Source organism: Pseudarthrobacter sp. NPDC055928, assembly GCF_042270935.1.
Taxonomy (GTDB): Bacteria; Actinomycetota; Actinomycetes; order Actinomycetales; family Micrococcaceae; genus Arthrobacter.
In genome coordinates this window covers 57,672-115,342 of the sequence record NZ_JBHJZH010000014.1, presented here as the reverse complement: position 1 = coordinate 115,342, position 57,671 = coordinate 57,672, and the positions used below count along the sequence as shown (strand labels likewise).

The window sequence follows — 57,671 nt, the reverse complement described above, 5'->3', positions numbered from 1 at the left end:
CGTGGAAAGGGCCGCCGCGCGGTCACGCAGGTGTTCTTCACGGCGCAAGTTTATGAATGCACCCCCGGCGCGACCCATGGCAGAAAACCGCGGATATATGGACGATCACGTACGGTACCCGGTGTTGTTGTTTGGCCTTATGGCGCCATCGCTATGGTGGCGGTAGCTTTGGATTACTTTTCGTCGAAGCAGCGAGGTGCCGGAGGTACCACCGATGCAGGGCTTGTCCACGTCACTGGTTCTGATCGCCCTGCTGGCTATCGCAGCGCCCCTTGCGGCCCGCTTCCTTGACCGCGTGGTCAAGGTACCGATTGTGGTCTTCGAAATTGTCCTCGGAATCATGCTCGGCCCCAGCCTGCTGGGCTGGATCCATCCGGCGGAGTTTACGGATACGCTGGCCCAGTTCGGGCTCGCCATGCTGTTTTTTGTTGCAGGCAACGAGATCGATTTCGCCGTCATTAGCGGCCGGCCGGCTAACCGTGCAGCTGCTGGCTGGGTGATCTCGTTGGCGGCAGGCATTGGCGCAGGCCTCGTCCTGGCCCCGGCACCGGAGGCTGCCGTGATTGTCGGCGTCGCCCTGTGCTCCACTGCACTGGGCGCGCTGCTGCCCATCCTTCGCGACGCCGGCGAATCGAAGTCCGCGCTCGGCATCGCGGTAACCGCACTGGGTGCCGCCGGGGAGTTTGGTCCTCTCGTAGCGATCTCGCTGTTCTTCAGTGGCAGGGAGCTCGGTCCGGCAACAGGTGTACTTCTCGGGTTTGTCCTCCTGACTGGCTTGGCGATTTACCTCGCCTCGCGCGCACGGCACTCACTTCTCCACTCCCAGGTCACCATGACCCTGCACACCAGCGGCCAGTTCGCCGTACGGTCCATCATGTTCATCCTCACTGTGCTCGTTGTTCTCAGCATGGTTTTGGGACTGGACATGCTGCTGGGTGCGTTCGCCGCCGGAGTCCTCTGGAAGGTGGCCATCGCGCGGGCTCCCGAACTGGACCGGAAGGTCATCGAGACAAAAATCGACGCCATCGCGTTCGGTTTCCTGGTGCCGATCTTCTTTATCGACACCGGCATAGATTTCGACCTGCGTGCGCTCACCGCCAGCCCGGCCGCCCTAGCCCTGGTCCCGCTCTTCCTGATCCTCCTGCTCATCATCCGCGGTCTGCCGTCGTTGCTCGCTGCTCCCCCTCACTCCAGCGGTGCAGAGAAACGGGCCATCATGCTGTTTGGGGCAACGGGATTGCCGATTATCGTGGCGGTGACAGCCATTGGCCGGGACGAGGGGCTGATCTCGGGCGGAATCGCATCCGCCCTCGTTGGAGCAGGCATGCTCTCGGTACTTCTGTTTCCGCTCCTGGCACTCCGTCAGCATCAACGCGGATTATCGGCGAAGCCAACGCGGCACCAGGAAATCCCTTAGGAGAAGGACCAAGCGCCCGGCGGTGCACCAAAATGCGATTCGCAGGAATGCTTGCCTTTCCCTGCCCAAGAATTTCCCTGGAGCTAGGGAAAACCAAAGGAACTCTTGATCCAGCGGCGGCATGGTTAACCCATGAAGCGGAGATCAGCGCCCCGGGCCCTCGGCGGTCCTTCACGCACTGGCATAGAGGTAAACGCCTCGAGCGGAGTCAGCCCCACCACCGGGTTGGCGGCCTCATCCGCAATTCCGCAGAAGTGGACTTCGAGCAACTTCGTTCAAGACGGAGAACTCTGGCCCGACTGCCGGGACTGAGACCTGATCCGCTTACGAGGCACCTGGTTATGACTGGACCCGCTGCACGAGCGTCGCGACGCGACCTACACTGACTGGATGAAGGTCACGGACAGCGAAGTGCCCGTGCACTACGCCGAATACGGAAGCGGCACACCGGTTCTCGCCCTGCACGGGGCTGGTGTGGATCATCGCGAGATCGCCGCCGCCGTTGAACCGATGTTCTCCGGCCTCTCTGGCTTTCGCCGCCTCTACCCGGACCTGCCAGGGATGGGCCGCACTCCGGCGCCGGAAACTGTCAACAGCAATGATGACGTCGTGGATGTGCTGTTCGGACTGATCGACGACACCATCGGCGATAAACCATTTCTTGTCATAGGCCACTCCTACGGCGGGTACCTGGCCCGTGCGATTGCCGGCCGCAGACCCGGGCAGGCCATAGGGCTGGCGCTGATCTGCCCAGTTGGCGCACACACGGGCAAGGTGCCCGGACACCAGGTCCTTGTTTCGTCGGCCGCGCCGGCCGGCGCGTTGGACCCGGATGTTGAGGCTTCCTACAGCGATTACTTTGTGGTGCAGACCGCGGACACCCTGCGCCGGTTCCAGGCGGATGTGGCTCCCGCCGCCGCTCTCGTTGACGAGCGAGCCCTGACGCGCATCTTTTCGCACTGGGAGCTGCGGTCCGTTTCAGAAGCAGCGAAAGTCTATCCACATCCGGTGCTCGTCCTTGCCGGTCGTCAGGATGCCACGGCCGGGTACGCAGACACTTGGGAATTGATAGAAGGTTATCCTCGTGCCACCTATGCGGTGCTGGATCGAGCCGGCCATGCTCTGATGCACGAGCAACCCATTCTGGTCCAAACACTCCTTGCCGAATGGCTGGCGCGTGTGCGTGAGCACTCAACAGTAATGGAGTAACCCACCAACCCCACACGAGAATCGCCCGTCAGCGGGCGACGCTTTCGCCGGTGAGGGCACTCCGAACCGATGTCCATGATTTGAGGACTTCCAGAACGGCCGGGTCCCGCTCGGCCAGGATGGCCTGGCCGTAGGAGTCCGCCAGGAGTACGTCCACGGACACCCGCGATCCCGCTGCGGCGCTGCGGATCGCAGCTTCCACCATGGCAAGGCTCATGATGTTCTGGTGGACCCTTCCCATCGGCACGCTTCCCGTGCGGACCGCGTCCACGAAGTCCCGCAAGGACCCGGCGATTTCCAGGCCCGGGTCTTCGCTGGTGCCGCCATCAGAGGCAAGCGAAGATACAGGGTGGTTGTCCCCGTCCCACAAAACTGTTCCGCGCTCACCACTGATACGCCACGAAGCATTCCACGAGGTTTCCTGGCCTGGACTGCACCAACTCCCGGTGAACACGAAGCGTTCGCCCCCAGTCATTTCGAAGATGGCCGTGGAGCCTGCATCTCCCCGGTACCAGCTCCAGGAGGGGTTGTATTCCTCGCAGAAGACGGAGACCGGATCGGCGTCGAGCAGGAACCGGGCCATGTCGAACTGGTGGATGGCCATGTCCAGCAGCAGGGGGTGGTCCATGGCATCGCGGAAACCGCCAAAGTGTGGCGCCTTGAAGAACTCAGCTGACACAATGCCAACGGAACCCAAAGATGCGGACAGCCGCTTCGCCTCGAACAATTGCCGGTTGTAGCGGCGGGACTGGCTGACCATGAACAGTTGGCCGTGGAGTTCAGCAGCGGCCGCCAGCGAGAGTCCCTGGGCCACTGTGGATGCAACCGGCTTTTCGCCAAGGACCGGCAGCCCAGCGGCAAGTGCTTCCGTGGTGACCGGATGATGAGCGGCAGGGATGGTGACATTGATGACTGCCTGGGCTCCGACGTCGGACGCCAATGCCGTTGTACTGGCACCTACCGGGAGATCGGGATGCCCCAGCGCGGCTGCAGCCGTGCGGGCGGCGTCCAGGTCCAGGTCGACGATGCCCGCAAGCTCCACCAGTGGAGATTCCTCAACAGTGCGAAGCCAGGCGCGTCCCATGCCCCCGGCTCCGACCACAACGACGCGAAGGGGCGTGCCGTCATCGGGGATGATGGCGAAGGGGGCGTTCATGCGTTGGCTCCCTGGTAGCTCTTGCCGTTGAAGAAATCGCCGGTTTCATAGCGAAGCAGTTCGGGGACGGCCCGTTCGGTCCGGTCGGTGACTGCCCATTCCACCGCGTTGGCGATGACCCGGCGGATATCTTTGTGGTGGTACACGGGGTAGTCCTGGTCGCCGGGGCTGAAGAAGAAGATCTTGCCGTGTCCGCGGCGGAACGTGCAGCCGGAACGGAAGACTTCGCCGCCGCTGAATGAACTGATGAACACGAGTTCCTCGGGTGTGGGGATGTCGAAGAACTCGCCGTACATCTCCTGCTCGGGAATCTCGATGGGGTGCGGCACCCCTTTGGCGATGGGGTGGGTCGGGTCCACGGTCCAGACGAGTTCGCGGTCCTGCTCAGACCGCCAGCGAAGGGTGCAGGAAGTGCCCATGAGCTTGGTGAAGATCTTGGACCAGTGTCCGGAGTGCAGCACGAGCAGGCCCATGCCGGCGAGGACGTGGCGGTGCACGCGCTCAACAATCGCGTCGTCGACGTCCGCATGGGACATGTGCCCCCACCAGGTCAGGACATCGGTGTTGGCGAGGACTTCCTCCGTGAGGCCATGTTCCGGCTCGTCCAGGGTGGCGGTACGGACCACGACGGCGGAACCCAGGTTCTCCTCGATGCCCGCCTTGACGGCGCCGTGCATTCCCTCCGGATACAGGCGTGCCACCAGTTCGTCCCGCTTCTCGTGCCGGTTCTCGCTCCACACAGTGACATGGATGGGCTTGCTGTCAGTCATGATTTCTCCTTTTTAGGTGCTGAAGGCGGTCTATTTGACCGCGCCGCCGGTGGTGCCGGCAGCGATGTATTTCTGGGCTGCGACCAGCAGGACGATGGCCGGGATGGAGGCAAGTACTGCCGTCGCCATCACTGAACTCCAGTCGTTTACATAGGCCCCGATGTACTGGAAGATTCCCAGCGTCACGGGCCGGACGGCTTCGGTGGTAGTCAGGGTGAGGGCGAAGAGGAAGTCGCTCCACGCAAACAGGAAGGTGAACAGGCCCGCGGTGATCAGGGAGTTCCGGCTTAAGGGCAGCACGATCGACCAGAACGCCCGGAGGTGGCCAGCGCCGTCCACCCGCGCGGCCTCGATGACAGAGGCCGGCATGCCATTCATGAACGCCCGGATGATCAGGATGGCAAACGGGATTCCATGCGCGGAGTCCGCAAGGATCAGGCCAGGAATGGAGTTGAGCAGGCCAAGATCGTTGTAGGCGGTGTACAGGGCGTTAGCCACCACGATGCCCGGGATCATCTGGCTGATGAGGATGGCGAACAGGACCACGCCTGCGCCGCGGACCTTGAAGTACGCCAAAGCGTAGGCTGCGGGGGCTGCGATGGCCAGGCTCAAGACCACACTTCCGAGTGAAATGACCAGGCTGGTGCCCAGGTTGCCGGCCTGTTCGTTGATCGCGGTCGCGTAGCCGGTGAAATCCGGCTTAAGCGGCAGCCACGAGGTTTCCAAGGTAATGCCGTTGGGCTGCAGGGAGGCGTTGACCATCCAGTAGACCGGGAACAGCATGACGGCCAGGAAGAAGATGGCCAGTGCCGTGTAACCCCAGTTCTTGCTGGTGGTTCGTGGGACCGCTGACGTTCGGCGGACGGGGGCCCGTAGTTGGGTTGTCATCGTTTCCTCACTCATCCACGGCGCGTCGGCTGGCCCGCAGGTAGAGGACCGCGAACACGAGGGAAATGATCACCAGCACGTTGCCCAGGGCCGCGCCTTCGCCGAACTTAAACTCGTGGAAGGAGAGGGCATAGGACTGGGTGGCGATGGTTTGGGTTGAATTTGCCGGGCCGCCGTTGGTCAGGCCCAGGATGATGTCCAGCACCTTGAGCGTGTAAACCACGCCGAGCACCAGTACTACGCTCACCACCGGCCTCAGCATGGGCCAGGTGATGTGCCGGAAGGCCCTCCAGCCGGTGGCACCGTCCAGGGACCCAGCCTCATAGAGCTCATCCGGTATTTCCTGGAGACCGCCGTAGAGAATGGTCAGGTTGAAGGGAATACCGATCCAGATATTCACGCCCACTACGGCCAGCAACGCAAGCGAGGTGCTGGTCAGCCACGGGATGCCGGTGTCGATCAGGCCGAGGTCGCCAAGGAAGCGGTTAAGGGCACCGCTGTCCTTGTCCAGGATCCAGCGCCACACGGCACTCGACACGATCAGCGGCAGGAGCCAGGGCAGCAGTAGCAATGACCGGAGGATTCCGTTGAGCGGGAACTTGCGCTGGAAAAAGATCGCCAGCGCCAGTCCGATCACGAACTGCCCCAGGATGGACCCCAGCGTAAACAGCGCGGTGTTCAGCAGCGAGGTTGAAAACAACGACGACGACAACACCGTTGCATAGTTGGCCAACCCCACCCAGGGGGCTTCGCCGGTAAAGAACGTCGCCGTGGTGTAGTCCTGGAAGCTCATGACGACGTTCTTGACCACGGGGTAGCCAAAGAACAGGGCCATGTAGACCACAGCGGGAACGAGGAAGAGCCACTGGAAGATATGTTCACGGCGTTGGCGGGTACGCCGACGCGGGACTTGAGTTTGTGCCCCTGAACCGGTGCGGCCGTGCTTCCGTGAAGCCAATCCCGTGGCCGGCCCGGCTGCAGTGTGCGAAACGTCGGTTGTCAATGACATGGCGGCCTTCTTACTGGCCTTGGGCTTGCTTGAGGGCGTCGGCCGGCGAGGCGTTGCCCGTCAGTGCGGTCTGGATGGCGGTGTAGATCTTTGTGGCTTGGGCGGGCCATTCCTCACCGAGCTGGCCGGTCCGTGCCCGGGCGGTTTTGATCAGTTCGGTGAAGGTAGCGAGCTTGGGATTCTCGGAGGCGAAGGTTTCCGCAAGCGTGGTCTTGGAAGGAATGGTGTTGCGGACCTTGGCCATCGCCAGCTGGTTTTCGTCATTGTTCAGGCAAGCCACCACTTCGGCTGCCTTCGTCTGACGGGCTTTGTTGCCAGTCTGCGGGACTGTCCAGACCTCTCCGCCGAGCGGAGCGACGGAGGTCTGCCCGGCTTCGCGGACCGGGATCTTCACGACGCCATACTGAAGGCTCGGCTGCTTGTCCAGGGACGGAATCTGCCACGGGCCGTTGACCATCATCGCTGCCTTGCCGGCAAGGAACTGATCCTTCACATCAGCCTGGGTCCAGTTGAGGGCAGAAGACGAAACCGACCCGCTCTTGACCAATTCCGTCCACAGCTGCAGGGCCTCTTCGGTCTCTTTGGTGTCAATCTTCTTTTCGTCACCTCCGTTCGACCACATGACGGGGAGGAACTGCCACGTTCCCTCATAGGTGGGGTTGGCGTTGAACGCCAGCCCGTACTGATCCCCGCTCGTGAGCTTCGCGGCTGCTGCCTTCAGCTCATCCCACGTGGTGGGCGGGGTGACGCCAGCCTTGGCCAGGATGTCCTTGTTGTAGAACAGGGCGATGGTGTTCACTGTGGGCGCCAGGCCGTAGACCTTGTCCTTGTAGGTGCCTGCGCTGAGGACACCTTCAGCGAAGTTCTCGGTGTTGATCTTGAAATCAGCCAAGGGAGCCAACGCGCCCGTGGCGGCAATTTGCTGAAGGTCGGGGTTGTCCAGCATGAGTACATCGGGAAGCGTCTTGGAAGAGGACTGCTGGAGCACCTTGGAGATCAGCGACTTGCCCGGAACCGTCTCGCGCTTGATCGTCACGCCCGCTTTCGTCCCGCAGGCGGTGAGCGCATCGCCGATGAAGGACTTGTCCGGCTCATTGTTGTAATAGTCCACCACTGAGATCTCCTTGACGGGATCAGTGGAGGAAGCCGTATTACCCGCTGCGCCGCAGCCTGAGATAAGCAGTGGAAGGCCTGCCAGGGCGGCCATGGCCAAGGAGAGCGGACGCGCGGTCCTGTGTGCTGACTTCATTGTCTGTTCCTTTGTGTGGGGATCGGTTCGTCGATGCGTATCGACGATGCTGATCGATGAATGGACATGAACTTCGAACTGGGTGGGGCGATGGGAAGATAATTCAGCTGCCGGGGGGTGTGCGGAGCGTACTGGAACGGTGCGTAATGACCGTGGGTACCAATTGCAGGGATTCGGTTGGTCCCTGCACATTGGCTTCGAGGAGTTCGCAAATGAGCTTTACTGCCCGGCGCGAGACCTCGGCCGGACGGAGGTCAATGGTGGAGAGAGGAATGGGCTGGAGTTCAGCAAGCGTGGGAGTGGCGCTGCCGATGACCGAGACGTCTTTGCCGGGAGTTAGCCCGCGGTTCGACAGTGCCCGTCGCAGTACGTCCTGAACCGTGCCATCAGGAGCAATAAACGCGGGCACGCCCGTGGTTTCGGCCAGGGCCTTGTCCACGGATTCGGCAAGGACATCGCGGTCGGTGCCGCCTGGCAGGTGCAGTACCTTGACACCCAGGCTCTCCCCCGCCTTGTCGGTGCCGGACATGAAGCGTTCCACGTAATTCACGTGCCGGTCTACCACTTCCCGCTGCCAGTCAAGGACGGAGATCACCGTGTGGCCCGCTGCGGCAAGGTCCCGAACGCACTGTTCGCCGGCCATTTCAAAGTCGGCGTCGATGCAGACCAAACCGGAAGGGTCATGCGGGATGCCAATCAGGACCACAGGTACGTGGAGGCTTCGGACCACGGGCAGCCGCTCGTCGTCGCCCTCTACCTGCATGAGAATCAAGCCATCACAGATCTGCTGGCCCACCACGCGCTGCAGGCCTGGTGCACCTTCGTCCTCCGTGACCAGCAGGATGTCGTGATCGTAGAGGCGTGCGGTATTGGCGATCACGGAGACGAACTCCATGATCGAGGCCATGTGCAACTCAGGTATGAAAGGAATGACCAGGCCAATGACACGGGTCCTGCGGCTGGCCAGCGCGCGGGCTCCGGCGTTCGGCTGGTAGGTCAGCTGCTGAATGGCATCCTCCACCTTTTTCCGGGTCTTCTCGGAGATGGGCCGTTTGCCACTAAGAACGTAGGAGACCGTGCTTTGCGCAACGCCGGCGGCCTGGGCAACGTCCTTGCTTGTGGGCATGGCCTGGCCTTCCTGTGCTCTCTGCTGAACGGTTCCTGACGCATCGATACGCTTCGTCGATGCGCATCGACCAGTAGTATGGCATGGGTCACGTTGCTGCGCAAGGGTGGCCGGCGAGCCCTGAATTTAATTCATGACTAAATTTAGTCGGCCAGTATTGTGGGACGTACCCGGAAGAGAGGTCCACACCAATGTCGTCCGTGATCTCCGCACCGGAGCCACAATTGCTGCGCAGGGTAAGCAACAGCGCTGTCCTCGACTTCATGAGGGCTTCTCGCGCAGTGACAGTCACCGAGATCATGAAGGCAACCGGGCTCGCACGCGCCACTGCCATATCGGTGTGCGAGGAACTCGTGGAACGTGGCTGGATCAGGGAGCTTGAGAACCAGCGGGCTTTTGGCGAATACCGGAAGGGTCGGCCCGCCCGCCGATTCGAGCTCAATGAAAGTGCCGGTTTCGTCCTGGGCGTGGACGTAGGAATCGCCAAGGTCACGGCGGTGGTGTCAAATCTCCGAGGGCAGACAGTCGGACGATCCAGCCAGCCATTCCCTGGTGTCCGGATCACTGCTGAGGACCGCATTCCCGGGACCCAGATTACTGCCGGAGAACGCCTTGCCATCATCGATCAGACGGCCATGACGGCCCTTCAGGATGCAGGTGCCTTAGCCGACATGGTGCTCGCCGTGACCATTGGCATAGCAGCACCCGTTGACCGGAACGGGGACGTGTTGGCCACCCAACACTTCTGGGAACTGTTCGACCTGGACATCAAAACTGCTTTCAAAGACCTCCGCGGCTGGACCGTGCTGCTGGAAAACGACGCAAACCTTGCGGCCTTGGGCGAACGCTGGCACGGCGAAGCTGCCGGAGTCGACGACGTCGTTGTGATCCTCTCCAGCGAACGCTTCGGTTCGGGAGTGATCGATGGCGGGAGGCTCCTTCATGGCAGCCATGGCGGCGCCGGGGAACTGGCATTCCTCAAGTACGTCGAAGGTGTGGGCAATACCTTTGGCATCGCCCTCATGGCCCGGACCTGGGCCTCTGAAACCCTCGCCGGCAAAACCAGGTCATCCCTGCGAAAGCACCCACGTGAGGAAATCAGTGCCGAACATGTATTCGCCGCGGCCGCAGAAGGAGACGCCCTGGCACTAAGGATTTTGGACCGCCTCGCCGACAGGATGGCCAGAGTCATCGGAGCCGTGGCCACAATCTTCAACCCCGAACTCGTGGTCATTGGCGGCGCTGTGGCAAAGTCCGCCGGAGTACTGCTTGGACCCATCGCGGAACGGCTGGGCGAATTTACAGCGACTCCGCCCCGGATCGCGGTTTCCCCCTTGGGTGAGTCAATTGTTGCTGTCGGAGCCATCAGGAGCGCCCTGGACTATGTCGAGAAAAACAGCCTGGACCTTAACCTCCGCGTGCCGAGCGCGGCTGAATGAGCGAATCATGCCTTAGCGGTGGAGGCCAGTCCGAGCACAGGGTGTAGGTGTTGACTCTCAATGGCAACGCGGGACTGGGCCGCTGCTGCCTTGAGGGCATCCCCCACTGACGCACCGTGAAGGGTCGCAGCCACGAAGCCGGCCATGAACGCATCGCCGGCGCCGTTCGTATCCACCACATCAGCGGGAACTGCGGCAACCTCATGCTTCGTCCCATCCGCTTCCAGCGCCAAGGCACCTCCTGCCCCGCGGGTGCATACAGCCAGGTAGGTTCCTGCTCAAGGCAGGAGCTCATGAGCTCCCAAGGATCGCCGGTTCGGTCGTCATTCATGAACACGTCGTCGGCGGCACGCAGGAACGGCTCATGGAACGACGACGATCCGCTGTAGTCGTGGAGGTCCACCCACAGTGGGGTCTGCCGGACCTCATCGCGTTCCAGCAGGAGTACGCCGAGCTCGCTCAGGTCAATCACGGCCAGATCGGCGGCCGCCACCAGGGCGCCGGCAGCTTCGAGGTCGACTTCGGCAGGTGTGGAAGGGACCGAAACGTAAATGGAGACCCGGCCGCCGCTGTCAGTCATCAGGTTGACGTGGCGCTCGGTCCGTTCCGACGCGATTGCTTCGAAGGTGACACCGGCCTTCGTCAGCGCGCCGCGGACCAGGCCGCCGTCGTCGTCCGCCCCAAGAGGCGAGCACAAGCGCACACTGATGCCTAGATCCGCAAGGTGCAGAGCCTTGCCCGCCGAGGTACCCCCAAGCGTCTGCCAGGAGCGCCGCGCGAACTGCATGTGCGGGACGGGCTCCGGAAGGTGATCAAGGAGGATGAGCTGGTTCCACCAAGCAGGCCCGCACACGACGACCGTGGGGGAAATGGACATCCCCTACTCCTGCCTGGCGGCAAAAATCATGCTCCCTGCGGTTGTTCCGCCCGGCACTGTCGGAATGTACTTCAGCAGGCGAAGCGTTGGGGGGGCGCAGTGACAGCTGGCCAAAATCCGGAACCCACAAGTTTCCATCAAAAATCCGAATCCACACACTCACTTTTCGCCCGTCGGGGTTATCCTCAAAGAGCGTATCCAGTTGCGGGGGCATCCGGGCGGGGGGCTAGGCGCACCCGCGGTGTGACTGCCGCGGGCCAGTTTCATATTGTGCATCCACACCGGGGAAACCCGGCGGATTTCAAAGGAAACGAGCATGGGCCGTCGACACGCAGCAACTGACCCCACCTACCCACGCTGGATCTGGTACGTCGCGGCCGCTGTCGTGGCAATTCTCATTGTTGGCGGTGCCTTTGTGCTGCGAACCCTTATTTACCCGGACCGTTCAGGTGTGGGTTCCGCGGGAAATGGCAACACGCCTTCAGCTGAACCCCTGAAACAGGACAGTCCTGCCGCCGTGGCCGGGACCTCCCCCTGCATTACCTTGAACATCCTCACGTCGCTGGAGAACGCAGAGATGGTCCGGGCCCTGGCAGCCGGGTACACGGCAAAACCCCGCAGCGTTGACGGCAAGTGCGTGACACCGGCCGTGACCCAGGAAAAATCCGGGACCGCTGCCGGCAAGGTTGCGGCGCAGCTCCCCGGCGTTCCCGCAGGCGACAGGCCCGTGATCTGGCTGCCTGACTCCTCCGCGTGGCTACGGATCGCTGGGGACGGCGCCGGTGGAGGTCCTGTCCCGCAGGAGGGAACCAGCCTGGCCCGGAGTGCCATCGTAGTGGCCATGCCCGAGACAATGGCTAAGGCCCTCGGCTGGGACAGCAAACCGCCGTCGTGGTCTGAAGTGTTCAGGATGGCCGAGGACCGTGACGTCTGGGAGCGCCTCGGCCACGGCGACTGGGGAAAGTTCAAGTTTGGCAAAGCCAGTCCGCTCGTCTCGACGTCGGGACTGATGGCCCTGGCTGCCTCCTACGGCGCCGCCGGCGGCAGCCCGGGTGGCTTGGACGACATGGACCTGGACGCTCCCTCCCTGGTGGGAAAAGTGCGCGCCGTCGAACTGGGCACCAGCCACTATATGGCCACCCCCGAGCACTTCCTGTGGCACGCCAGGGAGGCTGACGACGCCGGGAACGTCTCGGAATTCCTCTCGGCCGTGATCGTCGATGAAAAATCTGTCTGGGACTACAACAGGGGCGTGGTCAGTGAGGATGGAATTACGAAGCATCCCGGCCCCGCGCCCAAGGAGCCTCTCACTGCCATCTACCCCCAGGACGGCGTGCACGTGGCGGACAACCCCGCAGTAATCCTTGACGGAGACTGGGTGGGGAGCCAGCAGCGCCTGGCTGCCCAGGATTTCATCGCGTTCGCCGTGACGGAACAGGGTCAAAACGTTGTCATGGCATCCGGGTACCGGACCATCCAGGGCAAACTGGATACCGGCGTGGCGGACACCGGCCGGTACGCGCAGACGCTCCAGCCGCTGCCACTGCCCAAGAGGGAAGCGCTTGTAGCCATGCAGGACAGCTTCCCCGATGTCCGCAAGCGGGCCAGGGCCCTGTTCCTGCTGGACGTCTCGGAGTCCATGGTGCAGGAGCCCGGCGTGACCAAGCTGCAACGGGCTAAGGATGCCGTCCAGAAGGCACTGGGTCATTTCACGGGTGAGGATGAGATTGGACTGGCTGCCTTCTCCCACGTGGGCGACGGTCCCCTGCAGCCAGGCATCGTCAGCCCGGTAGCCCCGTTCAAGACCAACAAAGATGACCTCCTCAACAAGCTCAACGCGCTCCAGGCCGTGGACGCCACGCCTCTTTTCGAAGCGGTGAGCCGCTTCTCGGGCGATCAGGCAAAGGACTATAAGGACACCTTCATCAACACCATCGTGCTTTTGAGTGACGGCAAAAACGACACCACCCACCCCGGAGACCTAAAAGGGATTTCCCAGCAGCTGAGCCATCAGAACCACTCGACGCCGGTGCTCGTCTTTACGCTCGCTTACGGGCCCGACGCCGATGTCCCTACTCTGCTGGAAATCGCCAGGGCCAGTGGGGCGCACTACTACGACGCCACCGATCCGAATAGGCTCGAAGAGGTGCTGGGCGAACTGGTGACCAGTTTCTAGGTGTGATGCGAAATGCGATTCCACCGCTAAGCGGAACAGCGAGCACCAGGAGATAGCAAGAAGGGACCAACCATGCTGATCTGCGCAACCTGCGCCGTGGAACGCGACGAACCTGCCCCGGAGCTCTGCCCGATCTGCACCGATGAACGGCAGTATGTGCCCGAGGACGGACAAAAGTGGCTCACACTGGCTGGGCTGGCGCAGGAGGGGCAGCAGACAATGCTGAAAGAGAACGAGCCGGGTCTTAGCGGAATCATGACGAAGCCGAAAGTCGGAATCGGCCAGACCGCCCAACTCGTTACGACACACGAGGGTTCACTGCTATGGGATCCGATCGGGTATGTCGATGACAGGACTCTGAAGGCCGTACTCGAACGAGGCCCTGTCCTGGCTGTCGCCGCCAGCCATCCCCACATGTTTGGTGTACAGGTCGAATGGTCGCATCGGCTCGGGGGCGTCCCGGTGCTTGTGGCAGATGCAGACCGACGATGGCTGGGGCGCCATGACCCTGTTATCAAGTACTGGTCCGGCACCCAATCCATCGCCGAGGGCTTGACGCTACACCAGACCGGGGGGCACTTCCCCGGCAGCGCGGTGGTGCACTGGGCTGCAGGAGCGGGCGGCAGGGGGGTCTTGTTGACCGGCGACAGCGTGTATCCGAATCCCGATCGAATCTCCATCTCCTTCATGCGCAGCTACCCGAATCATCTGCCGCTTTCCGGTGCCGTGGCGTTGCGGATAGCCGGGCAGTTGGGAGAGCTCAGATTCGACCGGATCTACGGCAACTTCAACAATGTCATCGCGTCAGGAGCCAAAGCCATCCTGCACGAGTCCGCGCAGCGGCATGCTGCCTGGGCGCGAGGTGACTTCGACCATTTGACCTGAACGTCAGCTCGTGGAAGGGGCCGCGGAGCAGGCTCTCGCGTGGCACGAGGAATGGGGCTAGCCTGACGCACATGGCGCAGACAGCCTCACCCGCACGTGCGTGGATCGGAACGATCCTCTTCCTGCTCCTGGCCCCCGGCGTCATCGCGGGCCTCATCCCGTGGCTCATCTCCGGCTGGCGGTGGCGCGACTGGGGCGGCCTGGCCTGGGTCGTGGTGCCGATCGCATGGATCCTGATCGCCGTCGGGGTGGTTATCCTCTTGCACGCCTTCGCACTGTTCGCCCTGCACCGCGGAACGCCCGCTCCGGTTGCTCCGACCCAGAATCTCGTCGTGACAGGTGCCTACCGATTCGTGCGCAATCCCATGTACCTCTCTGTGCTCAACATCATCCTTGGCCAGGCACTGCTGTACGGCAGTTGGTGGCTGGTGCTCTACGCCATCATCGTCCTCACCATGGTCGTCGGGTTCGTGAAGGGCTACGAGGAGCCGACCCTCACCCGCACTTACGGCGAGGAATACCTCAACTACCGCCGCCATGTCCCAGGGTGGTGGCCGCTGCTCAAGCCGTGGCGGGAGTGACCGTGCCTGGAATGGATCTCTGGCATCGAAAAGGGCTGGTGCAGATTGATGTCCCGTGGGCACCATGGGTGGGTGACCCCTGTCCAGGACATACCACCACACTTCTACGGCCAGCTGATCGAGACGACCGTCAGGGTAGTCGCGTGGAATGTCTGGGGGCTATACGGTCCTTGGGAGGCGCGTGAGGCCGCGATCATCACCACGTTGGCAAAGGCCCGCCCCGACATAGTCGTGCTGGCCGAGTCGTGGGCAAAAAGCCAGGATAGCCAGTGCGCTCGGCTGGCAGGCCCGCTGGGGCTGCCGCACTATGCCTTCAGCGGTGTCACCGCGCAGGAAGACGACTCCGCGCTCTCCGGCGTAGCGGTGATGTCACGGTGGCCAATCAGCTCCAGAGCCAGTACATCTTTCGGGGACCTGCGCGTGCAGCAGGCCGAGCTTGCCGGCCCTCGCGGACCGATCCAGGTCTATGGCGTGGTCATGGATGCATGGTGGCTCGATGAGAGTCACGAACGCCAGGAAGCGGTCAAGGGCCTGCTCCCGGAGGTGCACGCCGCGCGGGACGATCGAATCCCCCTCATTGTCTGCGGTGACTTCAACGCCGATCCTGACAGTGACGAAGTACGGATGATGACCGGCCGGGCAGCGGCGCCCGTCCAAGGGGTGGCTTTCTATGACGCTTGGGAGGTGGCCGGCCCAGGCGGCAAAGGCTGCACGTGGTCCAACAGCAACCCCTGGGCCACACAACTGCTGTGGCCGGACCGTCGGATCGACTACATCTTCACCGCGGCACCTCGGCGCGGCGGAGCCGGCCACCCCCGCTCCGCGGCGCTGATTGGGACCACTCCCGTGCACAGGGTGTACGCATCGGACCACTTCGGTGTGCAGGCCGACGTCCGCTACTGAGCAACCATCATCGCCACGGGAGCCCGCTCCGACACAGCGACTCGTATAATCTGAGCATGCCGATCACGCGCCTCAAGCGAGGCCTCCATGCCCAGCAGTCCATTCTCGAGCAGTGCGGAAGTAACCTGTGAGCGGCGGTCTGGTCGCCCTGCTGGACGACGTCGCAGCCCTTGCCCGCATAGCGGCCGCCTCGGTAGACGACGTCGCGGCCGGAGCAGCCAAGGCGGGAGCCAAGGCCGCCGGCGTGGTGATCGACGATGCCGCCGTGACGCCGCAGTACGTGTCCGGGGCGGACCCGTCCCGCGAGTTGCCGATGATTAAGAAGATCTTCTGGGGCTCGCTCCGCAATAAGCTGCTGATCATCCTGCCCGCACTTCTTCTCGTCAGCGCGTTCGTCCCATGGGCCATTCCGTTCATCCTTATGCTGGGCGGCACCTACCTCTGCTACGAGGGCGCAGAGAAGGTCTGGCACAAGCTCCGCGGCCACCACGAGGACGAAAAAGCGCCTGCGGTTGAGCGAGGCCCGGAGGCGGAGGCCAAGGTCACCAAGGGCGCCATCACCACCGACTTCATTCTCTCCTGCGAAATCATGGTCATCTCGATGAACGAGGTGGCTAATGAGTCCCTGTGGGCCCGGGCCCTCATCCTGGTCGTCGTTGCGCTCGTCATCACGGTGCTCGTGTATGGTGCCGTCGGATTGATCGTCAAAATGGACGACATCGGCCTGCACCTGGCCGCTAAAGATTCTGCGGGGTCCAAGCGCTTCGGCGAGCTTCTCGTCAGAGGGATGCCCGCTGTGCTGACCGCGATAACCCTCGTCGGAACCATCGCCATGCTGTGGGTGGGTGGCCACATCATGCTGCAGGGAGCACACGATCTCGGCTGGCACGCGCCGTATGATCTGGTCCATGCCCTGGAGCACCCGCTCGTCGGGATCCCGGTGGTAGGCGGCTTCCTGGCATGGCTGGTCAATACCTTGTGTTCTGCCGTCCTCGGGCTCGCCTGGGGCCTCGTGGTCGTGGCTGTCGTTGGCCCACTGCTAAAGGTGCTGCCTTTCGGCAAAAAGAAGAAGGGGCACGAGGAAGGAGACGTTCGCGCCGTGGTTTCCGGCCACAAGCCGGGTCAAGGCCAGAGCGATTCCACCACCTGACCTAGAGCCTCCGGATAGCCGTCCGACCCCCATCACGAAGTAGGCCGTCAAGGCTGGCAGAACGTCGTCGTCCAGGTCCCCGCCTCGACTGACTAGTCCCGTAGAAGGCGAAAGCGAGTCCGGCTTGACGAAGTTCGATGCTCCCCACAGCGTTCACGGTGAGTCCAGCCCTGACCTGAGAGATCCTCGCCCGTATGGCTGCTAGAGCCCGGTCGATGACGCGATGATCCTGCTGGGGTGCCGGAGAAGTGAACGGGCCGTATCCCTCATGAGGGTACGGCCCGTTAGCCTAGCGTCAGGTTCAGACGGGGATCAGTCGAAGCCGTGGCTGTAGACCTTGCGGATGGTCTCGGTAACATCCCAGCGGCCCGACCAGCCCTTGGGCTGCACAACAACGTCGCCGGCAGAGACTTCGTAGACGTTGCCGGTGGCGCCATCCGTGACGGTCACGCGGCCGCTCACGATGTAGCACACCTCGGTGTCCTCGCGGGGGGTTATATTCCAGCCGCCCGGCTGGCACTCCCAGACGCCCGTCTTAATAGCGGTGTCGAACTTAAGGATCGACGTCTGCGGGTCCCCCGAGTCGTAGCCGGCACGGTGGCCGTTAGGTTCGAGCTCGCCCTGAATTTTGGCTGCCGGGACATATACGTATGGACGCATGATTTTTCCTTCCACTGGATCGTGAATTGTTGACAATCGTACTCCATGGCTCGGTGGTGCGTCTATCCTGGCTGCAACCCGGGCACCTCGGGGAATTTCGTTGACAATCTACTAACCGTCGGAGTATCGTCGACAATCGACAGCACGTCATAGCCTTTCGTCGACAATCGACGAGCATAACTGGAGGACCACATGGCATTCGAATTCGAAACCACGCCGAAGTTCGTTACGTTCGATATGAACGGAACGCTGATCAAGTTCGCTATCAACGATGCGATCCGTGAGGTACTGGGTGACCGGTTGCCGGCTGAGATCGCCGATGATTACCTGCGGTCCTGCAAGGCGTACCGCATCGATGAGTGCACGGGCGAGTACAAGCCGTTTCACCAGATTGTCGCCGACTCGATGGAACGCGCCTCGCGTCGGCTCGGTCTGGAGTTCCGTGCGGCCGACGCACGGGCGGTTTATGAGATTGTCCCCTCTTTTGGCCCGTACCCGGGTGTCACCGAGGCATTAAACCGCCTGGCTGAGGAACTCCCGCTGGTCATCGTCACGAACAGCGACACCGCCCATGCTGTGCGCCTTGCGGCCAACCTCAAGGCCCCGTTCGAGGTCATCATCAGCGCCGAGCAGATGGGCATGTACAAGCCGCGGCTCGGTGCGTTTGAGTACATGTTCGACAAGCTTGGCGTGACACCGGATGAGATCGTCCACGTCTCCGCGAGCCCGATGTACGACCACCGCCCCGCGGCCATTATGGGTATCAAGAACAAGGTGTATGTCGACCGCGGCTTCGAGCACGACGAGCACTGGCTCGGCTACGAGCGGATCACCGATATCGCCGATCTCCCGGTCCTCTTCGGCCTGCCGCGTCCTGCTGACTCCTAAGAGAAAACTGAGTAAAAGATGAGTCTGCCACTACCTCCAACCGTAAAGGGCGACTCGGCTTCAGATCGTCTCGAGGCCCTTGGTCTGGATCTACCCGTCCTCGCTGATAATGCGTACTACGTGGATCACCGGACGGTGGACTCGAGCATCCACATTTCCGGCCAACTGCCGTTCAAAGACGGTGAGCTGCTGGGCACGGGGGTTGTGGGCCGGGACGTGGACCTGGAGACGGCGCGGGAGCTCGCGCGCCATTGCGCGCTGAACTGCCTCGCCGCCGCTGTGCAGGCGGTGGGAGATCTGGACCGGGTCCGGATCGTGCAGATGCTGGTCTTCGTGGCCAGTACGCCGGACTTCGGTCTGCAGTCCCGTGTCGCCAACGCGGCCAGTGAACTGCTCATCGGAGTGTTGGGTGAGAACGGGCGTCATGCCCGCACCGCGATCGGTGTTGCCGGGCTGCCGCTGAACACTCCTGTAGAGATCCAGATGATCTGCACTGAGGCGTAGGTCGTTGAACAATGAGGAGTACAGCGTGAACCGCATTCAAGGAGCACTCGAGGCGCTCGTCGAACGGATCGACACCCCCGCACCAATCGTGCTGGTCGATGTGATGCAGGAGAACATCGACCGGATGCAGGCCTTCGCCGCCCGGAACAACTTGGACGTCCGGCCGCATGTCAAGACGCACAAGTGTGTCGAAATTGGCCGGCGCCAGATCAAGGCCGGGGCGGTCGGAATAACCGCGGGCAATGTGGGTGAGGCCGAGGTCTTCGCCGCGGCCGGGTTCGACGACATCTTCCTCGCCTACCCGATCTGGCCTTCGGGAACGAAAGGGAGGCGGATCCGGCGGCTCGCCGAGAACACCCGGCTGCGCGTCGGCGCGGACAACGTCGCGGCGATCAATGGCCTCGCCGACGCGATGGGCGCAGAACCTGACCGGCTGCAGGTCGTGATCGAGGTCGACTGCGGTGCCCGCCGTTCCGGAGCTCCTGCCGAGGCCGCCGGCGACCTCGCCCTCGCCGCCCGCAACCGCGGCCTGGTCCCGGCGGGCGTCTTCACCTACCCGGGTCACGGCAGCGCCGGTCCGGACGCCCGCAAGGGTGCGGTCAAGGATCAGGACACCGCGCTCATTGCTGCGGTGCGCAGCTTCAACGCAGCTGGGGTCACCGCGGAGGTGGTCAGCGCCGGGTCCACTCCCACAGTGGAGTTCTCCACCAGCAGCGTCATCACCGAAATTCGGCCGGGCGAGTACGTGTTCAACGACCTGAACAACGCCAGGCTCGGCGCCTGCACCGAAGATCAGATCGCGCTGTTCGTCGCCGGCACCGTGGTCAGCGACTGGATCCCCGACCAGGTCATCCTCGACATCGGCACCAAAGCCCTCGGCCGCGAAGGCGGCCCCGAGCGCGGCTACGGCGGCATTGCCGGCACCTCGGCCGTCCTGTCCAAACTCAACGAATACCACGGATTCCTCCCGCTGCCCGCGGGCGGGTTCCGCCCCCGGGTAGGGACCGTGCTTCCGGTGGTCCCCAACCACGTGTGCCCGGTGGTAGTCAATTTCGAGGAGTACATCGTCACCGACAGCACAGGCACATCACTGGAACGGTGGCCGGTCGATGCCCGTGGATTCCTCAACTGACCGATCGCGGACGGCAACTTCCTCCCCTAGCTACTACCCAAGCAACCTAACTCACGATGGAGTGACTGACATGAGACTTGATAGGACCACGGCCCTGGTCACCGGCGCCAACAGCGGAATCGGGCAGGCAGTATGCTCCCACTTCCGCAACGAAGGTGCCCGGCTGCTGCTCACCGGCCGCAGGGAGCACCTCGACAGCGCCCAGCCCGAGGATCTATACGTCCCGGGAGACCTCAACGACGAGGCGTTCGTCGAAAGCCTCGCCCGGCAGGCCGCCGAATCCTTCGGCACCGTGGACGTCGTCGTCCTTAACCACGGCCTGCAGGTCAGCGGCCCGCTCACTGAGATGGCGTACGAGGATGCGAGGAACGTGCTTCACAGCAACCTGCTCAGCTCCTTCCTGGTGATGAAGCACTTCGCGCCGCTGATGCCGGCTACGGGTGGCTCTTTCGTCCTCGTCAGCTCCCGGCTCGGCATGGTCGGCAAGGCCGATGAAGTCCTGTACTCCGCGGCCAAGGGCGGCCTGATCATGCTCGCCAAGGGCGCGGCGATCGAATGGGCGCCACGCAACATCCGGGTCAACGTCGTCGCACCGGGCCTGACCGCCACCCCGGTCATCGAAGCATCCTTCCAGCGCAGGGTCGACCCCGAGGCCTACCGTGCCCACCGCGAAGGGCAGATCCCGCTGCAGCGCCTCGCGACCCCCGAAGAGATCGCCGACGCCATCCTCTTCATGGCCTCGAAGGAATCGTCCTACATCACCGGAGCGGTCCTGCCCGTCGACGGCGGATACACCGCCGCCTGAATACCTCAACGCTTCACAGACAACGAAGGACAACCATGACAGCCCCTGCGGCAACACCCCGAAACGGAGAGCTCGGCTTCTGGATGGCCGGACTCGCGGACACTAGGTCCACCTACCCCCGCTTCACCGGCCAGGACTCTGTAGACCTGGCAATCATCGGCGGCGGCTACACCGGCCTGTGGGCCGCGTACTTCGCCAAGAAACTCGAGCCATCACTCAAGGTCGCGGTATTTGAGGCAGAACATATCGGCTACGGCGCCTCCGGACGCAACGGCGGCTGGCTCTCAGCAATGCCCCCAGGAAACCGGGCCACCTTCGCCCGCGCATCCGGCGGAGGGCTGGACGCGAGCCGGGCCCTGCAGCAGGAATTTGTCGCCGGCGTTGATTCCGTCCTGGATATTCTCCAGGCCGAGGGCATTAACGCGGATCAGCACAAGGGCGGCGCGCTCGTCGCCGCACACACGAAAGCGGGGCTGGGCAGGCTGGTAGCCAGGCGTGATGCCGACTGGAAGTACGGGCTGACCGAAGACGATGTCCATATGCTTGACCGGGACGAGTTCCAGAGCCAGATCAACATCTCCACCGTCCACGGCGGGCTCTTCTACAAACATTGCGCCCGCATTCATCCGGCGAAACTCGTCTACGGCCTCGCCGAGACCTTGGCCTCCATGGGGGTCAGCATCTACGAAGGCAGCCGGGTGGACAGCATCGACCGAACGACCCTAAAACTGGCCAACGGACAAGTGACGGCTGCCAAAACGTTCGTCTGCACCGAAGGGTATTCCGGACAGCTTCTTGGCAGCAGGACCCTGATCCCGATCAATTCCTCGATGATCGTGACAAAGCCGCTGTCCGAAGAAACGTGGCAGCAGATCGGATGGAACGGGCCCCAGTGCCTTAACGACTCCGCACACACCTTCATCTATTCACAGCGAACAGCGGACGGCCGCATCGCCATAGGCGGCCGCGGTAACCCCTACCGCTACGGCTCCGGCACAGGAGGCAGCGGTTCAACACCCCAGTCCACCATTGACCTGATCTCCACAAAGCTCCGCTCCTTCTTCCCCGGCATCCCCTTCGAAGTGGACCACGCCTGGTCCGGAGTCCTGGGCGTCACCCGTGACTGGAACGGCGGCGTGCACTGGGACCAGGCCAACGGGATCGGATCGTCCACCGGTTACGCCGGACACGGCGTCACCGCAGCCTACGTCGGCGGCCGGACCCTCGCGGAACTGGCCTTCGAGAAGGAAACAGAACGGACCACACTTCCCTGGGTCGGCTACCGTGCACGGAAGTGGGAACCCGAACCCCTCCGCTGGCTCGGCGTCCACGGCATGTACCGGCTGTTCGGCATTGCCGACCGATGGGAAGAACGCAGGGACTCCACCAAAACCTCACTCCTGGCCAAATTCGGCAGCAGACTCGCCGGACTACATGAATAGTCCCCTCAGCGAAACTCTCACCACTACCCCATTCGAAGGGAAGCACCTTGAAAACCATCAACAAGATCCAGACGGCAGCTGCGGGCCTCGTGATGGAGCGCAGTGACGCCAATCCCAAGGAAGCCAAGACCCAGGCGCTCCCGGAAAAGGTGCTCTAGTCCATGGACGGAAAATTGGCTGTCATAGGCCTGGGCAGCATCGGAAGCATGGCGTTGTGGCAGGCATCGAACCTGACCGACTCCGTCACCGGTTTCGAGGCGCAGTTCCCTGCTCACGGCAGAAGCGCCGTGGGCGGTGATACCAGGCTCTTTCGGATGATCTACCGTGGAGTACCTGACCTCTACCCCATCCTGGAACGCTCACGTGATCTCTGGGGTGAACTGGAAGCCGAAACCGGGCAGGACATCCTCATCCGCTGCGGCGGCCTTTCCATCGGCACCGCCGACGGCCCGTACATCCGCAGCCTCCTGGAAACCGCCCGTACCAACAGGGCTGCCCATGAGATTCTCAGCCGCGAAGAGATGGCAGAACGCTACCCCCAACACAACCTCCGCCCGGATGACTGCGCCGTCTATGACCCGAACGCCGGGGTCCTGCGCACCGACCGTGCCGTCACAGCCGCCATTGCTGCGGCGGAGGCCAACGGCGCAACCGTCCACACCAACACCCCGATCGACAGCATCACCGAAACCGAAGACGGCGTTGTCATCACCTCCGGAGAGACCTCCTGGACCTTCGAGAACGTCATCGTCTCCTCGGGCGGCTGGTCCCAGCGTCTGATGCCCAACTACCTCAAAGCCGCAACGCAGACCAAGCGCGTCTTCCTGACCTGGTTTGTTGCCCACGACGCAGCCCAGTTCACCCCGGAAAAGTTCCCCACGTTCAACCGGATGTACCAGGACCGCTCCATGTATGGAGCACCTGCCGTCGACGGGGTCACGGTCAAAGCCACCCTTGACGGCCGCGGCACAGCAACACCGGACCCCGACGGTTTCCGCAGGGAACTCTCAACAGCCGAAATCGCCGAGACCATTGAAACGATCTCGGAATTCATCCCCGGCCTCATCCCGACGATCGTCCGCTCCGATGCCTTCCCGGACCTCTACACCACGGACCAGAATCCTCTACTGGGGTGGCTCAGCAAGTCACGCAGGATCTATTGCGCCACCGGCTTCTCCGGGGGCGGATTCAAGAATGCCACCGGGTTCGGCCACATTGCCGCGTACGAAGCGCTCCGCAAACAGTCATTCACAGGCCTGGAATTCGTACGCCCGGAACGGTTTAAGACGAGCCAGGCCAACCCGTCAGCCAGCAGCAACAGCAATCTAGCCAACGCGCATTACGCCGAAAGATGAGATAGGTGGATGTCAATGGCGGCACCAGAAAGACCCCTTGCATTGGAAGGAAGACCCACTGCGCAGGTGATCGCTGACCACTTGCGGGATCAAATCGTTCAGAGGTCCATCCGGCCCGGGCAACAGATCAACGAATCCTTCCTGGCGGAACAGCTCAACACATCCAGGGGTCCCCTCCGGGAAGCCCTGCAGCGCTTTGTCCCAGGAAGGGATCCTGATCAGCCGGCGCAACTACGGAGTGTTCGTCAAGGAGGTCGAAACGCATGACCTAAGGGAGATCTAGGCAGTTCGGGAGTCCATCGAATCCGCGGCCGCCAACAGGCTGCTGGACAGCAGCCCGAAACAGATCAGTGAAACCTGCGAGGTGCTGAAGGAAATTGTGGGTGAAATGGCGAAGCAAGTGCTTGCTTCCGACTGGCAGACCATGGCAGGGCTGGATATGCAGTTCCATTCAGCCCTCGTTGAAGGCGTGGGAAATTCCCGTTTTATCCGCATTTACAAGACACTTGCCGCTGAATCACGAATGTGTATCTTCGACTTGGACGTTTCCTACCCAAGGATGGACGTTCTGGTACAGGAACACCAAAACATCCTGGATCTCTTGAAGGCAGGCGACAGGGATGGCCTGCTCAAGGCCATCAGGGGGCATCTGCAACAGGCCACAACTCAGCGGAAGCCCTCAGCGTCTGACAGCATCCGCTGCCGGGAGCACGACGGGCGCCTTGTATAATCGACAATCGACAAGAGAGGCGGCACGATGGACCGCAAGTTCACATGGCAACAGCAGCGGACCACGACGCCGGACGGCGTCTACAGCGTGCTGCGTACAGCCATCCTGGACGGAACTGTGCCTCCAGGTGGGCAGCTGCGCGAGACGCACATTGCTGCCGATCTCGGAATCAGCCGGTCCCCGCTGCGTGAGGCGCTGACCCGCCTTGAAGAAGAAGGTCTGGTGGTGAAAATCCCCTTCCGGGGATCCTTCGTTGTGGAGGTCAGCGCCCGCGACGTCGCCGAAATCGCATCAATCCGCTTGCTTGTTGAGCCTTACGCTGCTGAACTCTCGGCCGAAACGTTGCGCGGTACCGAGCGGCTGCGGTTGAAGCAAACCATCGAGGAGCTTTACCGGGCCACGGACACCAACGACATTCCGGCCAGCATTGACGCTCACCTGCGCTTCCACAGGCTCTTCTATAAATATTCGGGGAACTCCGCCCTGCATGCTCTGTGGAACGGTTGGGAGAACAAGCTGCGTCTCTACTTCTCTGTCGACCATCGGACTTATAGCGACCTCCATGAAATCGCCGTTGAGCACGAGAGACTAGCCGCACTTGCTTTGGAAGGTGACTTCGAGGGTTTCCGTCAGGAGACTGTCCGTCAGTTCCACAATGCGCTCCGCGCCGAAAGTTAACCAAACCAAACCCTGACTTGCGAGACTGGCATTGCTCTTCTTGCGCCGTCGTGACTGTTACTTCGAGTGTCCGCGTCTTCGGAAAAGTGTATAGCTGTTATACAGTTTTAGGGTGACGATCAATGAAACCGTGACAGTAGCCGACGCTGTCCGTACCCGGCTTGAACGCAGCCTCCTGGCCGGAGACTACTCAGCGGGAGCCCACATTAAGGACAGCCACGTGGCCCAGAAGTTGGGTGTGGCGAGGCCCACTGCGCGCGTTGCTGTACAGGCTCTCATCGCTGACGGCTTCCTGGAACGTGAAACCGGGCGAAGTGCAAGAGTCCGCCTTTTCTCCGTCCAGGATGTCGCAGACATCTTTCGCGTGCGCCGGCTCATTGAATTCGACGCGGTCCGCTCGGTCTGCCAGGGCGCGGACACGGAGCCGATCCGGGCATCCTTGGCGAAGTTTTCCGAGGTCAAAGGTGATCAGGATTGGGAGACCGCCGCACAGGCTGACATGGGCTTCCATGCAGCAGTCGTGGCAGCCGCAGACTCGCCCAGGCTGAGCAGACTCTTTCAGACTATTTCCACTGAAATCCGCCTCCTCATGGCACTTCTTCGGCCGCGGTACCCCCACGTATCGACACTTCATGATGAACACACTGTTCTTTTGGATGCTCTTGTCGCCGGCGACCAGGATCACGCATTGCAGCTTTGGGCGGCCCATTTGAACGACGCCGAAGCGTTCCTGAGCACCAGAATCCGGGAGGAACCCTCCCGATGACACTGGACGGCACGGCCGCCCGCTCACGATCATGGGCGTAATTCCCACGGGCACGCTCCATCAAGTGCCTTTCGATTCATCAGCACCGTTCCATGAAGACCCCAGTGGAAAGCACGCCATGCATTCAAATTTCACCGCCCCGGAACACACCCCGGTCCTGGAAAGACTCCAGGCAGCTGGAGTGCCCGTGGAAGCCTCTGGTCACCGGCTGGCCGCATACTCCTACGATGCATCCAATTACCGGATCCCGCCGATTGGTGTTGTGTTTCCGCGCAGCGTCGACGACGTCGTCGCCGTCATAGCGGCGTGCCGGGAAACCGACACTGCCCTGATAAGCCGCGGAGGCGGGACGTCCATGGCTGGAAACGCCATCGGCCCGGGAATTGTGCTGGACTTCTCACGGCACATGAACCGGATCATCACCATCGATGAGTCGGCAGGAACGGCAGACGTCGAAGCCGGTGTTGTCCTTGCCCAGCTCACCCGCGAAACCGAACGCGCAACGGGCGGAAGCCTCACTTTTGCCCCCGACCCGTCCTCAAAAAACCGTGCCACCATAGGCGGCTCAATCGGAAACGATGCGTGCGGCAACCACTCTGTCCGCTACGGTCGGACCTCTGATCACGTCCACGAGATCGACGTCGTCACCTCCGATGGCGCTCTCCTTACCGCATCAGACAGGGGCGTCCGGGCTACCAACCCGTCAGACGCTTACTCTGTATCCCGGGCGTTCCAGTTGGGCGAAGACCTCAAAACGCTTGCCCAGGAGAACCTTGCTGCTTTCCGTCGCGAACTTGGACGTATCCAGCGCCAGGTTTCCGGTTACCACCTTGCCAACCTGCTGCCGGAGAACGGCCTGAACATTGCCAGGGCATTGGTCGGCACCGAAGGAACCTGCGCCGTCGTCGTCCGTGCCCGCATGAAACTCGTCCCCAAGCCATCCAGCGCACTGCTGGTCTGCCTGGGCTATGCCGACGTCGTCGATGCCGCCAAAGACATCGAGACCATCCTTGAGTTCTCCCCAGCAGCGGTCGAGGGCATCGATGAGGCCATCGTTGATACCATGCGGCTGCGCCGCGGAGACGACTCCGTCCTGGGGCTTCCCCTGGGCAAGGCTTTCCTGTACGTAGACCTTGATGGCGACGATCCGGACGAAGTGGCCCGCCAGGCTGCCCTGATGCTGGAACGGCTGGCAGCGAACGGCCGCTTGATCGATGGTTGCGCGGTTCCGGACCCCGCTGAACGCGCTACCTTGTGGCGGGTGCGGGAAGACGGCGCAGGGTTGTCGTCAAGGCCCGCCAGTGGCGGGGAATCACTGGCCGGCTGGGAGGACTCAGCCGTTGCTCCGCCGAACCTTGCAGCCTACCTGGCCGACTTCCGGACGCTCCTGGATAACTATGGGCTGACCGGGATCATGTATGGACATTTTGGGGCAGGCTGCATGCACATCCGCATCACCTACGATTTGCGCACGGAAGAAGGCCGCAGCGTGTTCCGCAAGTTCACGCAGGCCGCCGCCGAACTTGTTGTCCGCCACGGAGGCTCGCTGTCCGGAGAACACGGCGACGGACGTGCCCGCTCAGCACTGCTTGCGCAGATGTACTCGCCCGGTATGCTCGCCGCATTCGAGGAATACCGCAGGCTTTGGGATGAGGCCGGGATCCTGAATCCGGGTTCCATCACCGATCCGGATCCGTTTGACGCCAATCTGGCTCTCGAGGGGGTTCCCGAGCGTGAATGGAGGACGCACTTCGAACTCAGGCCCGTCGACGCCGCCGCAGCCGGAGCCGACCCCTGGGTGCATGCCGTCCAGGCTTGCATCGGCGTCGGTAGATGCCGTTCAGACTCCGGCGGAGTGATGTGCCCCAGCTTCCGCGCAACAGGGGACGAGAAAGACTCGACGCGCGGACGGTCCCGGGCGCTCCAGGACATGGTTCGGGGTGCCCGGACCATCGACGAGGGCTGGAAGTCCGAAGATGTCCGTGAGGCATTGGATCTGTGTTTGGCCTGCAAGGCCTGTTCCAACGACTGTCCCGCAGGCGTAGACATGGCCAGCTACAAATCGGAGTTCTTCTCGCACTACTATGAGGGCAAATTGCGGCCCATGTCGCATTTCTCCCTTGGCTGGTTGCCACGTTGGCTCAAACTCACCACTCTGATCAGCCCGGTGGTAAACCTGGTTCTGGCCAGCCCGCTCGGGAACGTCGTGGCCGCTGCCGGTGGCCTCACCACCAAAAGGAAGATGCCGAAGTTCGCTTCCCGGAAGATGCTTCGCGATGCCCTCGCCCCATACGCCACCCATTCCAAGACGGCCGACGCCGTGCTGTTCGTGGACTCCTTCACCAAGGGCTTCAGGCCAGAGGTGGCCGGAGCAGCAGCCCGGGTCATGGAAAGCACGGGACGGCAGGTCGGCTGCGAATCCGACGTCTGTTGCGGCCTCACCTGGATCTCAACGGGTCAACTCGACACCGCGAAGAAGCTCATGAGCAAGGCCGTAGCGAAGCTCGATGACGGCAGCGATGCACCGATCGTCGTTATCGAACCAAGCTGCGCCGCCGCGCTGAAGAAAGACGCGCCGGAACTGCTCGGCACCGAAGCCGCCGAACGCGTATCCCACAGGATCCGCAGCTTCGCTGAAGCCGTGAAGGAATGGGTTGACGCAGGTTGGGTGCCACCGGCCGTACCCACCGACGTGACTGTGCAGACCCACTGCCACGAGTACTCGACGTTCGGGGCTACCGTCCAGCGCAAGGCCCTGGCCGCCCTCGGCGTCGCCAATGTCACCGAGGCAACAGGCTGTTGCGGCGTCGCCGGCAACTTCGGCTTCGAAGCCAACCACTACGACATCTCCATGAAGGTCGCGCAACAGGCACTCGCTCCCGCCCTCGCCACGACTGCCCAGGACACGCCGGTCCTCGCCGACGGCTTTAGCTGTGCGATGCAGGTCAAGCAATTAGAGCCGGAGCGCAAGAGCCTTCACCTTGCCGAACTCCTCGATCCGATGGGCTCCCGACGGCGGCATCCACACCACAATGATCGTTAGGACCCCATCCGGGGTCTCTCCCTCATGCTGTGACCTTTGAAGATTTCCATGAGGTCCGCAACGCACGCTGGTTTCCGTTCCTCCCACAGCGATGCAGGTCCTTCCAGTCTGCGGGGGGCAGTTTAGACTCACGCGGCTTAGCCATTGCGGCCTTGGCCGTTGGATACGCCCTAGCCACGCTGGCATTGATCAGCACGCTGGGGTTCATACCCACAGCGGTCCAGCAGCTCTCGAGGTAGTGCCCGCGTCTCGTCACAAACGCGCCCCTCCCGTCATCTGAATATGATTCTTGACACCCCGAAGCTGCTCTCCTAGTCTCGACAAACGGCGCGCGTCGACAACGCACCTCGAGTCCTTGTTTGCCAGCTTCTCCTCGAATAGACCGGGTCAGTGCAGCGAAAAAGGACCTTGCCGCTAGCCCCGCCCCGCACCCAGTGGTGGAACACGAAGACGGTCACATCCAGCGTCTTTGGGGTGCTCCACCGAAGCTCCCGACCTCACAGGGCGGCGCCATCCACACGGGGCCATGGATCCTTCCCGCCTGCACCATAGTGCCGTAACCCGATGCCCCCGTACGGCTATTTCCTTTGAGCTAGGACATAGAATGCCTATCCAAGCTGAACAATTCAACATTCCTGCCCACATTTTGGCATTGACCGACGAACCACGCCCTCTGGTGGGATCAATGGGACAAAGCATGTCCACAACGGTCTTGCCCGTGGTAGAGGGAACCAGACGGCAAGAAGACGATCAACAGTTCCACTACGGACCATCAGGTGAGCAATCAGCCCGGGGTTTCGCCCTTTACGTGGGCGTCGATGAATCAGCAGCCCAAGCAGCCGGAACATCAGTTTCGGCAGTGGCCCGGGAGACGTGCGTGTTTGGACAGTTCCTGGTGGGCGGGTTGGAGATCCATGCAGCGGTGGCACTCGGGCCAGCAAATGCTCGCGGAGGTGCACTTGAGAGTGTATTTGCTGCTCTCGGTGATCCTAGGCGGCACTTCGGGCAACTGCCAGCCAAGGAGGAACCGGCAGGTGGCGAAGCGCAAGCCTGGAACGTGGGGGTGGTGATCGATGTATCAAGACGAAGCGTGCATTTGGACGGTGTCCCCGTGCGCCTGACGCCCGTGGAATTCAGCCTGTTGACCTACCTTATGGGCGCCAGCATGAGAGCCGTGTGCAGGCAAGAACTCCTGTGCCACGTCTGGAGCGACGGCGCCAGCATTCCGAGCGACCGCACCATTGACGTGCACATTCGCCGGCTCCGGAACAAGCTGGGGCGATTTTCCAAGTCAATCCGGACTGAGCGAGGTGCTGGATACCTCTTTCACTCCCATCCGGAGATTCGCCTGTTCACACCGGAGTACGTGATTTAGGGCGCCAAGAGTCCGGTTAGATTTCTTACCACTGCTCTTGGTGCGATTTCAGAGATCGTCTTCGGGCCGGGCGGCGAGGATACGATCGGCGCTGACCTGCAGAATGCCGAGCGACTCCTGGATCAGGGGCGATGCAATGCTGCCCCTTCGCACTGCAGCGACAATACGGCGGGTGGGCTTCCCCTTGCCGGTAATGCGCAGTCGAACTACGTTTTCGGCACTACGAAGTGGCGCCAGTCGCGGCAGCAGACCCACGCCCAGCCCCGCACCAACGAAGGCGATCTGGGTTTCCCATTCAACGGCCTCATGGGCAATCCGCGGTGTCACCCCCACTGCTGTGAACGCCGCAGTGAATAGCGAGTGGTAGGTGGAACCGGCGGTCTCGGTAATCCAGGGTTCCGATGCCAATTCTTCGAGCGTCACCGTTTCCCGCGATGCCAACGGATGGTTGGAGGGGATGATGACGTCCAGGGGATCGTCGAGCAGAACGGTCTGCTCGAAACGCGGATCGTCCTCAACATAGGTTTCGGACTGCATGGCGACGATGACCGCGAGATCGATCCGCTCGGCAACCAACAAGTCGAAGCAACGGTCCGGGTTGGCCTCGAGCACCTGCACCTGGAGCTGGGGACGTGTTGAGCGCAGGGTGGCGGCCAGCGGCGCGAGCAACTGGGCGGCCGCAGTGGAGAAGCCGCCGAGGCCAAAATGAGACTGCACCTGGTCGCCGGCCTCCATGGCCGCGGCGCGCAGGCTCTCCCATTCGGCAATGAGGGTGTCCGAGCCCGCCACGAGAAAACGGCCAGTGGCCGTCAACCGCACACCCCGACCGTCCTTCGTCAGCAGCTGCATTCCAAGCACACGCTGGAGCTCCCGAAGTTGCGATGAGACGGCGGAGGGAGAATACCCTGTGAGCTCCGCAGTTGCGCCAATGGTGCCGCATCTGGCAAACACCCGAAGTGTGATGAGTCTTGCATCGATCATGCACCCATTGTGCATGGTGATCTTCAGAATGTTGCGCTTTTGTTGCAGTTCAATCGTCCCTAATGTCTTGAGTACAAGGTTTTCGACAACGCCGCATGCACCGTCGCATCCGTGGCCGCCTCGAATCGTCACTACCCACGCCTCCCGGGAGGAAACACATGTCTGCTCCAGTTTTGCCCCTCAATTCACGCGGAAAACTCGCCTCATCTGTGCCTGCCGAGCAGCTGGCGGAAATCACCGAGTTGTTCGATTTCCGGCGCGTGGGATATTCCCTCGATGCCCCCTTCTACACCGATCCGACGATTTTCAACGTCGATATGCAGGCCATCTTTGGACAGCACTGGATCTATGCCGCCAGCATCGCCGAGCTCCCGGAGCCGGGCGACTACGTCACCGTCGACTACGGGCCCTACTCCCTGATCGTGCTGCGCAACGACGACGGCGGCGTGAACGTCCTGCACAATGTGTGCCGCCACCGCGGCGCCCGCGTCCTGACCGAACCCGCGGGGTCAACCGGAAACCTTGTATGCGGCTATCACTCGTGGACCTACTCCCCCGATGGCAATTTGATCCATGCTTCGGCCCCCGGGGAGACGAAGTTCGACAAGGGCTGCTTCGGCCTCAAGCGCGCCCACAGCCGCGTGGTCGCCGGACTCATCTTCGTCTGCGTTGCGAACGAACCGCCGGCGGACTTCGACGAAACCTCAAAGATCTTCGAACCGTACCTCGCACCCCACGACCTGTCGAAGACGAAAGTCGCCTACCAGCAGAACATCATCGAGGAGGGCAACTGGAAGCTCGTCATGGAGAACAACCGTGAGTGCTACCACTGCGACGGCCACCCGGAGCTCGCCTGTTCCCTCTTTCCCACCTGGGGACTGACGGAGGGCCTGATCCCGGCCCATCTCGAAGAAGTATGGGACCGCAACAAGGAAGCGCAGGCCTCGCTTGAGGAGCGCTGCCGCCGCTATGGCCTTCCCTACGAGGTGGTGGAAGAGCTCGACACGCGCATCGCTGGAATCCGCATCTCCAGGGAATCGCTTGATGGCGACGGCGAATCGTTCTCCCCCGATGGGCACAGGCTTTCCAAGAAGCTGCTCGGTGACTTGCCGGACTTCCGCCTTGGCCGTTGCTCGATGCACCTGCAGCCCAACAGCTGGTTCCATTTCCAGAGCGACCACGTCATCACGTTCGGCGTCTTCCCCGTCAACGAACACCAGACCCTGGTACGCACCACCTGGCTGGTAGCTGACGACGCCGTGGAAGGCGTTGACTACGATCTGGACAAACTCACCTACACCTGGAAGCAGACAAACCTGCAGGATAAGGCGTTCGTGGAGCTGTGCCAGACGGGCGCCGGCAGCCCTGCCTACGAGCCCGGCCCGTACATGAAGAGCGAGTACCAGGTAGAGGCGTTCATCAACTGGTACGTGCAGCGCGTGCAGGAACACCTGGCATGATAGAACTCCTCACCGAGACGGCAGTCCAGGAGCCACAGCGAATTCGCGGTCTTGAGATGCCGTGGAACAGGGTGATGGGCAGCACGGAGGCACCCGCCCGTGCTGCCCGTGCTCTGGGCCCCTGGCATCCACAGGAGTTCATGGCCGAATGCGTGGAGACCGTTCCCGAGGCGGGCGGCCTCATGACCTTCGTATTCCGCCGTTGCGACGGTGCGCCCTTGGCGTTCCGTGCGGGCCAGTACGTGAACGTGGCTTTTCCGGTGAACGGCGAGGACCAGGATCCGGTGGACCGCAGCTATTCGCTGTCCAGCTCCCCGACTGAGCCGTGGACCTTCAACATCAGCGTCAAACGCGACTCCACAGGACTGGTTTCACCATGGGTGCACGAGAATGTTAAACCCGGCACTGTGCTCGAGATGCTCGGACCGGTCGGCGCATTCCACTTGCCGGATGCCGACCGGCGGGCACGGTATCTCTTGCTGGCCGCAGGCGCAGGCATTACCCCCATCATGTCCATGGTGCGGACCATCCACTCCCTGCCCGGACATGCAGATGTTGTGGTGCTCTACCACGGAGCGGAGGCCGGAGGCTTTGCTTTCCACAAGGAGCTGGCCTACATCGCGTCCGTGGACTCGCGCATCAAGGTCTTTTACTCCCTGGGCGACCGCAACAAACCCGAGGGGTGGGAAGGGCTCAGCGGAAGGCTGACGGCAGCCATGCTGGATGAGGTGGCCCCCGATGCCAACGGCCGCCAGGTCTATGCCTGTGGCCCCGAGGGTTACTTGAATACTGCCACCGATCTCCTGGGGAAGGTTGGCGTCGACGACACTTCCATCTACATGGAATTTTTCTCGGGAGACCGTCAGACGCTCCTTGAATATCAGGCGGAGCTCGCGCTCGCAGTGGACATTGCCGAGGAGATCGCCGAGGAAATCGCCGATTCCGCCGAGGACTACTACGAAGGCCAGCCCACCGCGTTCGGACTCTACGAGCCCGGCTACGACGCCGACGGTCCCCTCAAGGCCACAGGGTTCCCGCTGGAAGCCATGGACCCGAACTCACCCGATTCCGGGGACTCCGACGGCGGTTCGGCTGCGGAAGCGGAGGCAGCGTCACCCGATGCTTCGAGCTTCGACACAGTCGGAACGGGCAGCCTCACCTTGTCCTTCATGCGAACCGGCATTAACGTGCGCATCGACCCCACCGAGCACATCCTGGGTCCGGCCCAGCGTGCGGGCGTCAGGATCGGCGCGAACTGCAAGGAAGGCATGTGCGGCTCCTGCAAGGTCGTCAAGCTTTCCGGGGAGGTCGAGATGAACCACCAAGGCGGGATCCGGGCACGGGAAATCGATGCGGGCAAGTTCCTGCCCTGCTGCTCCACCGCACGGACCGACATGGTGATCGATGCCTAGCCGCTTCCAGCAGCTCTAGGCCGGGGCGGGAAGTCTCGCCCCAGCCTAGAGCTGTCTCGGCGACGCAGCAGCAGGTTCTCGACCAGGGCGGTCATCCGGAGCGTGTGTTGTTCTACTACTAGGGGCGTGCAAGAAACAAGAGTCGAATTGACCTTCTTGACCGATACAGAAGCACCTTGCTACTATATCGGTACAGAAACCGATTCGAGAGGAGTATTCTCATGGAAACCCTTCAGTACTCAGCACATACCCCGGCCTTCACGGCCAGCCTTGCGCAGTCAGCCATGCCGGACGCTCCCGTCATTCCCGAGGAAGCAGGAGCGCATCACGCTGGTCTGATCCTGCGTGTTCGCGTCGCCGTGTCTTCGGGTCTCCTGTGGGCGGCGAAGGCCGTGGCTCCGTCTGGCGCTCCCGCCGCAATGGCGACCATGAGGGCGCTGGGCTGAAATACTGGCTGGTATGGGAAACGTGACGCTGCAGACCATCGCCGACCATGTGGGGGTGAGCCGGATGACGGTGTCGAACGCTTTTTCACGCCCCGACCAGCTGTCCGCGGAGCTCCGTGACCGGGTCCTCGCTGCGGCCACGGAGCTCGGCTACGTCGGACCCGACCCCCGGGCCCGCGCGCTCAAGCGGGGAAACACGGGGGCGGTGGGCGTGCTACTGACCAAGTCCCTCGCGTACGCATTTACGGACGATGTCGCGATGCGCTTTTTCGGCGCAATCGCCGAAGAAGTCACCAGCCAGGGCCTTGCCCTGACGCTGCTGTCGGCCGACGAAACTGGAACACATGTGCCAGCGCGGGACGTTGGCATGGACGGAGCGCTGGTCTACTCCTGCGACCCGACATCCCCGGCCCTGGGTTGGCTGCTGAAGCGCCAACTGCCCCTTGTCTATGTCGACCAGGCCGAACAGACGGATATCCCCAGCGTCAACGTCGATGATTACCGTGGCGCGCAGGCCGCCGCACGGCACTTGCTGGATCTGGGCCACCGGAAAGTTGGCCTGCTGTACAGCGCCCCAGAGCCGGAGATTGCCATTGATCAGGCCCCCGATCCATCCCTGCTGCCACACGCCGTCCGACAACGGTACCTGGGCTGGAAAAACGAACTGGACAAGGCAGGCGCCACCGCGCGCACCGCAGCGGTGCCCATGGGCGGGCGCGAGCAGCACTACGAGGCCGCCCGGCAACTCCTCAGTCTTGGCGAAAGGCCGACCGCTGTGCTGTGCTTCTCCGACGTCATGGCAGCGGAGGCCATCCGCGCAGCACACGACCTGCAGCTCCAGATACCGGAAGACCTATCAGTTGTAGGATTCGACGACAGCCCGGTAGCGATGCAGCTTCGCCCAACACTGACCACGGTGAAACAGGACTTCGCTGAGAAAGGCCGTCTGGCGGCCAAACTCATGACAGACGCCCTGGCGACCAAGGCAGCCTCAGCACCCGCCAGGCACTATCTGTTGCCAACAGAGCTCATAGTCCGGGAAAGCACAGCACCGCCACGCGCAGCAACACGTTGACCGACGACCCGGGATGTGGCGATTGACTGGCAAGAATGCAGAGCAGCAACGCAGGGTGCGCAGCAAGCCATCATTGGGGTCTAAAGCACGGGAGTTAGAAGTAGCTGGGCGGCTGGGTGCGGGTCGTCGGCCATCGACCACTCTGCGGCCGCCCGGAAGCCCTGCGGAAGTGGCTGGCACGGGCGGCTCAGTCGTGGCTCTTCACCTGGGACGACGATTCCCACCTCATTCACGATGACAGTCACAATGCAGTCGTTTGTGCTTCGAAGCTGGCGACTTCTTCGAGAATGATCGGTGCGGCGGCGGTGATGGCTGCATAGATGCCCGATAACGCTGGCGATTTCCATGACTTCGAGTATTTCCTCGATCGTGGCGCACAGTCAGTCTGCTTCGAGAAGCCACCTGAAGCTTGATTCCAGGGAATCCGCCCGGCGGAACACCCGGCGCAACGGCGCCCAGGGGACGACGGCGGGAGGTACCGCCGTCGTCCCCTGCCCGGTTCTAGTTCTTACTGGTCAGACGCCTGGTCCGCACCGGCCGCTGACACTAGCGGTCCGAGCACCAGACTTCCTGGGGTGAACTCCTCACCGCAGTCCGCACACGACACCACCGGCTTCAGGTCGGCCCCGCAACTGTGCCGGTACGAGGCACGGGGTGTCTCGTCGCGCATCCATGTACTGCTCCACGCTGCGAGTGAAATGAGGATGGGCGCGACCTCGGCCCCGGAAGCTGTGAGGTGGTACTCGTAGCGCGGGGGGCGCTTGGAGTACTGGACACGCTCGACCACGCCTTGGCTTTCAAGCGTGCGCAGTCGTCCCACCAGGATGTCTCGGGACGCACCAGTATTTCGCGCGATCTGATCGAACCGGTGAACGCCCAAGGACATCTCGCGAAGCGCCAGCAGCGCCCACCGCTCCCCGAGCACATCGAGCCCCGCCGCGATGAAACACGCCCTAGGCGCATCTACTGCCATGTCGGTCGGCCGATTCATCCTGCACCTGCTTTCGGTAACTTTCTTCAAGTATACAAGTCAGTTGGAAAATCCAACTCACTCCACTACTCTGATGTCCTGAGGTCGCTACAACCGCGTCCGCCCATTTGAGATCAGGAGAATCCATGCCACTGCTATCTGGCGCCGTCGTCCTTGTTACCGGCGCAAATGGAGGCCTGGGCCGCGAGCTCGTGGACCAGGCCCTCGCACGAGGTGCTGCGAAGGTATACGCGACGGCCCGCCGCCCGCAAGAGTGGAACGACTCCCGGGTAATCCCCCTCGCCCTCGATGTCACCAACCCTGACTCGATCCGGGCCGCCGTTACCCAGGCCCAGGACGTCACCGTTCTGATCAACAACGCCGGCATGAGCGTCGAATCGGACACGTTCTTGGCACTCCCCGAAGAGAAGGTCCGGGAGGTCATGGAGACCAATTTCTTCGGACCGGTCGCCTTGACCAGGGCATTCGCACCGGTACTCGCCGCGAGCGGGACATCAGCGGTCCTCAACATCCACTCGGTGCTCAGCTGGATCGCACTCACCGGCGCCTACAGTGCATCAAAGGCCGGGCTGTGGTCGGCGACCAACTCCTTCCGCGTGGAACTGGCCCCCCAAGGCACGCACGTCACGGGTGTTCACGTCGGCTACATGGACACAGATATGGCCAAGGGCGTGAATGCCCCGAAGACCTCCCCCGAGGAAGTCGCGCGAAAGTCGTTCGATGGGCTCGAGCAGGGGGATTACGAGGTCATCGTGGACGAAATCAGCGCCGGAGTGAAGCGCGGCCTGTCTGGCTCGATCTCGGATCTGTACCCTGTACTGGCAGCCAACATCCCCGTATGACCACGACAAAGCCTGAAGACCGGCAGAGCTCTAAGGAGGAAACCCCGGTGACAACCAACACCTCGGCGCAACGCTCGGAAACCTTCACCTGGATTGATCCGGCAATCGCGCTCGAACAACTGCCACGACTGTCGGGTCTGGACTACTTTTCCGGCCTCCGCGACGGCAGCATTGCGCCGCCGCCGATCGCTTCCCTCATGAGTTTCGATCTCGTCGATGCCAGGCACGGACACGTCGAGTTCCAGTGCTCGCCGGGAGAAGCGCACTACAACCCCCTCGGAGTGGTGCACGGCGGCTTGGCCTGCACGCTCCTCGACACAGTGCTCGGCTGCGCAGCCCACACTACCTTGGAGGCAGGGATCGGCTACACCTCTATCGATCTGGCGGTCAAGTACCTGCGACCCATCACGCTCCAGAAGGGTGCCCTGCGCGCAGAGGGGTCAGTCGTAAAATCCGGCTCGCGCGTGATCTTCACCGAAGGCCGCCTCCGCACCGCCGACGGAGAACTCCTGGCCACCGCCACGAGCACGCTGCTCATCTTCCCCCACCAACCGGGCGCTCTGGCAAAATGACTGATACCGGCACCGCCCCTGCCCTGACGCCTGCCCCTCAGGATCGCGCAGTGCCGGTCTTGGCGGCGGCTGGTCCGCCGCGAGGAGCTCTCTCGGGTTCCCTGATGTGGCCGGAGGAAATCTTCTAGGGGCAGCGGACTCGCTGTGGCTGATCCCGAGGGGCGACAGTGTGGAGCTGAGAGGTACAAGCTCCCGTAAATGCCGGAAAACGCCAGTGGGGCAGTGCCGGGCGGTTCCGTTGATGGATCGCGGTTCAGCTCCCTATTCCGAGATGTGGTCGAGGTTATTCCTCTGTGCGACTGTCTTGATGTGCGTCCCAAGCTGGTTGAGCCGAGGGCCCCTCTAATACAGATTAGTTGCGTAGGAGATTTCATCCAGGAGGCGGCATTCAGACCAGCCAACGCCACCAGCGTGACCGCTCCGGTTCCGGCGTCGATTCCGGCTCCGGCTCCTCGCCCAAGGCCAGCGCGGCCTCGACAATGTCGTCCGCTGTGAGCGTCATGACGGCCTCACGATCAAGCGCGTCGAGACTTTGCTCCTCGTCGAGCGACAGCCGCAGCGCCTGACGGTTGAGCGCCTGCTCGAACAAGGTGCGGGCGAACCGGGCGTTGCCGGAGTCCTCGCCCGCGTGCAGCCCCGTGAAGATGCGCCGCAGCATCTGGTCCGCACCCGGCTCCAGCCTATATTCGTGCTGGGCCAGCATCTGGTGGAAGATCATCTGGAGTGCGTCGACGGAGTAGTCCGGAAACGTGATCTCGCGGGCGAACCGGGATCGCAGTCCGGGGTTCGAGAGCAAGAAGGACTCCATCAGCCGCGGGTACCCGGCCACGATCACCACCAGGCGGTGGCGGTGGTCCTCCATCCGCTTGAGCAGGACCTCGATCGCCTCGGGGCCGAAGTCCATCCGGCCGTCCTCCGGGGCCAGCGCGTAGGCCTCGTCGATGAACAGGACGCCGTCCAGTGCACGCCGGATCACCCGGTCCGTTTTGATGGCGGTCGCGCCGACGTACTGCCCCACCAGACCCGAACGGTCGACTTCGACCAGGTGGCCTTTCTGCAGCAGACCGACCGCGCGGTACATCTCGGCCAGAAGCCGCGCCACGGTGGTCTTACCCGTGCCCGGGTTTCCGAGGAACACCAGATGCTGTGATGTGGCAACCTCCGGCAGGCCGTGCGCCTTACGGCGGGCCTGGACCTGGAGCAGTGCGACGAGGGCCCGCACCTGTTCCTTCACGGTCTCCAGTCCGACCAGAGCGTCGAGCTCAGCCTGCACCTCGGACAGCGGCCGGGCCGGCCCGGGCCTCGCACCGATGAGATCGCCGACCAGGTCGTCGACGCGCTCCGACCTGGACAGCTTGAGCTGATCGGCCAGATGGCCGATGGTTTCGCGCAAGTCGTCGAGCGGATTGCGGCTGGCAGCCATGCATCCACTGTAATACTCGATTCCCGACCGGCGTGGGGTTGGCCACCAGAACCAACTCCCTTTCGGTCGCAGTACTCAGGCGGTACAGACGGTCTCTGTCGGATAGTGCTGGCACTCGCCGTGCTTTCGGTGCTCAATACGGCGAGCAGCCGGGTGCCACAGGTGTGAGGCGACCCACCCTTTCCAGGCGCGATTTGCCCCTGCCTAAGCCCGCGCAGGCCTAGAGGCCGGTGGCGGCGAGAGCCTCGTCGTAGATGGACAGCGCCTGGGCCACTTCTTCGGCGGTGACGACGGCGGGCGGAACCACGTGGATGCGGTTTTCAGCGATGAAGGGCAGCAGTCCGCGGCCGAACAGCTCAGCCTTGAGCCTGCCCATGTACTCGGCGGTGACCGGCGTGCGGGTGCTGCGGTCCTGCACGAGTTCGAGGGCCCAGAAGACCCCGCGGCCGCGGACTTCGCCGATGACGCCGTGCTTTTCTGCAAGCGCCTGCAGGCCCGGTTCCAGGTGGTCGCGTCCGATGCGTGCGGCGTTGCCCACGATGTCTTCTTCTTCGAAGGCTTCGATGGAGGCGACGATGGACGCCGCGGCGATCGGGTGCCCTGAATAGGTCAAGCCGCCCGGGAAGACGCGTTCGTCGAAAGTGGCTGCAATGTCGCCGGAGATGATGACGCCGCCCACCGGGATGTAGCCGGAGTTGACGCCTTTGGCGAAGGTAATGAGGTCCGGTGTCACGTCAAAGGCGTCGAAGGCGAACCAGTCTCCGGTGCGACCGAAGCCGGCCATCACCTCGTCGAGGATCATCACGATGCCGTACTCGTCGCACAGTGCCCGCACGCCCTTAAGGTACCCCGGCGTGGGAACCAGGATGCCGGCGGTACCGGGAACGGTTTCGAGGAGAACGGCGGCAACCGAGTGCGGTCCTTCGGCCTGGATGACCCGGCGCAGGTGGTGCAGCGCCCGCTCGGTTTCCTGCTCAGGGGTTTCCGCCCAGAACTCCGAGCGGTAGAGGTACGGTCCGAACACGTGGACGTGGCCGCGGGAGTATTCATTGGGGATGCGGCGCCAGTCCCCCGTTGCCGCAATCGCGGCGCCCGTGTTGCCGTGGTAGGAGCGGTAGCCGGAAATGACTTTGTCGCGGCCGGTGTGCAGGCGAGCCATCCGAATGGCATTCTCATTCGCGTCTGCGCCGCCGTTGGTGAAGAACACCTTGTCCATGTTTTCGGGGGCGTGGGACAGGATCTTGGCCGCTGCCGTCGCCCGCACGTGGTTGGCGTGTGCCGGAGCCACGGTTGCCAGGCTTGTAGCCTGCTGGGCGATGGCGGCGATCACTCTCGGGTGCTGGTGGCCGATGTTGGTGTTGACCAACTGGCTGGAGAAGTCCAGGAAGGTGTTGCCGTCGTGGTCCCAGATGGTGCTGCCGGAGCCGCCGGCGATGGCCAGGGGGTTGAGGGACTTCTGCGCAGACCAGGAATGGAAGACGTTCGCCCGGTCGAGGGCAACGACGTCGGCATTGCTGAGGCCTGCGTTATCGATTGCTGTGTCCAGTAGTGCCGGGCTGGCGACCATGACGGTTCCTCTCGGTGGATGGATTGGGAAGTTCCTTCATCATCCGGTCCCAAGGGGTCGAGGCGCAGTATACGTTTGTACAATCAATCCAGTTCTGTTCGACGTTTTCACATCATGGGGTCCCTAATGCCACCCAGCCTGAACATCCTCCTCCGCAGCCGGTCGCTGAAGCTTCGACTGGTTGTGCCCGACCTTGGCTCCCCACAGCTCGAAGAACCGATCAGCTGGGTGCACAGCTCTGACCTTGAGGACCCCACACCGTTCCTGGACCCGGGCCAGCTGCTGCTCACCGATGGAACACAGTTCCCCATCGCCGGAGCGGGTGGTGATGGGGCCGGAACGACGACGGCGGAACAGGCACCCGAAGCCCCGCCGCGGAAAGTGCCGAACGGCCGGGGATATGAGGACTATGTTCGCCGGCTGGTGGACCATGGAATCGTGGGCCTCGGCTTCGCGACGCAGGTCATCCACGGGACATTGCCGCCGGGCCTTGAGGAGGCGTGCCGAAATCAGGGCCTGCCCCTGGTGGAAGTTCCGGACCGCACGCCATTCATCGCTATTATCCGCATGGTGGCCGACTACCTCGCGAGGGAAGAACATGCCCGGGCGGAGTGGTCACTGCAGGCGCAACGGGCCATTTCCCGTGCAGCGCTCCGGCCGGACGGCCTGACTTCCATCCTGGGCGAACTCGAACGGCAACTGCACAGTTGGGTGGCCCTGTACGACGCCGCAGGCAACTATGTCCGGATGCCGCGGAACCGTCCCGTACCCGCAAACATCGCTGCCCACGTTGGCCAGCGGGTACGGGACGCACTGGACCTTGGCACGCGTTCGGCCTCACACCTGGACATCGAGGGCCAGTCGGTGACACTGCAGACACTCGGCCGTAAGGGCAGTCTTCGGGGAGCACTGGTTTTGGGCGCCATCGAACCCCTGGATCCCGCGAGGGCGGACATCGTCAACAGCGTCATCGGCCTGGCCAGCCTGGCCCTGGAACAGGCTCGCACCCTTGACACTGCCCGCAGGCACCTCCGCGCCGGCGTCTTTGAACAGCTGCTGGCGGGCAGCACCGACGTGGCCCTCCGGACCGCGCGGCAAGTGTGGGGCCAGCTGCCGCGCGAACCGCTGCTGGTGACGGCCTCACGCCAGGACAGTCCTGCGCCGAACCTGCTTGAGGCCCTGGAACTCCTGTCCGACGATTACCGCGGCGCTGTGTTCTATGCGGTGCGCGGTGACCTGCTGATAGTCCTCGCGGCACGGGCCCACCAGGACAAGGTCCTGGAACTGCTTGAACGCCACGGTGCAGTGTGCGGTGTCTCGGCGGAAACCGCCATGAGTGGCCTGGCGGATGCCCTCGAGGAAGCCACGCGGGCGGTGCGCCGTGCCGCGGAGCTGGGCCGCGCCGTCGTCACATTCCCAGAACTGTCCGACGGCGGGATGCTGGGATTGCTGCGCGAAGAGAAGGCAGGGCCGGTGGCCCGCGGGCTGCTGCAGCCGCTGATTGCCCACGACGCCGCCGAACAGACTGAACTGCTGGAGACTGTCCGCGAATGGTTTGCCAACAACTGCGTCTGGGACAAGACCGCCAGACGGCTGGGCGTCCACCGGCATACCCTGCGCAACAGGATAGACGCCGCCGGCAGGATCCTTGGCCTGAACCTGGACGGCGTGCGCGACCGCCTGGAACTCTTCGCCGCGGTGCAATTCCTGGATGAACGATAAAGGGACACGAAAGCTCCCGGCAGGCCTGCCGGGAGCTTTCGTGCCTACGGGCCGCTAGTTTTGCGGAAAGCCGAGGTTGATGCCGCCGTGGCTGGGGTCAAGCCAGCGCGAGGTGATGGCCTTCTCGCGGGTGAAGAACTGGAAGCCTTGCAGGCCGTAAGCCTTGGAGCTGCCGAAGATCGAGTCTTTGAATCCACCGAAGGAGTAATAGGCCACTGGCACCGGGATGGGGACGTTGATGCCCACCATGCCCACCTCCACCTCGTTCTGGAAACGGCGGGCAGCTCCGCCGTCGTTGGTGAAGATCGCAGTACCGTTGCCATAGGCGCCGGAGTTGATCAGGTTCAGGCCTTCCTCGTAGCTGCGGACGCGGACCACGGACAGCACCGGGCCGAAGATTTCCTCCTTGTAGACGCGTGAGGTGACGGGGACGTCATCGATCAGCGTCGGGCCCAGCCAGAAGCCGTTCTCGTCGCCGTCCACGTTGATGCCGCGGCCGTCCACCACCACCTTGGCCCCGTCTTCCAGTGCGACATCGATGTAGGCCGCCACTTTGTCGCGGTGCTCGCGGGTGACCAGCGGGCCCATGTCGCAGTTCCGGCGGCCGTCGCCGATCCGCAGCGTTGCCATCCGCGAGGTAATCTTCTCGATCAACTCATCGGCCACCGGCTCAACGGCGACCACCACGCTGATGGCCATGCAGCGTTCACCGGCGGAACCGAAGCCAGCGTTGATGGCGGCGTCGGCAGTGAGCTCAAGGTCGGCGTCGGGCAGGACCAGCATGTGGTTCTTCGCCCCGCCAAGTGCCTGGACGCGCTTGCCGTTCCTGGCGGCGGTCTCGTAGATGTACTGGGCGATCGGGGTGGAACCAACGAAGGAGATGGCTTTGACGTCCGGGTGTTCCAGAAGCCCGTCCACAGCTTCCTTGTCGCCGTGGAGGACGTTGAAAACGCCGTCCGGCAGGCCGGCTTCGGTGAACAGCTCAGCGAGCCAGTTGGCCGCCGTCGGGTCCTTCTCGCTCGGCTTCAGGACCACCGTGTTGCCGGCGGCGATGGCGATCGGGAGGAACCACAGCGGCACCATGGCAGGGAAGTTGAACGGGCTGATGATGCCCACCACTCCCAGGGGGGACTTGGTGGAGTAGACATCCACACCGCTGGAGACGTTTTCTGAGTGCTCGCCCTTGATCAGGTGAGGGAAACCGGTTGCGAGTTCGACGACTTCCTGGCCACGGGTAATTTCACCCAGAGCGTCAGAAACGACCTTGCCGTGCTCGGCGGTGATGATCTGCGCAAGTTCGCCCTTGCGTTCATTCAAGAGCTCGCGGAAGCGGAAAAGGATCTGCTGGCGCTTCGTGATGGACAGATCACGCCAGGCCGGGAAAGCCTTCTGCGCCGAGGAGATGGCGGCCTCAATGTCAGCGGCGTTGCCGAGTGCCACCCGCTTGGTCTCGATCCCGCGGGCAGGGTCGAAAACCGGAGCAGTACGGTCCCCTGAGGACGGTGCTTCCTCTCCACCAATCCAGTGGGACAGGACGGGAAGTTCTTGGTTGACTGACACGTTTCTTCTCGCTTTCGGGATGTTAGTACAGCAATGCCGGAGCGGCCTGGAGCCACGGTACTCGGAAGACGACCTCAAATGACCCACGACATTTGTCATGCATGTGAGCGACGTTTCGACACATGTATATAACAGTGGACGAAAGGCTTGGCGCTTAGCGTTTTGGCATCACCCGCACGCCCGAGGAGTCTTCATGAAGAGACACATGCCCACGTCCATCGGATTCGCTGCGGCAAATCTGTTCCCGTCCTGCACATTTCGACTGGAGGGCGCAGGCTTGGCCGGCAAATCCACGCCGTCGGGTAGCTCAGTGCCCGGGGCAGAAGTCTTGTTTCCGGCCGGAAGCTTGCGGGGCCTCAGACAATCAGGTTGAGCGTGAGTTCCATGGCGCCGAGGAAGAGTGCCAGAACCGATGTGCCAAGCCCAGCCACCAGGAGCAGACCGGGGTGCGCCAGACCCACCACGACGCGCCTAAGTTGGGGCGAATGCCGCAGGAATCGCTTGGGCAGCCGCGAATCCTGTGGGTTCTGGCGCCAGCCGCGAAGACGGCGAAGGAACCACGCGCAGCGCACAATGAGCGCCATCCACAACACCGACACAACTAGCGGGACCGCCGCCAGGAGCAGGTTGAACCCCAACGACGTCACCTCCCGCTCCGAGTTCCCGGCCAGTGCCTGCACCGTTGTGGAAATCGAGGCGCTGGCCACCACGGATAATCCCCACACCATAAACGCAGCCGTCAGCGCGAGGAACCGGACAAAGAAGTGCGCGAGCACCGATTCCTTTTGGGGCTTGAGGTACCGGCGCGGGGTCGCATGGAGCACGGCCACAGTGCAAGCCAGCGTGGGCAGGGCAGCCATGCCCACAAATATGTACCAGGTCCAGCCGGCCAGGTCTACGAACTCGTCAACAATGATCAGCGACGCCCAGAAACCCGTCCACGCCCAGCCTGCATGCAACGGATTCCGGACTAGCCAGGCGGGCGGCCGCTGAAGCAGCGGGACAGTCGGCGCGGTAGCAGACGGTGAGGCAGGGTCCGGGACCCCCATTTTTTTGGGCACAACAGCAGCAGGACCGACGCCAACTGGGCCGTCAGGCAGAGCCCCCGCCTTGGCGTGCCGCGGCTTTTGCTCCCCACTCGCCATGCTCATGGGCTCACTGTAGCAATGCGGAGACTGGGTCCGCCGTCGACCGTCCGCACGGTAGGTACGGGGCGGGCAGGCGAACCCTTTGCAGGATATCGGCGCCCTCGGACCCCCCTCTTGCCGGCACTTGGCGGAATCTCCATTACCCGGGGAACACGTCTCCATTTACTCGGCACAGACCGCCGAAATCCATGTTGACCGGACAGGAAGATGGCCATCGTGCGAACAGCGTGACGGACAGGACCAGGCCTTCCGTTTCTCCAATTCAGCGAAAGTCGCCGTCAAGTTTTTATTGTTATTACGTAAACTCTACGATAGTTTCTTTCTGTGACGCGATTCCCTGGAAAGGGGACGGGGGAATTTCGATGGCGTTATGACTGGATATAGCGTCCGTGGTCCCGCGAATAGCTGCGAAGTTCTGCTAAGAGGCGCAAGAGACCCGGCAGCTGGGGCCTGGCGCTCAAACGGGGCCGCCAGCTGTTATCTATAAGTTTCGTATTAACTCAGAAACTTTCAAAGGAGAAGGTTAGTGAAGGTTTTACAGTTCTGGTCAATTCCCACGGTGTTAGCGGTGGTCGCTTTGGGCGCGGTGACTGCACCAGTATCTTCGGCATTGGACTCCCCAGCCATCGACCTCCTGCCGGACGAAACCCATCAGGAAATTGAGGGGTTTGGCTATTCCACCGCCTTCCAGCGCCCGGCATGGATTCATAATCTGCCTGAGCAGACCCGGGAAGAAGTAGTGAACCTGCTTCTGGATCCTGAAGTTGGCGCGGCGCCAAGAATCCTGCGACTTGGAATCGGCGGGAGCCCGACGGCAACCGGCGACAAAATGATTTCCATCCAGCCAGCGGATCCGGGCGGCACCGGAGCTGAGCCCCAGTACATATGGGATGGCTGGGACAGCGGCCAGGTTTGGTTCGCGAAGGAAGCGCAGAAGCGAGGAGTTTCCAACTTTTACGCCGACGCCTGGACGGCCCCGGGCTATATGAAGACGAATGGAACGTACAACCAGGGAGGCACACTCTGTGGTCTCCAGGGCACCACCTGCGACAGTGGCGACTGGCGCACTGCCTATGCCAACTATTTGGTCCAGTATGCAAAGTTCTATGCCCAGGAGGGGATAGACATCGCCACGATCGGATTTACCAATGAACCCGACTACACCACCAGTTATGAATCGATGCGGTTCACCCCCGAGCAGGCGGCCGAGTTCGTCGCCCATTTCGGTCCATATGCTGAGAAGGCGGGGATTGAGGTAGCATGCTGCGACTCATTTGGCTGGCCTGCAGGAGAACAATACCTTGATGCCATCGAGTCCAACCCCGCAGCCCTCGAGCATCTGGATGTTTACACTGCTCATTCGTACGCGGGCCGTTCCAATTTTGATCCTCAGGCGCCGGTCCGTTCCTGGATGTCCGAATGGGCCCCGTCCAGTGTTAAAGACGGTTGGAATGAAGCATGGGACAGTGGGAAGGTCACTGATGGGATCCAAATCGCGGAGCACATTCATGACACCCTTGCCCAAGCCAACGCCAGTGCATACCTGTATTGGCTCGGGGCCTCCCGGGGCGGCACCGCAGCCCTCATGCAGATCAACGACACGGCCGGCACCTACCGCGTCTCCTCAAGGTTCTACGCGTACTCAGCTTTCAGCCGGTTCGTCAGGCCGGGTGCGGAACGCATCGGGGTTGACCACCAACTCGCCAACGCAAAAATCTCCGCGTACCGAAACACCGATGGCACCCAAGTAGTAGAAATCATCAACACAGGCACCGAAGCCCTCAACACAGACATGGACCTCAAGCTGCCCGTGACGGCGTATCTCACAGATTCCGCGCACAACCTGGAGGCCTCAAACGACATCGCCACAGCAGCCAGCGACCGCACCAGCCTGAAACTCCCGGCGCGCTCCCTCGTCACACTGGTCACCGGACCCGACCAGACATCGCCAGCCATCACCATCACCAACCCCCGGCCCGGAACCCATGTTGACGGCCCCTTGACGGTGAGCGGAACGGCCAGCGACGAGCAGGCGGGCATCGAGAAGGTCACCGTGGAGTTGCGACTGCCTGGGCAGCCGGGGACTGTAGCGCTTACCGCGGACGCCGTAGTGAGCAAGGAGCAATGGGAGACGCAGCTCGATACGTCGGTTCTCCAGCCAGGACCTTTTCAGCTGTTTTTCAGTGGCCGGGATCGCGCCGGTAATTCCACAACATCCCAAGCACCCGTCCCCGTCATAGTCCGCTGACGCCAGGCGCCCGGTAGGGGTCGCCGACTGACGATAACCCCTATCGGGCGGGCAAACGCAGGCTCACCCTGCTTCCAATCGGCATCACCGAGCCTTGACTACGCTCCCGCAAAACGAAGCGACGCCGGTGACGTGTACTTCCTCCGACCGGCGAGCGAACCACACGCCCGGGTTTCCGTCCCTGACGACCAGGAACAACCGGAACACCGCAGGTCACTCATCAAACGATTCAAAAGAATGCGAGAGAACAATGACAACGAAGCCATCCCTCCCCGCGATTAGCCGCCGCAATGTCCTGGCCGGCGGAATAGCTGCTGTGCCACTAGTGCTCGGGGCCGCATCATCCGGCAACGCCTATATGCCGCCTCAAGCGCGCAAGGGAACACTCGTGCTGGAACCGGGTCGGCTGCGACAGACCATCCGCGGCTTCGGAGGGATGACGCATGCCAAGTGGATCGGCGACCTCACAGAATCACAAAGGAACACCGCGTTCGACAACGGCAGCAACGACCTCGGACTCACGATCCTGCGGATTCCCGTAAATGAAGACAGGGCACATTGGGCCCTTGACCTCGGGACGGCGAAGGCAGCAGCAGCAAAAGGCGCACTGGTTTTCGCTTCGCCCTGGAACCCACCCGCCGATCTCGTTGAGTACTTCGACCACGACGGCGGGGTGCCGCAGGGCAGCCAGTACGAGGCGGAGGCCGGCGTGCTCGTCAACGCACATGTCGCCACCGATCATGCAGGTTACCAAGGCGGTGGCTACGTTCAGTTCGACGCTCCTTCGGCGGCGAGCGTCCAATTCAACGACATCGTCATCGGGTCCTCAGGGACCAAAAACCTGGCATTCCGGTATACCGCCCCAACAGGTGACGTACAAGTCGACATCTACGTCGCAGGCGCCCTCGTAGCGGCGGGGGTAACCTTCAGCGCCACGGCGGCCGGAACCTGGGCATGGAAATCGATTCAGGCCCAAATGACTCCGGGCAAATGGCCGGTCAAAGTGGTAACAACAGGTTCAGGGGGCCCAGCTCTCGATTACCTGATGGCGGCCGCATACACCCCTCCGGGTTCTGCCCGACGGCTGCGATACGACGCCTACGGCGCCTATGCACAGCACCTGAATGACTTCGTGCACTACATGCGGGACAACGGTGTGGAGCTCTACGGGATCTCGATCCAGAACGAGCCCGATTACGCCCACACTTGGACGTGGTGGACTACGGAGGAGCTGAACCGCTTCCTGCGCGACTATGCCGGTCAGATCGACGCACGCATTATCGCGCCGGAATCGTACCAGTATGTAAAGTCGGTGTCGGACCCAATCCTCAACGATCCTGCGGCTCTTGCCAACGTGGACATCATCGGCGCCCACTTATATGGGACCAAGTACCAGGACTTTACCTACCCGCTCTTCCAGGAGAAGGGTGCGGGCAAGGAGTTGTGGATGACCGAGGTGTACTACCCAAACAGCTCCAGTTCGGCAAACCTCTGGCCGGAAGCTCTCCGCGTGGCCGAGCATGTCCATCATTCTCTTGCGGACGCAGAGTTTCAGTCTTACGTATGGTGGTACATCAGACGGGGCTACGGCCCGATTCTCGAGGACGGATCCATCAGCAAGCGGGGCTACATGATCGCCCATTTCACGAAGTTCGTCCGACCCGGATACGCACGCATTGATACGACCAAGGAGCCCCAAGCCGGCGTGCTTACCTCTGCGTATATCGGCAACGATGGCCAAGTCGTCGTGGTCGCCGTCAACACAACGGCCGATGCTGTCACACAGCCAATAACCCTGGACGGAACCAGGGTCCGTCAGGTTCGGTCCTGGGTGACAGACTCCATACGCAGCCTTGAGAAGCAAACGGATATCTCCGGAACGGGAAATGGCTTCATCGCCGCGTTGCCGGCCCAGAGCGTAACGACATTCGTCCTCAATGCCTGACACCTGGCAGCCGCCGGCGCTATCCTGATCCCGCCATCTACATAATTTCAAAGGCAACCGCGGCGCCAGGCACAGACCGCTCCTCCTCCGGAGAATCCATCCCTCCCCCGAAAACATCGCCAATCCGTCCCGCCCTCTTATACGCACTAGTCTGAGCTCCGTCGATACGCCGCACCACTGCGGGCGGGGATCCCCAGCATGCTGAGCCCTCACTCCACCGCGAACCGCCAAGGCTCGGCGGTGTACTGCTCCTGCTCTCCGAGCCCAAGGAGGCGAAGGAGTTGCCGCCCTGACTCGGGTGATTCAGCGTTCCCGTGGCCTACTCGCCGCGGCTGATCTCCAGGTAGCTGAGGCCGCTCAGATCCAACCAGTATCGGGTTGGTGTTTCCACCAGCCTCAGCAGGACACCCTGGCAGTTGCGGCAGCGCACCACAATGCCGGGCGCGTCGGCGTACACAATGGCCTCACCAAAAGCCCTCACTGAACCGCAATGCCTGCAGCGTCCGAGCGCCGCGATGATGTCGATTCGGAACACTTCCGACAGCGCGCCGGCCGTTGCGTTACCATCCAGGTACGGAATCGGATCATGGGGCGGCGCTGCAATATCTTGGTCGTCCGAGTCAGGGACAACGAAATCGTCCGCGCCGTTCACTGGATACCTCCCGTCCCGCCAAACCGTTCGGTCTTTATCGACTCCACCGGGTAGCCGGCCACCACCAGCCAGTCCGCAACGGTCTCCACGAAAACCGTCTGGCCGCAGATGAACACATCCGGATTCTCCTCAGCTGGGAAGATCTTGCGCAGGAGTGTGTCCGACGTAAGGCGCCCCGGCGTACCCGGCCAGCCCTCCGGCGCCGAGCGCGTATAGACATAGTCGACCATCAGCTTGTCCGATTCACGGTCCAACCGACGCAGCTCTTCGCTGTAAAGCGAAGAATCCGGTGACTTGAGGGAATAAAGCAACCTGAAAGGGGACTCGTTGGTTGAAGCCTCATGAGCGCGGATCATCGACATCAACGGCACCACCCCTGACCCTCCCCCGATCAGTTGCACCCGCTTCCCATTCCCGGGCCGCCAGACAAACCAGCCGCCCACCGGCCCTCTGATTTCCAGCCTGTCCCCGACCGCAAGGTCGCGGACCAGATAAGGTGACACTTCGCCGTCGGGCAGCTCGTCAACCGTGATTTCCAGATGCTCATCCACACTCGCGGATGCCAACGAGTAAGAGCGGATCGCAGTGTACCCGTCCTCGGCGGTGAGGCGGACGTCGATGTGCTGGCCTGCCAGGTGACCCATCAAGCCACCCACGCGCAACCTGATGGTCCGGGCTGTGTCATTTTCCGGGACTCCGCCTACCACTTCGGCGACCTGCCATTGTGTGCTCACGAGACGTGCCTCATGAGTACCGCTCCTCGCGCCACGGGTTGCCGTGAAGATGATAGCCATTCGATTCCCAGAACCCGGGAAGGTCTTCCGCTGTCAATTCCAGGCCGCGAATCCATTTGGCGCTTTTCCAGAAATATAGCTGCGGCACCAAAAGCCGGGCCGGGCCGCCGTGGGCGCGTTCAAGACGTTGGCCATCGAATTCCCAGACCACCCAAGCCTTGCCGCCCAGGAGGTCCCACAGCGGAAGGTTGGTTGTGTAGCCGCCGAAGGAATGAGCTGTGGCGAAGTCGCAGGTGGTTTGGACGTTTTCGAAGAGCGTGTCCAATGAAACGCCACGCCACCGAGTTCCCAGTTTTGACCAGCTGGTCACGCAGTGAATGTCCGCGGTGACTGACTCCTGCGGCAAGGCCATGAATTCGCTCCAGGACCAAGAGAGCCGCCGGCCGGTCTCCGCGACGATGAAAAACTCCCATTCGCCGACGGGAATATGCGGAGCAGGCCCCGCCGTAAGCACAGGAAAATTCTGCGTTTCATGCTGCCCGGGAGGCAGTGCGGGATTCTCGGACCGGCGTCCACGGAAACCGGAAGAAACAATACCCATCATGCACCTCCGCAGTGGAGCCTCACCCCTGCCAGCAACAGTTGATGCCCCCAACGATAAGACAACGTTTGGACGTGGTCTAGGCATCAACTGTTTCAGCTCAGTGCGGGTGAAGGCCTAACCGCTGTAGGTGTCTGACCACCTCGGCGACGACAGTATGTTTGCCCATCACACCGCAGCCTCCACAGTGATATCGGCGAGCTGACCGAAGACTTCGCGGCCTCCGATGATCGAAACCTTGGTATCGATCCTGTCGAAATCTGCCAGGTCGGTCAGGTGCGGGTCGCTGCCGACAACGATCAGGTCGCCCAGTTTCCCCACCTCAAGGGTTCCCTTCTCGGTCTCCTGCCTGGTGGCATAGGCGGCGTCCGAAGTGTATGCGCGCAGGGCAGCCTGCACATCGACGCGCTCGGCATCATTGACCGGGACTCCATTCTTGTTGCGCAGCTCAAGCATGCATTTCATGGTGACCCAAGGGTTCGTCGTAAAAGGCTGTGCCCCGGCCGTATCCGAGTTCCCGGGAAGAATTCCCTGGATCGATCGGAGGGTCTTGATCGCATACTTGGAGGCTCCCGCCGGCAGCCGCTGTTTCGGCTCGTCCGGCTCGGCAAGGACGAATCCTGGGTTCGGTACCGCAATGCCGCCGGCTGTCACTAGGCGCTTTAGCTGCGCGGTACCGAAACTCTCGTTGAAGAAGTGCTCGATCCTCAGGCGGTGGTCCAGATCCGGATACAGTTCGTGGACACGTTCCACCGCTGAAACCGCAATCTCCTGCGCGAGGTCTCCGATGGCGTGCGTACAGACCTGGACCCCGTGTCTCGTAGCCTCGACGAGTTCTTGCACGAGCGTCGGATAAAGCCTGGTCTGACGAGGGGAAATGCGTGCCCGAGGTAGGACTCGAACCGCATTCTAACCCCTGCAAACACTAGGACACCGCGAAAACAGGCGGAATCCGCGGCGGTTCGCAGGTTGTAAGAGGCAGACCGAGGCAAATAGTGTGGACATTGTCCACACTCCCCTAGTTCAGTTCAGGGCACTTTGAACGGTAGTGGCCAGGGGTTCGGCAGTGTCCGCACTTTCGGACCTTGGCGTCCATCGCGGCTGGCAGATTCGCTCCCTGTTCGACAGCCGCGTACGACGGTGTTGTGGTTGGCTGCAGGTCGTCGAAATAACCTGGCGCGGCTAATGCATCTGCCGCTCGTTTCAGCTCCGCTAACTCCGCGGCGGTCAACACCTGATCTGCGAACGCAGCCTCGCGCATCATCTCCAGGAAACGCTCGTTCAGGCCCCGGACCTGTTCCGCGCCCATGCCTCCCTTACCGGCGACCTTGGCCAGTGCTTTCGCTTCGTCGCCGATAATCTTGCCGTCTTCCAGTGCGACAGCCAGCAACTCAAGGTACTCAGCGGCGGCAGCGTCACTTACGTCTCCTGCGCTGATGGGTAGCCGAGACACCAGTGAAGACATCCAACCGTCAGTACCTTTCCTCATAGCCACTGCCCGGGTTACCGGGCTTACGGCTCCCAACTGGTACGGATCGAACAGGCCACGGGCTGGGTCGTGTCCAAACTCAATGGCCCACTGGTAGCGATCAAGCATCAGGGGAAGCAAGGCAGCCGTTGCCCTGACATCACCGAGGGCAGCATGGGCGTCTACGAGCGGTATCCCGGCGTGATGGGCGAGCGTACCGAGCTTGTGGTTCGGAGTATCAAAGGTCTGCTGTCCCAGCCAGAGCGAGCAAAGGGCCGGCAGTGGGGGCGTAGCGAGGCCCGCACGGGCGAATTCAGCGGCGAAAAACCTCTCCTCGAAAACTGCGTTGTGCGCGACAATCACTGCCCCGTCTAAGCGCGCCAAGACCTCCGGCAGGACATCCGAGAAAAGCGGCGCGTTCTTAACAGCATCATTGCTAATTCCATGGACAAAAACTGCGCCCGTGTCACGACCTTCTGGATTGAGCAGCGTGGCGTACTCGTCTTCAATCCGCCCATTCTTATCAACCCGGGCAATCGCCAGTTCAATAACACGGTCACCCTTACCTGGAGAGAACCCAGTAGTTTCCACATCTATCACCGCGAAGGGACCGTCGTGGCTATAACCCCTTCCCGAGGAAGGGCCACCATAGCTAAACAGCTCACCAACGCGCCCGGGTTCGGCAAAACGCATCGGCTGGCCGTGGGCACGATCTGGCCGCTCAACGCGCGGCTGAGTAAAAATCAGTGGCTTGTTGGGCACTTCCACCTTGGCAGCTGCAGGCTGCACGGAAGCCGAACTGCTTTGAACCTGGCGCTTCTTTTTTCGACCTCGCCACCAGAAAAAGCCGACTACAAATAGCAGACCAACTACAACTTCCATGGGCACCCTTCATCGCGGCAAGAGCCTGATATTATCACCGCAATTCACTGACTCCGAAGAATTCATGTTTTGCTAATCGATGCCGGCCGGCGTCCGACTTTGCCCGTCATCTTCGGCGAACACGTTGTGCCGAGCCTTAAGCAATTTTCAGCGGACCACATTGACTTCAACGAAGCATGACGTGGACCAGGTAAATGCCGGCCGGAAGTCATGCCGCTTGAGCCGTCCTCATCGATGAATGAGCAAACACATCTTCTCTGCTTGTCATTCTGATATGGACCATGATCGCTGGGCAGGTCCTCCGCGCAACCAGGGCGCTACCGCGCCGGCCCCCGGCAACGAAAACTTCCCGGGGTGAATTTGGCTGGCTCCGGGACGAAGTTTTCGCTGCCGACGCCGGTCCCCCAAGTTGCGCTCCGGCCCCTCAACCCAGCGGATGGTCCCCTACCAGAACGACGCCCACAACCAACAACCGCAGAAGAAACAAAGGGTGAAGGAGACAAAGGGATCATGGAAAAGCTCACGATCAAAACACCATCAGATGTCCTCAGCTTCATCGGGCACACCCTGGGCTTCTGGCCCCAGGAAAGCCTGGTCTGCATCACCATGCACGACAACAGCATCGGCGCGACCCTCCGCATCGATCTCCCCCGCCAACCAGGGCAGGAACTCCCCTACGCCCGCACCGTCGCCCACTACCTGGCCAGCGACAGCACCGCAACAGCCGTTCTCTTCGCCGTTTACACCAGCGAAACCACCCGAGCCGGCTCGGCCCGGCCGCAGGCCGGAACCATTGCCGCGCTCACCGGGGTCCTCGCCGAGCAGGGCATCACGATCCGGGATGGGCTCTTTGTCGGCGATGACACTTTCTCCCCTTACGACGGCGAACCCGGCACCAGTATCGCCCTGCCCGTTAGCTCCACCCAGACCAGCGCGATCAACGCCGAATTCATCTACCGCGGCAGCTTCGTCGAACCCAGTGACCGGATCACCCTTCCAAGCAGCAAGCAGGCAGAGACCAAAGCGGCCGCCGTCGAACACCACATGGAGAACATCCAGGCCCAGCCGACCGACGCCGCGCTCCTTCAGGGCCGGAGACTCTGGGCTGACATGCTCGACTCACAAGACTTCCCGGCCGATGACGACTGCCACGCCCTGGTCGCCAACCTGCAGTTCCCCGCAATCCGCGATCGGCTCATCGCAGACATACCAGGAATGGACGAACCCGTGCAGCAGGTGCTCTTCGCCCAAACCGAACAGGCCCCGAAATGGTCACGCATCGAATGGGCACAACAACTGCTCCTGCACGCGTACACCCTCACTAGCCCCGAACACGCAGCACCAGTCCTCACAGCCATCGGCTACATCAACTGGTGGGAAGGACGAGGAAGCAAAGCACACCAATTCCTCCAACTCGCCCTCGACAACGACCCCGCCTACCGCCTCGCCCGCCTCAGCGACCAAATGATCGGCTCCGGCCTCGTCGCCGGCTGGAACATGAACAAAAACACCGCCTACAAAGCGCCGCCCTTCGACATGCCGTGAGTCACGAAACCGGAACCTCGAGTCCGCATTCATCTCCAGCGACCCCCGGGCGGTCAGCAAAGACTTACCCGGTTGCTACCGCCCATAGTGAGAAGCAATGCCAGATTCCAACTAGTAGGCATCACAGCTTTACGGAACGTGGGTTATCGGCGTTGGAAAACGGACGGGGAGGGCCTTAGAAGGGGGTCTCAGATCAGTGTACGAAGGCCGGTACGCAGGAATCATTGAAGGGTGGCACAAAGCTGCCCGCGATGTCCTGCCAAGTGATTTCAGCGAGGCCCCGGAGCTCGGCAATGTCCTCGAAGAGCTGGTCGATCAGGACAGCTAATGCTTCCCACAGCGCATCCGCCAGGCGCTTGCCTGGAACAGGCTTACGTCCCGCTGCGCCGGCGTGACCGATTCCATCGAGTCCAGATCCCCGGCCTCCAGGTCGTTCGGTTCATCAGCGCTGAGGTCTTCAGGACGCTCAAACCCCAGCTGCTCATGGCTGATGCCGGTCAGCTCCTGTCCGACGTGCATCAGGTGCTCGACGCAGGTCTCGTGCTCTGGGGTCATACGCCTGATGCTACAGGTCAATACCGATCACTCCTTCAGACCCGGAACGGGGTTCGGTCAGGCGGGCAGGCAATGGTTGAAGCCCCCGAATGGCCGTATGCAGGTTGACGAAGGCCGGTTACCGGCTCAAAGACAGGCGGAAGGGCCGCGCAAGGAGCCCTTTGTCCGTTCTCATTGCATCGAACCTGTCCGCCTACGGACCATGATTCTCATCGAACCTGCAAGTGCTTCAAGGCGGCAATAGGAGCCGAGAGGCACCCGCAGACGACCCTCAGCAGCTGAGCCATCGCCTCCGGGCATGAGCAGCCCGAACCTGGGAACACAGTTATCGGGTGCATCGCACTATCAGTGCTGCGACATCATCTGGGAGCGGGTCATGGTTAAGGTGCTGGCGCTCCACGTTCTTGAATTCATCGACTGTGAGATTCTTGCTGATTGCGTCCCATGCACATTCGCAAGATTGTCTTGATGCCGTCTGGACGCACTGCGCAAGGAAGCGATTCTGAGTTTCCTTGTCGTGCTTCGAGGTGCATCCCCCGAGGCTGAAGAAAAGAAGAGCGACAGAGACCACAGCAGCGGTGCGACGAAATCTAGTCATTTGGACACACCAACGGCATTTCTGTGCAGAAAGATTCTGCAGCCAAGGCGTGTCCCACTAGGGATCCCATCGCCGCCCCGGCTTGTTGTCCGCGATGCGCGTCGATAAGCCGTCTGGCCTGCATCAGTATGAGGTTGGTTATGCTCACGGACAGGTTCCTTTCGCTTCGCCCCGACGCTATCTGTTGACCATAGGCGGATGTCTCAGCACGCAGAGTGCCAATGAGGTTGAGGACCTCATAGAGCGTGGGTATTTCTCGGATGTCCGCTGGCATTTCCCGTTCTGACTCTATTATTCGGATGAGAGGAACTAGAGCGTCGCGATCCGGAATTGAACCCGCACCAAAGAGAGCTTGTCGGAGGAGCTCATCCCTCAGAGGAAGATTCGGCAACGTCAGCACCATGAACTGCTGTGCGAGAAGCTTCGCGCCAGAAAGACCTTGGAGAGGTGCTCTATCGTCCGCCTCGTCTATCTCACGCTGAAGACGGTCTGCGAAGTGAACTCGGAGGTCTGCAAAAGAGGCTGCTATTTGAGTTGAAGGGGGATCGCTGCCGCCGCACTGGAGGCAAGGTCGCTCGATGGTCCTATAGCGGTAACCATCACCAAGCCACGCACGATCGAAGCCCGACAGTTTCACCTCTCCGATTCCCCATGGATCGTCGAGCGCGCAGTCCTCCGGTGTCAGCGGCGAGCTGCACTGCCATACAGACAACAGAACCGACTCGGGAAATGTACCGTACTCCCCCCAGAGACGGTATGCCCTCAGGTTTGACGTCTGGACTCTGACGCGTTCCATGAGGGTGCCCTCGAAAGCCACCACGAAATCCAGTTGAAGCTTGCCCAGGAACAAGGACTGATCTTTTGTGAGCTGTTTTCTCACAACATCGACCCATTCGGCCTCGAAGCAAATGGTCAGCCGGCGGTCAATCGAGGCGGCGCTCCCCTCAGTCACCCTGCTGATGCGACGCGCCGACCTGATCTCTGAAGGAAGAAAACGAATCGCCTCCGCATCGGTCATTTCAAGCAACACC

53 protein-coding genes (1 of these 53 only partly in view) are annotated in these 57,671 nt (G+C 62.1%); 32 read left to right on the top strand and 21 right to left on the bottom strand.

Annotated features, from left to right (window positions below):
- Window positions 1-214: 214 nt before the first annotated feature.
- Together ACFC25_RS17070 and ACFC25_RS17065 are read left to right on the top strand one after the other, a co-directional pair.
- Window positions 215-1,417 carry a cation:proton antiporter gene (locus tag ACFC25_RS17070; protein ID WP_337351292.1) on the top strand — a complete coding sequence of 401 codons (1,203 nt, stop codon included), beginning with the start codon at window positions 215-217 and terminating at the stop codon, window positions 1,415-1,417.
- A gap of 390 nt (window positions 1,418-1,807) precedes the next feature.
- Complete coding sequence (locus ACFC25_RS17065; protein ID WP_376047275.1) at window positions 1,808-2,626, top strand: alpha/beta fold hydrolase; 819 nt, start codon at window positions 1,808-1,810, stop codon at window positions 2,624-2,626.
- A 28-nt stretch (window positions 2,627-2,654) separates the two neighbouring features.
- On the opposite strand, the gene ACFC25_RS17060 is transcribed toward ACFC25_RS17065, so the two are convergent.
- The 6 genes from ACFC25_RS17060 to ACFC25_RS17035 form a co-directional block, all read right to left on the bottom strand.
- Window positions 2,655-3,782 carry a Gfo/Idh/MocA family protein gene (locus tag ACFC25_RS17060; protein WP_376047272.1) on the bottom strand — a complete coding sequence of 376 codons (1,128 nt, stop codon included), beginning with the start codon at window positions 3,780-3,782 and terminating at the stop codon, window positions 2,655-2,657.
- Entirely contained in the window at window positions 3,779-4,552 is a 774-nt protein-coding gene (locus tag ACFC25_RS17055) for a ThuA domain-containing protein (RefSeq protein ID WP_376047269.1), read from the bottom strand. The genes ACFC25_RS17060 and ACFC25_RS17055 overlap by 4 nt, the downstream gene beginning before the upstream one ends.
- Before the next feature lie 30 nt (window positions 4,553-4,582).
- Window positions 4,583-5,440 (bottom strand): carbohydrate ABC transporter permease, encoded by an 858-nt coding sequence (locus ACFC25_RS17050; RefSeq protein ID WP_376047266.1) that lies wholly within the window; start codon window positions 5,438-5,440, stop codon window positions 4,583-4,585.
- A 7-nt stretch (window positions 5,441-5,447) separates the two neighbouring features.
- Entirely contained in the window at window positions 5,448-6,449 is a 1,002-nt protein-coding gene (locus ACFC25_RS17045; protein ID WP_376047264.1) for a carbohydrate ABC transporter permease, read from the bottom strand.
- Between the two features lie 10 nt (window positions 6,450-6,459).
- Window positions 6,460-7,698: an extracellular solute-binding protein gene (locus tag ACFC25_RS17040; protein WP_337347190.1), complete on the bottom strand. Its 1,239-nt coding sequence runs from the start codon at window positions 7,696-7,698 to the stop codon at window positions 6,460-6,462.
- Window positions 7,699-7,801: 103 nt separating this feature from the next.
- Window positions 7,802-8,824, bottom strand: a complete 1,023-nt coding sequence (locus ACFC25_RS17035; protein WP_337347189.1) for a LacI family DNA-binding transcriptional regulator — start codon at window positions 8,822-8,824, stop codon at window positions 7,802-7,804.
- A gap of 191 nt (window positions 8,825-9,015) precedes the next feature.
- On the opposite strand from ACFC25_RS17035, the gene ACFC25_RS17030 reads away from it, so the two are divergent.
- Complete coding sequence (locus tag ACFC25_RS17030) at window positions 9,016-10,263, top strand: ROK family protein (RefSeq protein WP_376047261.1); 1,248 nt, start codon at window positions 9,016-9,018, stop codon at window positions 10,261-10,263.
- Between the two features lie 5 nt (window positions 10,264-10,268).
- On the opposite strand, the gene ACFC25_RS17025 is transcribed toward ACFC25_RS17030, so the two are convergent.
- Entirely contained in the window at window positions 10,269-10,496 is a 228-nt protein-coding gene (locus ACFC25_RS17025; protein ID WP_376047258.1) for a PfkB family carbohydrate kinase, read from the bottom strand.
- Window positions 10,497-10,627: 131 nt separating this feature from the next.
- Here ACFC25_RS17025 and ACFC25_RS17020 point away from each other — a divergent pair, with 131 nt between their 5' ends.
- The 6 genes from ACFC25_RS17020 to ACFC25_RS16995 all read left to right on the top strand — a co-directional run bounded on the left by ACFC25_RS17020 (window position 10,628) and on the right by ACFC25_RS16995 (window position 16,835).
- Window positions 10,628-10,978, top strand: a complete 351-nt coding sequence (locus ACFC25_RS17020; RefSeq protein WP_376047256.1) for a hypothetical protein — start codon at window positions 10,628-10,630, stop codon at window positions 10,976-10,978.
- 478 nt (window positions 10,979-11,456) lie between these two features.
- On the top strand, window positions 11,457-13,316 hold the full coding sequence (locus ACFC25_RS17015) for a VWA domain-containing protein (RefSeq protein WP_376047253.1): 1,860 nt from the start codon (window positions 11,457-11,459) through the stop codon (window positions 13,314-13,316).
- Between the two features lie 72 nt (window positions 13,317-13,388).
- On the top strand, window positions 13,389-14,201 hold the full coding sequence (locus ACFC25_RS17010; RefSeq protein ID WP_376047251.1) for a hydrolase: 813 nt from the start codon (window positions 13,389-13,391) through the stop codon (window positions 14,199-14,201).
- A 71-nt stretch (window positions 14,202-14,272) separates the two neighbouring features.
- Window positions 14,273-14,782: a methyltransferase family protein gene (locus tag ACFC25_RS17005; protein WP_376047248.1), complete on the top strand. Its 510-nt coding sequence runs from the start codon at window positions 14,273-14,275 to the stop codon at window positions 14,780-14,782.
- Window positions 14,783-14,854: 72 nt separating this feature from the next.
- On the top strand, window positions 14,855-15,685 hold the full coding sequence (locus ACFC25_RS17000; protein WP_337347183.1) for an endonuclease/exonuclease/phosphatase family protein: 831 nt from the start codon (window positions 14,855-14,857) through the stop codon (window positions 15,683-15,685).
- 127 nt (window positions 15,686-15,812) lie between these two features.
- The gene (locus ACFC25_RS16995; RefSeq protein WP_376047246.1) at window positions 15,813-16,835 is read left to right on the top strand and encodes a DUF808 domain-containing protein; all 1,023 of its coding nucleotides are present in this window, start codon (window positions 15,813-15,815) and stop codon (window positions 16,833-16,835) included.
- A gap of 312 nt (window positions 16,836-17,147) precedes the next feature.
- Here ACFC25_RS16995 and ACFC25_RS16990 read toward each other — a convergent pair whose 3' ends face one another.
- Window positions 17,148-17,495, bottom strand: coding sequence for a cupin domain-containing protein (locus ACFC25_RS16990; protein WP_337347181.1), 348 nt, complete (start codon window positions 17,493-17,495; stop codon window positions 17,148-17,150).
- 192 nt (window positions 17,496-17,687) lie between these two features.
- On the opposite strand from ACFC25_RS16990, the gene ACFC25_RS16985 reads away from it, so the two are divergent.
- From ACFC25_RS16985 to ACFC25_RS16930, 12 genes are all read left to right on the top strand, one after another.
- On the top strand, window positions 17,688-18,383 hold the full coding sequence (locus tag ACFC25_RS16985; protein WP_376047242.1) for a haloacid dehalogenase type II: 696 nt from the start codon (window positions 17,688-17,690) through the stop codon (window positions 18,381-18,383).
- 18 nt (window positions 18,384-18,401) lie between these two features.
- The gene (locus ACFC25_RS16980) at window positions 18,402-18,887 is read left to right on the top strand and encodes a RidA family protein (protein WP_376047239.1); all 486 of its coding nucleotides are present in this window, start codon (window positions 18,402-18,404) and stop codon (window positions 18,885-18,887) included.
- Window positions 18,888-18,912: 25 nt separating this feature from the next.
- Entirely contained in the window at window positions 18,913-20,019 is a 1,107-nt protein-coding gene (locus ACFC25_RS16975) for an alanine racemase (RefSeq protein WP_376047236.1), read from the top strand.
- A 70-nt stretch (window positions 20,020-20,089) separates the two neighbouring features.
- On the top strand, window positions 20,090-20,824 hold the full coding sequence (locus ACFC25_RS16970) for an SDR family NAD(P)-dependent oxidoreductase (RefSeq protein ID WP_376047233.1): 735 nt from the start codon (window positions 20,090-20,092) through the stop codon (window positions 20,822-20,824).
- A gap of 35 nt (window positions 20,825-20,859) precedes the next feature.
- Window positions 20,860-22,266 (top strand): NAD(P)/FAD-dependent oxidoreductase, encoded by a 1,407-nt coding sequence (locus ACFC25_RS16965; RefSeq protein ID WP_376047230.1) that lies wholly within the window; start codon window positions 20,860-20,862, stop codon window positions 22,264-22,266.
- Between the two features lie 161 nt (window positions 22,267-22,427).
- Window positions 22,428-23,621: an FAD-dependent oxidoreductase gene (locus tag ACFC25_RS16960; RefSeq protein ID WP_376047227.1), complete on the top strand. Its 1,194-nt coding sequence runs from the start codon at window positions 22,428-22,430 to the stop codon at window positions 23,619-23,621.
- 9 nt (window positions 23,622-23,630) lie between these two features.
- Complete coding sequence (locus tag ACFC25_RS16955; RefSeq protein WP_376047225.1) at window positions 23,631-23,888, top strand: GntR family transcriptional regulator; 258 nt, start codon at window positions 23,631-23,633, stop codon at window positions 23,886-23,888.
- A 31-nt stretch (window positions 23,889-23,919) separates the two neighbouring features.
- Window positions 23,920-24,351: a GntR family transcriptional regulator gene (locus tag ACFC25_RS16950; protein ID WP_376047377.1), complete on the top strand. Its 432-nt coding sequence runs from the start codon at window positions 23,920-23,922 to the stop codon at window positions 24,349-24,351.
- Between the two features lie 27 nt (window positions 24,352-24,378).
- Window positions 24,379-25,029 carry a GntR family transcriptional regulator gene (locus ACFC25_RS16945; RefSeq protein WP_376047222.1) on the top strand — a complete coding sequence of 217 codons (651 nt, stop codon included), beginning with the start codon at window positions 24,379-24,381 and terminating at the stop codon, window positions 25,027-25,029.
- A 112-nt stretch (window positions 25,030-25,141) separates the two neighbouring features.
- Complete coding sequence (locus tag ACFC25_RS16940; RefSeq protein WP_376047219.1) at window positions 25,142-25,795, top strand: GntR family transcriptional regulator; 654 nt, start codon at window positions 25,142-25,144, stop codon at window positions 25,793-25,795.
- A gap of 118 nt (window positions 25,796-25,913) precedes the next feature.
- A complete protein-coding gene (locus tag ACFC25_RS16935) occupies window positions 25,914-28,838 on the top strand; it encodes an FAD-binding and (Fe-S)-binding domain-containing protein (RefSeq protein WP_376047216.1) in 2,925 nt (974 codons plus the stop codon).
- 604 nt (window positions 28,839-29,442) lie between these two features.
- The gene (locus ACFC25_RS16930) at window positions 29,443-30,213 is read left to right on the top strand and encodes a winged helix-turn-helix domain-containing protein (RefSeq protein WP_376047213.1); all 771 of its coding nucleotides are present in this window, start codon (window positions 29,443-29,445) and stop codon (window positions 30,211-30,213) included.
- A gap of 48 nt (window positions 30,214-30,261) precedes the next feature.
- Here ACFC25_RS16930 and ACFC25_RS16925 read toward each other — a convergent pair whose 3' ends face one another.
- On the bottom strand, window positions 30,262-31,194 hold the full coding sequence (locus ACFC25_RS16925; protein ID WP_337347313.1) for a LysR family transcriptional regulator: 933 nt from the start codon (window positions 31,192-31,194) through the stop codon (window positions 30,262-30,264).
- A gap of 158 nt (window positions 31,195-31,352) precedes the next feature.
- Here ACFC25_RS16925 and ACFC25_RS16920 point away from each other — a divergent pair, with 158 nt between their 5' ends.
- The 4 genes from ACFC25_RS16920 (at window position 31,353) to ACFC25_RS16905 (ending at window position 35,587) form a co-directional block, all read left to right on the top strand.
- A complete protein-coding gene (locus ACFC25_RS16920; RefSeq protein ID WP_337351315.1) occupies window positions 31,353-32,654 on the top strand; it encodes an aromatic ring-hydroxylating dioxygenase subunit alpha in 1,302 nt (433 codons plus the stop codon).
- Window positions 32,651-34,066, top strand: coding sequence for a ferredoxin reductase (locus ACFC25_RS16915; protein ID WP_376047210.1), 1,416 nt, complete (start codon window positions 32,651-32,653; stop codon window positions 34,064-34,066). The genes ACFC25_RS16920 and ACFC25_RS16915 overlap by 4 nt, the downstream gene beginning before the upstream one ends.
- A gap of 221 nt (window positions 34,067-34,287) precedes the next feature.
- Window positions 34,288-34,512, top strand: a complete 225-nt coding sequence (locus ACFC25_RS16910) for a hypothetical protein (protein ID WP_337347167.1) — start codon at window positions 34,288-34,290, stop codon at window positions 34,510-34,512.
- 13 nt (window positions 34,513-34,525) lie between these two features.
- Complete coding sequence (locus ACFC25_RS16905; RefSeq protein ID WP_337347166.1) at window positions 34,526-35,587, top strand: LacI family DNA-binding transcriptional regulator; 1,062 nt, start codon at window positions 34,526-34,528, stop codon at window positions 35,585-35,587.
- A 508-nt stretch (window positions 35,588-36,095) separates the two neighbouring features.
- Here the strand turns inward: ACFC25_RS16905 and ACFC25_RS16900 are convergent.
- Window positions 36,096-36,578, bottom strand: coding sequence for a winged helix-turn-helix transcriptional regulator (locus ACFC25_RS16900; RefSeq protein WP_376047207.1), 483 nt, complete (start codon window positions 36,576-36,578; stop codon window positions 36,096-36,098).
- A 125-nt stretch (window positions 36,579-36,703) separates the two neighbouring features.
- Between ACFC25_RS16900 and ACFC25_RS16895 the strand changes: the two genes are divergently transcribed.
- Both ACFC25_RS16895 and ACFC25_RS16890 read left to right on the top strand, forming a co-directional pair.
- Complete coding sequence (locus ACFC25_RS16895) at window positions 36,704-37,420, top strand: SDR family oxidoreductase (RefSeq protein ID WP_337351320.1); 717 nt, start codon at window positions 36,704-36,706, stop codon at window positions 37,418-37,420.
- Window positions 37,417-37,992, top strand: a complete 576-nt coding sequence (locus ACFC25_RS16890) for a PaaI family thioesterase (protein WP_376047204.1) — start codon at window positions 37,417-37,419, stop codon at window positions 37,990-37,992. The genes ACFC25_RS16895 and ACFC25_RS16890 overlap by 4 nt, the downstream gene beginning before the upstream one ends.
- Window positions 37,993-38,380: 388 nt before the next feature.
- On the opposite strand, the gene ACFC25_RS16885 is transcribed toward ACFC25_RS16890, so the two are convergent.
- Together ACFC25_RS16885 and ACFC25_RS16880 are read right to left on the bottom strand one after the other, a co-directional pair.
- Window positions 38,381-39,415: an AAA family ATPase gene (locus ACFC25_RS16885; protein WP_376047201.1), complete on the bottom strand. Its 1,035-nt coding sequence runs from the start codon at window positions 39,413-39,415 to the stop codon at window positions 38,381-38,383.
- A gap of 220 nt (window positions 39,416-39,635) precedes the next feature.
- Window positions 39,636-40,982 (bottom strand): aspartate aminotransferase family protein, encoded by a 1,347-nt coding sequence (locus ACFC25_RS16880; RefSeq protein WP_376047198.1) that lies wholly within the window; start codon window positions 40,980-40,982, stop codon window positions 39,636-39,638.
- A gap of 126 nt (window positions 40,983-41,108) precedes the next feature.
- Between ACFC25_RS16880 and ACFC25_RS16875 the strand changes: the two genes are divergently transcribed.
- On the top strand, window positions 41,109-42,704 hold the full coding sequence (locus ACFC25_RS16875) for a PucR family transcriptional regulator (protein WP_376047195.1): 1,596 nt from the start codon (window positions 41,109-41,111) through the stop codon (window positions 42,702-42,704).
- 54 nt (window positions 42,705-42,758) lie between these two features.
- Here ACFC25_RS16875 and ACFC25_RS16870 read toward each other — a convergent pair whose 3' ends face one another.
- Window positions 42,759-44,264 (bottom strand): CoA-acylating methylmalonate-semialdehyde dehydrogenase, encoded by a 1,506-nt coding sequence (locus ACFC25_RS16870; protein ID WP_376047192.1) that lies wholly within the window; start codon window positions 44,262-44,264, stop codon window positions 42,759-42,761.
- Between the two features lie 356 nt (window positions 44,265-44,620).
- Window positions 44,621-45,415, bottom strand: a complete 795-nt coding sequence (locus ACFC25_RS16865; protein ID WP_376047189.1) for a hypothetical protein — start codon at window positions 45,413-45,415, stop codon at window positions 44,621-44,623.
- Window positions 45,416-45,938: 523 nt separating this feature from the next.
- On the opposite strand from ACFC25_RS16865, the gene ACFC25_RS16860 reads away from it, so the two are divergent.
- Window positions 45,939-47,660, top strand: coding sequence for a glycoside hydrolase (locus ACFC25_RS16860; RefSeq protein ID WP_376047187.1), 1,722 nt, complete (start codon window positions 45,939-45,941; stop codon window positions 47,658-47,660).
- Window positions 47,661-47,910: 250 nt separating this feature from the next.
- On the top strand, window positions 47,911-49,605 hold the full coding sequence (locus ACFC25_RS16855; protein ID WP_376047184.1) for a glycoside hydrolase family 30 beta sandwich domain-containing protein: 1,695 nt from the start codon (window positions 47,911-47,913) through the stop codon (window positions 49,603-49,605).
- 319 nt (window positions 49,606-49,924) lie between these two features.
- Here ACFC25_RS16855 and ACFC25_RS16850 read toward each other — a convergent pair whose 3' ends face one another.
- From ACFC25_RS16850 to ACFC25_RS16830, 5 genes are all read right to left on the bottom strand, one after another.
- Window positions 49,925-50,257 carry a DUF6510 family protein gene (locus ACFC25_RS16850; protein ID WP_376047182.1) on the bottom strand — a complete coding sequence of 111 codons (333 nt, stop codon included), beginning with the start codon at window positions 50,255-50,257 and terminating at the stop codon, window positions 49,925-49,927.
- Window positions 50,254-50,991 (bottom strand): ferredoxin reductase, encoded by a 738-nt coding sequence (locus ACFC25_RS16845; protein WP_376047180.1) that lies wholly within the window; start codon window positions 50,989-50,991, stop codon window positions 50,254-50,256. The genes ACFC25_RS16850 and ACFC25_RS16845 overlap by 4 nt, the downstream gene beginning before the upstream one ends.
- A gap of 10 nt (window positions 50,992-51,001) precedes the next feature.
- Window positions 51,002-51,592, bottom strand: coding sequence for a molybdopterin-dependent oxidoreductase (locus tag ACFC25_RS16840; protein ID WP_376047177.1), 591 nt, complete (start codon window positions 51,590-51,592; stop codon window positions 51,002-51,004).
- Window positions 51,593-51,760: 168 nt separating this feature from the next.
- Complete coding sequence (locus ACFC25_RS16835; protein ID WP_376047174.1) at window positions 51,761-52,435, bottom strand: amidohydrolase family protein; 675 nt, start codon at window positions 52,433-52,435, stop codon at window positions 51,761-51,763.
- A gap of 175 nt (window positions 52,436-52,610) precedes the next feature.
- Window positions 52,611-53,942: a PolC-type DNA polymerase III gene (locus ACFC25_RS16830; RefSeq protein ID WP_376047171.1), complete on the bottom strand. Its 1,332-nt coding sequence runs from the start codon at window positions 53,940-53,942 to the stop codon at window positions 52,611-52,613.
- A gap of 510 nt (window positions 53,943-54,452) precedes the next feature.
- Between ACFC25_RS16830 and ACFC25_RS16825 the strand changes: the two genes are divergently transcribed.
- Entirely contained in the window at window positions 54,453-55,487 is a 1,035-nt protein-coding gene (locus tag ACFC25_RS16825; RefSeq protein ID WP_376047170.1) for a DUF4192 domain-containing protein, read from the top strand.
- Window positions 55,488-55,683: 196 nt separating this feature from the next.
- Window positions 55,684-55,815 carry a hypothetical protein gene (locus ACFC25_RS16820; protein WP_376047167.1) on the top strand — a complete coding sequence of 44 codons (132 nt, stop codon included), beginning with the start codon at window positions 55,684-55,686 and terminating at the stop codon, window positions 55,813-55,815.
- Here ACFC25_RS16820 and ACFC25_RS16815 read toward each other — a convergent pair.
- The gene (locus ACFC25_RS16815; protein WP_376047164.1) at window positions 55,812-56,042 is read right to left on the bottom strand and encodes a hypothetical protein; all 231 of its coding nucleotides are present in this window, start codon (window positions 56,040-56,042) and stop codon (window positions 55,812-55,814) included. The genes ACFC25_RS16820 and ACFC25_RS16815 overlap by 4 nt on opposite strands.
- A 590-nt stretch (window positions 56,043-56,632) precedes the next feature.
- Window positions 56,633-57,671, bottom strand: partial view of a hypothetical protein gene (locus ACFC25_RS16810; protein WP_376047162.1) — the 3' portion only. Its footprint extends 2,198 nt past the window's final position; 1,039 of the gene's 3,237 nt are visible here — the last part of the coding sequence; its start codon lies beyond the right edge, outside the window — the gene reads right to left on this strand; its stop codon occupies window positions 56,633-56,635.

Coding starts and splice junctions, on each gene's coding strand:
- ACFC25_RS16890 (WP_376047204.1), top strand. CDS start 37,417: ATGACCACGACAAAGCCTGAAGACCGGCAGAGCTCTAAGGAGGAAACC.
- ACFC25_RS16830 (WP_376047171.1), bottom strand. CDS start 53,942: ATGGAAGTTGTAGTTGGTCTGCTATTTGTAGTCGGCTTTTTCTGGTGG.
- ACFC25_RS16935 (WP_376047216.1), top strand. CDS start 25,914: ATGCATTCAAATTTCACCGCCCCGGAACACACCCCGGTCCTGGAAAGA.
- ACFC25_RS17050 (WP_376047266.1), bottom strand. CDS start 5,440: ATGACAACCCAACTACGGGCCCCCGTCCGCCGAACGTCAGCGGTCCCA.
- ACFC25_RS16970 (WP_376047233.1), top strand. CDS start 20,090: ATGAGACTTGATAGGACCACGGCCCTGGTCACCGGCGCCAACAGCGGA.
- ACFC25_RS16965 (WP_376047230.1), top strand. CDS start 20,860: ATGACAGCCCCTGCGGCAACACCCCGAAACGGAGAGCTCGGCTTCTGG.
- ACFC25_RS16910 (WP_337347167.1), top strand. CDS start 34,288: ATGGAAACCCTTCAGTACTCAGCACATACCCCGGCCTTCACGGCCAGC.
- ACFC25_RS16880 (WP_376047198.1), bottom strand. CDS start 40,982: ATGGTCGCCAGCCCGGCACTACTGGACACAGCAATCGATAACGCAGGC.
- ACFC25_RS16825 (WP_376047170.1), top strand. CDS start 54,453: ATGGAAAAGCTCACGATCAAAACACCATCAGATGTCCTCAGCTTCATC.
- ACFC25_RS16990 (WP_337347181.1), bottom strand. CDS start 17,495: ATGCGTCCATACGTATATGTCCCGGCAGCCAAAATTCAGGGCGAGCTC.
- ACFC25_RS16865 (WP_376047189.1), bottom strand. CDS start 45,415: ATGAGCATGGCGAGTGGGGAGCAAAAGCCGCGGCACGCCAAGGCGGGG.
- ACFC25_RS16855 (WP_376047184.1), top strand. CDS start 47,911: ATGACAACGAAGCCATCCCTCCCCGCGATTAGCCGCCGCAATGTCCTG.
- ACFC25_RS16875 (WP_376047195.1), top strand. CDS start 41,109: ATGCCACCCAGCCTGAACATCCTCCTCCGCAGCCGGTCGCTGAAGCTT.
- ACFC25_RS16815 (WP_376047164.1), bottom strand. CDS start 56,042: ATGACCCCAGAGCACGAGACCTGCGTCGAGCACCTGATGCACGTCGGA.
- ACFC25_RS17045 (WP_376047264.1), bottom strand. CDS start 6,449: ATGTCATTGACAACCGACGTTTCGCACACTGCAGCCGGGCCGGCCACG.
- ACFC25_RS16980 (WP_376047239.1), top strand. CDS start 18,402: ATGAGTCTGCCACTACCTCCAACCGTAAAGGGCGACTCGGCTTCAGAT.
- ACFC25_RS16945 (WP_376047222.1), top strand. CDS start 24,379: ATGGACCGCAAGTTCACATGGCAACAGCAGCGGACCACGACGCCGGAC.
- ACFC25_RS16915 (WP_376047210.1), top strand. CDS start 32,651: ATGATAGAACTCCTCACCGAGACGGCAGTCCAGGAGCCACAGCGAATT.
- ACFC25_RS17035 (WP_337347189.1), bottom strand. CDS start 8,824: ATGCCCACAAGCAAGGACGTTGCCCAGGCCGCCGGCGTTGCGCAAAGC.
- ACFC25_RS16955 (WP_376047225.1), top strand. CDS start 23,631: ATGTCAATGGCGGCACCAGAAAGACCCCTTGCATTGGAAGGAAGACCC.
- ACFC25_RS17010 (WP_376047251.1), top strand. CDS start 13,389: ATGCTGATCTGCGCAACCTGCGCCGTGGAACGCGACGAACCTGCCCCG.
- ACFC25_RS16925 (WP_337347313.1), bottom strand. CDS start 31,194: ATGATCGATGCAAGACTCATCACACTTCGGGTGTTTGCCAGATGCGGC.
- ACFC25_RS16960 (WP_376047227.1), top strand. CDS start 22,428: ATGGACGGAAAATTGGCTGTCATAGGCCTGGGCAGCATCGGAAGCATG.
- ACFC25_RS16905 (WP_337347166.1), top strand. CDS start 34,526: ATGGGAAACGTGACGCTGCAGACCATCGCCGACCATGTGGGGGTGAGC.
- ACFC25_RS17030 (WP_376047261.1), top strand. CDS start 9,016: ATGTCGTCCGTGATCTCCGCACCGGAGCCACAATTGCTGCGCAGGGTA.
- ACFC25_RS16900 (WP_376047207.1), bottom strand. CDS start 36,578: ATGAATCGGCCGACCGACATGGCAGTAGATGCGCCTAGGGCGTGTTTC.
- ACFC25_RS16930 (WP_376047213.1), top strand. CDS start 29,443: ATGCCTATCCAAGCTGAACAATTCAACATTCCTGCCCACATTTTGGCA.
- ACFC25_RS16885 (WP_376047201.1), bottom strand. CDS start 39,415: ATGGCTGCCAGCCGCAATCCGCTCGACGACTTGCGCGAAACCATCGGC.
- ACFC25_RS16840 (WP_376047177.1), bottom strand. CDS start 51,592: ATGGGTATTGTTTCTTCCGGTTTCCGTGGACGCCGGTCCGAGAATCCC.
- ACFC25_RS17060 (WP_376047272.1), bottom strand. CDS start 3,782: ATGAACGCCCCCTTCGCCATCATCCCCGATGACGGCACGCCCCTTCGC.
- ACFC25_RS16895 (WP_337351320.1), top strand. CDS start 36,704: ATGCCACTGCTATCTGGCGCCGTCGTCCTTGTTACCGGCGCAAATGGA.
- ACFC25_RS17065 (WP_376047275.1), top strand. CDS start 1,808: ATGAAGGTCACGGACAGCGAAGTGCCCGTGCACTACGCCGAATACGGA.
- ACFC25_RS16985 (WP_376047242.1), top strand. CDS start 17,688: ATGGCATTCGAATTCGAAACCACGCCGAAGTTCGTTACGTTCGATATG.
- ACFC25_RS17055 (WP_376047269.1), bottom strand. CDS start 4,552: ATGACTGACAGCAAGCCCATCCATGTCACTGTGTGGAGCGAGAACCGG.
- ACFC25_RS17040 (WP_337347190.1), bottom strand. CDS start 7,698: ATGAAGTCAGCACACAGGACCGCGCGTCCGCTCTCCTTGGCCATGGCC.
- ACFC25_RS17005 (WP_376047248.1), top strand. CDS start 14,273: ATGGCGCAGACAGCCTCACCCGCACGTGCGTGGATCGGAACGATCCTC.
- ACFC25_RS17020 (WP_376047256.1), top strand. CDS start 10,628: ATGGAACGACGACGATCCGCTGTAGTCGTGGAGGTCCACCCACAGTGG.
- ACFC25_RS17070 (WP_337351292.1), top strand. CDS start 215: ATGCAGGGCTTGTCCACGTCACTGGTTCTGATCGCCCTGCTGGCTATC.
- ACFC25_RS16920 (WP_337351315.1), top strand. CDS start 31,353: ATGTCTGCTCCAGTTTTGCCCCTCAATTCACGCGGAAAACTCGCCTCA.
- ACFC25_RS17015 (WP_376047253.1), top strand. CDS start 11,457: ATGGGCCGTCGACACGCAGCAACTGACCCCACCTACCCACGCTGGATC.